This is a genomic window from Neisseria bergeri, assembly GCA_003044455.1.
GTDB classification, from domain to species: Bacteria; Pseudomonadota; Gammaproteobacteria; order Burkholderiales; family Neisseriaceae; genus Neisseria; species Neisseria bergeri.
The window spans coordinates 1-40,449 of sequence record POWY01000014.1; the positions used below are offsets into that span (position 1 = coordinate 1).

41 protein-coding genes and 3 tRNA genes are annotated in these 40,449 nt (G+C 53.2%); 12 read left to right on the forward strand and 32 right to left on the reverse strand.

The features are described from left to right. The 7 genes from DBY86_RS10870 to DBY86_RS10900 all read right to left on the reverse strand — a co-directional run. Positions 1-126 (reverse strand): GTP-binding protein (locus DBY86_RS10870; protein ID WP_002259029.1); only part of this gene is annotated, 126 nt, incomplete at its 3' end. Between the two features lie 49 nt (positions 127-175). Continuing rightward, positions 176-250, reverse strand: a tRNA-Thr gene (locus DBY86_RS10875). A gap of 8 nt (positions 251-258) precedes the next feature. Next, positions 259-332: transfer RNA gene (locus tag DBY86_RS10880), tRNA-Gly, on the reverse strand. Positions 333-362: 30 nt separating this feature from the next. Next, positions 363-446 (reverse strand) — tRNA-Tyr (locus DBY86_RS10885). 97 nt (positions 447-543) lie between these two features. Further along, positions 544-795: a YfhL family 4Fe-4S dicluster ferredoxin gene (locus tag DBY86_RS10890; RefSeq protein WP_002215364.1), complete on the reverse strand. Its 252-nt coding sequence runs from the start codon at positions 793-795 to the stop codon at positions 544-546. Positions 796-917: 122 nt separating this feature from the next. Then, a complete protein-coding gene (rsmD, locus tag DBY86_RS10895) occupies positions 918-1,487 on the reverse strand; it encodes a 16S rRNA (guanine(966)-N(2))-methyltransferase RsmD (protein WP_107819973.1) in 570 nt (189 codons plus the stop codon). A gap of 88 nt (positions 1,488-1,575) precedes the next feature. After that, positions 1,576-1,953, reverse strand: coding sequence for a helix-turn-helix domain-containing protein (locus DBY86_RS10900; RefSeq protein WP_003679508.1), 378 nt, complete (start codon positions 1,951-1,953; stop codon positions 1,576-1,578). A gap of 119 nt (positions 1,954-2,072) precedes the next feature. On the opposite strand from DBY86_RS10900, the gene DBY86_RS10905 reads away from it, so the two are divergent. From DBY86_RS10905 to DBY86_RS10915, 3 genes are all read left to right on the forward strand, one after another. Then, positions 2,073-2,633 (forward strand): HAD family hydrolase, encoded by a 561-nt coding sequence (locus DBY86_RS10905; RefSeq protein WP_107819974.1) that lies wholly within the window; start codon positions 2,073-2,075, stop codon positions 2,631-2,633. A 2-nt stretch (positions 2,634-2,635) separates the two neighbouring features. Then, positions 2,636-3,379, forward strand: a complete 744-nt coding sequence (locus DBY86_RS10910; protein ID WP_107819975.1) for an amidophosphoribosyltransferase — start codon at positions 2,636-2,638, stop codon at positions 3,377-3,379. A gap of 89 nt (positions 3,380-3,468) precedes the next feature. Next, positions 3,469-4,461 carry a DNA-processing protein DprA gene (locus DBY86_RS10915; protein WP_107819976.1) on the forward strand — a complete coding sequence of 331 codons (993 nt, stop codon included), beginning with the start codon at positions 3,469-3,471 and terminating at the stop codon, positions 4,459-4,461. A 63-nt stretch (positions 4,462-4,524) separates the two neighbouring features. Here DBY86_RS10915 and topA read toward each other — a convergent pair whose 3' ends face one another. The 9 genes from topA to def all read right to left on the reverse strand — a co-directional run bounded on the left by topA (position 4,525) and on the right by def (position 15,485). Continuing rightward, complete coding sequence (gene topA, locus DBY86_RS10920) at positions 4,525-6,831, reverse strand: type I DNA topoisomerase (RefSeq protein WP_107819977.1); 2,307 nt, start codon at positions 6,829-6,831, stop codon at positions 4,525-4,527. A 76-nt stretch (positions 6,832-6,907) separates the two neighbouring features. Beyond that, positions 6,908-7,369 (reverse strand): Smg family protein, encoded by a 462-nt coding sequence (locus DBY86_RS10925; RefSeq protein WP_101183368.1) that lies wholly within the window; start codon positions 7,367-7,369, stop codon positions 6,908-6,910. A gap of 25 nt (positions 7,370-7,394) precedes the next feature. Further along, on the reverse strand, positions 7,395-8,588 hold the full coding sequence (dprA, locus tag DBY86_RS10930) for a DNA-processing protein DprA (protein ID WP_107819978.1): 1,194 nt from the start codon (positions 8,586-8,588) through the stop codon (positions 7,395-7,397). A 90-nt stretch (positions 8,589-8,678) separates the two neighbouring features. After that, positions 8,679-9,956: a sigma-54-dependent transcriptional regulator gene (locus DBY86_RS10935; protein ID WP_107819979.1), complete on the reverse strand. Its 1,278-nt coding sequence runs from the start codon at positions 9,954-9,956 to the stop codon at positions 8,679-8,681. Positions 9,957-9,960: 4 nt separating this feature from the next. Then, positions 9,961-12,069: a sensor histidine kinase gene (locus DBY86_RS10940; protein ID WP_107819980.1), complete on the reverse strand. Its 2,109-nt coding sequence runs from the start codon at positions 12,067-12,069 to the stop codon at positions 9,961-9,963. Next, positions 12,069-12,665: a DUF4390 domain-containing protein gene (locus tag DBY86_RS10945; RefSeq protein WP_107819981.1), complete on the reverse strand. Its 597-nt coding sequence runs from the start codon at positions 12,663-12,665 to the stop codon at positions 12,069-12,071. Before DBY86_RS10945 ends, DBY86_RS10940 begins: the two co-directional genes overlap by 1 nt. Next, positions 12,631-13,890 (reverse strand): 16S rRNA (cytosine(967)-C(5))-methyltransferase RsmB, encoded by a 1,260-nt coding sequence (gene rsmB / locus DBY86_RS10950; RefSeq protein WP_107819982.1) that lies wholly within the window; start codon positions 13,888-13,890, stop codon positions 12,631-12,633. Before rsmB ends, DBY86_RS10945 begins: the two co-directional genes overlap by 35 nt. 78 nt (positions 13,891-13,968) lie before the next feature. Further along, on the reverse strand, positions 13,969-14,895 hold the full coding sequence (gene fmt / locus DBY86_RS10955) for a methionyl-tRNA formyltransferase (RefSeq protein WP_107819983.1): 927 nt from the start codon (positions 14,893-14,895) through the stop codon (positions 13,969-13,971). Positions 14,896-14,981: 86 nt separating this feature from the next. Continuing rightward, a complete protein-coding gene (def, locus tag DBY86_RS10960; RefSeq protein ID WP_234403435.1) occupies positions 14,982-15,485 on the reverse strand; it encodes a peptide deformylase in 504 nt (167 codons plus the stop codon). A 184-nt stretch (positions 15,486-15,669) separates the two neighbouring features. On the opposite strand from def, the gene DBY86_RS10965 reads away from it, so the two are divergent. Continuing rightward, positions 15,670-16,893 carry a LysM peptidoglycan-binding domain-containing protein gene (locus tag DBY86_RS10965; RefSeq protein WP_107819985.1) on the forward strand — a complete coding sequence of 408 codons (1,224 nt, stop codon included), beginning with the start codon at positions 15,670-15,672 and terminating at the stop codon, positions 16,891-16,893. Between the two features lie 331 nt (positions 16,894-17,224). Here DBY86_RS10965 and DBY86_RS10970 read toward each other — a convergent pair whose 3' ends face one another. The 4 genes from DBY86_RS10970 to DBY86_RS13130 form a co-directional block, all read right to left on the reverse strand. After that, positions 17,225-17,890, reverse strand: coding sequence for a hypothetical protein (locus DBY86_RS10970; protein ID WP_107819986.1), 666 nt, complete (start codon positions 17,888-17,890; stop codon positions 17,225-17,227). Positions 17,891-17,954: 64 nt separating this feature from the next. Then, on the reverse strand, positions 17,955-18,413 hold the full coding sequence (pyrI, locus tag DBY86_RS10975; RefSeq protein ID WP_002216215.1) for an aspartate carbamoyltransferase regulatory subunit: 459 nt from the start codon (positions 18,411-18,413) through the stop codon (positions 17,955-17,957). A 9-nt stretch (positions 18,414-18,422) separates the two neighbouring features. Then, positions 18,423-19,343, reverse strand: a complete 921-nt coding sequence (pyrB, locus tag DBY86_RS10980) for an aspartate carbamoyltransferase (protein WP_002237525.1) — start codon at positions 19,341-19,343, stop codon at positions 18,423-18,425. 29 nt (positions 19,344-19,372) lie between these two features. Next, positions 19,373-19,516, reverse strand: a complete 144-nt coding sequence (locus DBY86_RS13130) for a hypothetical protein (protein ID WP_153308387.1) — start codon at positions 19,514-19,516, stop codon at positions 19,373-19,375. Between the two features lie 65 nt (positions 19,517-19,581). Between DBY86_RS13130 and DBY86_RS10985 the strand changes: the two genes are divergently transcribed. Together DBY86_RS10985 and DBY86_RS14005 are read left to right on the forward strand one after the other, a co-directional pair. Further along, on the forward strand, positions 19,582-20,424 hold the full coding sequence (locus tag DBY86_RS10985; protein ID WP_107819987.1) for a GNAT family N-acetyltransferase: 843 nt from the start codon (positions 19,582-19,584) through the stop codon (positions 20,422-20,424). Further along, entirely contained in the window at positions 20,421-20,546 is a 126-nt protein-coding gene (locus DBY86_RS14005; protein ID WP_003707089.1) for a hypothetical protein, read from the forward strand. Before DBY86_RS10985 ends, DBY86_RS14005 begins: the two co-directional genes overlap by 4 nt. A gap of 47 nt (positions 20,547-20,593) precedes the next feature. Here the strand turns inward: DBY86_RS14005 and DBY86_RS10990 are convergent, their stop codons facing one another. After that, positions 20,594-21,145, reverse strand: a complete 552-nt coding sequence (locus tag DBY86_RS10990; protein ID WP_107819988.1) for a hypothetical protein — start codon at positions 21,143-21,145, stop codon at positions 20,594-20,596. A gap of 342 nt (positions 21,146-21,487) precedes the next feature. Here DBY86_RS10990 and pyk point away from each other — a divergent pair, with 342 nt between their 5' ends. Both pyk and DBY86_RS11000 read left to right on the forward strand, forming a co-directional pair. After that, complete coding sequence (gene pyk, locus DBY86_RS10995; protein WP_107819989.1) at positions 21,488-22,960, forward strand: pyruvate kinase; 1,473 nt, start codon at positions 21,488-21,490, stop codon at positions 22,958-22,960. A gap of 202 nt (positions 22,961-23,162) precedes the next feature. After that, complete coding sequence (locus DBY86_RS11000; protein WP_107819990.1) at positions 23,163-24,560, forward strand: OmpP1/FadL family transporter; 1,398 nt, start codon at positions 23,163-23,165, stop codon at positions 24,558-24,560. A gap of 370 nt (positions 24,561-24,930) precedes the next feature. Here the strand turns inward: DBY86_RS11000 and DBY86_RS13765 are convergent, their stop codons facing one another. The 7 genes from DBY86_RS13765 to DBY86_RS11040 all read right to left on the reverse strand — a co-directional run bounded on the left by DBY86_RS13765 (position 24,931) and on the right by DBY86_RS11040 (position 32,597). Continuing rightward, the gene (locus DBY86_RS13765) at positions 24,931-26,412 is read right to left on the reverse strand and encodes a hypothetical protein (protein ID WP_234403436.1); all 1,482 of its coding nucleotides are present in this window, start codon (positions 26,410-26,412) and stop codon (positions 24,931-24,933) included. 348 nt (positions 26,413-26,760) lie between these two features. Beyond that, complete coding sequence (locus DBY86_RS11015; protein WP_107819992.1) at positions 26,761-26,898, reverse strand: hypothetical protein; 138 nt, start codon at positions 26,896-26,898, stop codon at positions 26,761-26,763. Between the two features lie 18 nt (positions 26,899-26,916). After that, on the reverse strand, positions 26,917-27,114 hold the full coding sequence (locus DBY86_RS11020) for a hypothetical protein (RefSeq protein WP_013448186.1): 198 nt from the start codon (positions 27,112-27,114) through the stop codon (positions 26,917-26,919). A gap of 10 nt (positions 27,115-27,124) precedes the next feature. Next, the gene (locus tag DBY86_RS11025) at positions 27,125-28,141 is read right to left on the reverse strand and encodes a lysozyme inhibitor LprI family protein (RefSeq protein WP_107819993.1); all 1,017 of its coding nucleotides are present in this window, start codon (positions 28,139-28,141) and stop codon (positions 27,125-27,127) included. Positions 28,142-28,240: 99 nt separating this feature from the next. Then, positions 28,241-29,455, reverse strand: coding sequence for a sodium/glutamate symporter (gltS, locus tag DBY86_RS11030; RefSeq protein WP_107819994.1), 1,215 nt, complete (start codon positions 29,453-29,455; stop codon positions 28,241-28,243). A 175-nt stretch (positions 29,456-29,630) separates the two neighbouring features. Then, positions 29,631-29,972 (reverse strand): hypothetical protein, encoded by a 342-nt coding sequence (locus DBY86_RS11035; RefSeq protein WP_107819995.1) that lies wholly within the window; start codon positions 29,970-29,972, stop codon positions 29,631-29,633. A gap of 351 nt (positions 29,973-30,323) precedes the next feature. Continuing rightward, positions 30,324-32,597, reverse strand: coding sequence for a Tex family protein (locus tag DBY86_RS11040; protein ID WP_107819996.1), 2,274 nt, complete (start codon positions 32,595-32,597; stop codon positions 30,324-30,326). Between the two features lie 248 nt (positions 32,598-32,845). Between DBY86_RS11040 and galE the strand changes: the two genes are divergently transcribed. From galE to rfbC, 4 genes are all read left to right on the forward strand, one after another. Continuing rightward, positions 32,846-33,862, forward strand: a complete 1,017-nt coding sequence (gene galE / locus DBY86_RS11045) for a UDP-glucose 4-epimerase GalE (RefSeq protein ID WP_107819997.1) — start codon at positions 32,846-32,848, stop codon at positions 33,860-33,862. Then, positions 33,863-34,945, forward strand: a complete 1,083-nt coding sequence (gene rfbB / locus DBY86_RS11050; RefSeq protein WP_107819998.1) for a dTDP-glucose 4,6-dehydratase — start codon at positions 33,863-33,865, stop codon at positions 34,943-34,945. It abuts the gene before it with no gap. A gap of 62 nt (positions 34,946-35,007) precedes the next feature. Next, positions 35,008-35,874: a glucose-1-phosphate thymidylyltransferase RfbA gene (gene rfbA / locus DBY86_RS11055; RefSeq protein ID WP_107819999.1), complete on the forward strand. Its 867-nt coding sequence runs from the start codon at positions 35,008-35,010 to the stop codon at positions 35,872-35,874. A 137-nt stretch (positions 35,875-36,011) separates the two neighbouring features. Continuing rightward, complete coding sequence (rfbC, locus tag DBY86_RS11060) at positions 36,012-36,569, forward strand: dTDP-4-dehydrorhamnose 3,5-epimerase (RefSeq protein WP_107820000.1); 558 nt, start codon at positions 36,012-36,014, stop codon at positions 36,567-36,569. Between the two features lie 43 nt (positions 36,570-36,612). Here the strand turns inward: rfbC and DBY86_RS11065 are convergent, their stop codons facing one another. The 4 genes from DBY86_RS11065 to DBY86_RS11080 all read right to left on the reverse strand — a co-directional run. Next, positions 36,613-38,631: an OPT family oligopeptide transporter gene (locus DBY86_RS11065; RefSeq protein WP_107820001.1), complete on the reverse strand. Its 2,019-nt coding sequence runs from the start codon at positions 38,629-38,631 to the stop codon at positions 36,613-36,615. A gap of 195 nt (positions 38,632-38,826) precedes the next feature. Beyond that, positions 38,827-39,948: a molecular chaperone DnaJ gene (gene dnaJ, locus DBY86_RS11070; protein WP_107820002.1), complete on the reverse strand. Its 1,122-nt coding sequence runs from the start codon at positions 39,946-39,948 to the stop codon at positions 38,827-38,829. A gap of 81 nt (positions 39,949-40,029) precedes the next feature. Then, positions 40,030-40,188 carry a hypothetical protein gene (locus DBY86_RS13420; protein WP_192883303.1) on the reverse strand — a complete coding sequence of 53 codons (159 nt, stop codon included), beginning with the start codon at positions 40,186-40,188 and terminating at the stop codon, positions 40,030-40,032. Positions 40,189-40,299: 111 nt separating this feature from the next. Further along, positions 40,300-40,449: helix-hairpin-helix domain-containing protein (locus DBY86_RS11080; protein ID WP_199901079.1), on the reverse strand; the 150-nt coding region annotated here is incomplete at its 5' end.

Here is a 40,449-nt window from a genome sequence, read left to right on the forward strand (position 1 = left end):
ACCGCCGAATTTTTTAGCCAAAATAGTAGTCAAAGCGGCAGTCAGGGTGGTTTTACCATGGTCAACGTGACCGATGGTGCCAACGTTTACGTGCGGTTTGCTACGTTCGAATTTTTCCTTAGCCATGGCAATATCCTATATATCTAAGCTTTAAAGAAATGAATAATCGAAGAGATGGTGCCCATGGGCAGATTTGAACTGCCGGCCTCTCCCTTACCAAGGGAGTGCTCTACCCCTGAGCTACATGGGCCTAATTGTTGGAGCGGGTGAAGGGAATCGAACCCTCACCGTAAGCTTGGAAGGCTTCTGCTCTACCATTGAGCTACACCCGCATTACTCGCTACTGCTCCAAGTAAGAATTTTGGTGGAGGGAGAAGGATTCGAACCTTCGAAGCTTTCGCAACAGATTTACAGTCTGCCCCCTTTGACCGCTCGGGAATCCCTCCAAAAGAGAACGCTAGTTTATTAGCGGCTTGCTTTTCCGTCAAGTTTTTTTTTGATTTTATTTCAAAACAAACATAATTTGATGTTTTAAAGAAGAATTTATTTAAACTGGATAATCTTTTCGTATTTCGCCATCAACTCGTCATGCGTTTCGGGATGTTCTTCGTCAATCAGGATGCAGTCCACCGGGCAAACCTGCTGACACTGAGGCTCATCGTAGTGTCCGACGCACTGCGTGCAGAGGTTGGGGTTGATTTCGTAAATTTCCTCGCCTTGGGAAATGGCATCATTCGGACATTCGGGTTCGCATACGTCGCAGTTGATGCACTCGTCGGTAATAAAGAGCGACATTTCTTTTCCTTTTCCACTAAATTATCAAAACCGGGCGGGCGCGGATTATAACACAAGGTTTTTTTGAACCGGACGGTTGCAAACGAATGTTTACAACTCGGAAATGATTATCAAAGCGCATATTATTCAGCCACTTGGAAAATCCTTAATTCAAATGTACTCTGCCCCGATTTCCCCTCTCTATATTCCGTCAGCCAATCGGGAATATCCGGCAGCGTACCCGCCTCGAGATAGACGAATGCCTCGGGGTTCAGGTGCGGCTTCAAGGCATCGAACAGGATTTGCCAATCCTGCCATGCAAACGGCGGGTCGAGAAAGACGACATCAAACTGTTCGGATGCGGTCTTCAAATATGCGATGCCGTCTGAAAAGACGGTCTGTATTTGCATCAAACCCAATTCGCGGCTGTTTTTCTCAAGGGTTTGTGCCGTTTGGCGGTTGTTATCCGAAATCAGCACGCGTTTGGCGTTGCGCGAAGCGGCTTCTATACCGAGTGCGCCGCTGCCTCCGAAGAGATCCAAAACCGTTTTACCCGTCAAATCCTGTCCCAGCCAGTTAAACAGCTTTTCACGCACGCTGTCGGGTGTCGGACGCAGTCCGTCGGCGGATGTGAAACTCAATTTCCTGCCCCGGCATTGCCCGCCGATAATGCGTACCCGGTTGCTGTGTTTGGTATGTTTGCCTGCCGCCATAATCAAAAACCTGTAAGTTCAAACGGTATTATACAAGACCTGTCAAAGAATATGCCGTCTGAAAACTTTTTTCAGACGGCATATCTGTTTAAACGGTTTCGGTCAGCTTGCGGAGCAGCTCGATTTCTTTGTCTTTTTGTTCCAACATTTCTTTGCAGTGTTTCAATTCCATTTTTAAAAATTCTATTTTCATCGAAACATCACCCGACGCATACAACGCAATATCGCCACCACTATCTCCTTCATTAATCTGCAACACCATCCCGCCGCCGCCAGATTTGAGCAAATCCCACATATCGATTTTGAAAATCTGCGCCAACTGCTCCAAACGCGGGATATTCAACTGCGTTTCGCCCCGTTCGATTTTGGCATACCCGCCCGCCGACATCGCCAGCTTTTCCGCCATATCCTCCTGCGACCATTTGTTCAATTCGCGCATCAGGCGGATTTTTTCGTGGGTTTCCATAAGCTGAACTTTCTATGTAGGTAGTTGAATTATCGGGACAGATTTTAAACTATGGTTGACTGGCTAAACAAGAATGTTTTTTATATTATTCAAATAAATAATGATTATGCACCATCTTTATGACTTACTCAAATATATCTCAACAGGATATTTTGCACTCTCCTTACAAGAATTTCCTTGTTGACTTAGATAACACCCTTATTTTTACGGATGCAGCTAATAATGCTGCGTATTTGTCTGCTGCCAATTCGTTGGGGTTCTCTACACTTTTTTCAAAGCATAATCAATTTAGGATTACTCGTACAGATTTAACATCACTATCAGAATCTGTGCAGCAAAAGATTATTATTCAAAAACAAAAAATTTATCACTTTTTTCTAAACCAAACTATCCTTAATGAGGCTTTATTCCAATTGCTCAAAAATAGCAATCGAGATGTTTTTCTCGTCAGTAACGCTGATGAGAATCGAGCCAGCTCACTTATTGAATATCATCATCTTCACGATTTGTTCAAAGAAAAAATATTTTGCCCCTCTATCCCGAACAAATATGAATTTTCCCTTAAAAGGCTAAACCTCCTGCCAAATAGTGTTCTAATTTTTGATGATGACAAATTACAGCTTCAACAAGCCGCTGCTTTAGGCTTGCAGACCCCGCAACTTTATTTAATTGGAGTATAACAATGTCCGTTCACGATTTTATTAAAGATTATCCATATAATAACCTTCCCCTTAAGCATCATATTATTCAGAAAAATCGCTTTCTGAAAACAAATATTGATGCATACTATTGTCTAGACTATACCAAATATTGTAATCAGGGAAATCCTGATTTCCTTGTTGTATTTAAAAATACCTTTAAAGATTTTCCTGAGGAAGAGTTATATAATGCTGCATACGAACTTTTTCCATTTTATCATCAAATACTGGAACTTCTTGACAAAGAGAATCTCAATACCATCTGTGTTGTTCCACGTTCTAAAGCAAGGTCTTCTTATCAGATTAGTCAATTATTTTTCTTAGAGGCTATTCGCAAAATAATCACTGTAATCCAATCAAAACATAATGAGATGTTTTGTGAGGTTTCATGTTTTGATGGTTCTGACTATATTATTCGACATACGGATACCCGTACAACTCATTTGGATAAATCAGGTTATGGCGGAGATGGGGATTTGCCCTACCCGGGCATAACGACAGATACTTGTTCTTTATCGGATGAAATCCGAGGAAAACGTATTTTACTTATTGATGATATTTACACCAAAACGGTTAATGTCGATGAAGACTGCATACAGGCTTTATTGGATAAAGGTGCAGAAAAAGTAATCCTATTCACTATTGCCCGAACCAAATCCTACTTAGAGCATGACATAAATAATAAAGAATCCATTCGAGCCAAAGCAATAAGTATATTCAGCAGATAACCAGCTAATACCGAAGTCCCTTAGGGGGTAAAGATAATTTTGACTTGAACAACTTGTTTTAACTTCTAAAAAACAAACAGGAATTTCTCATGAAATATACAGAACATAGCTTGAATATATTAACTGCTTTAGAATTTAACGGCATCGGAAACGCATGGATTATACGAAACTTAAGTCATCGCACCCCATACGAAGAAATTGTAACTTTGCTAAATAACAAACTTTCTAAAGAAGAACAAGCAACAAATGAGACTTTTATAAGAGTAAGAAAACAAATCGAACAAAAATTTATTGAGATTGAAAATTACTGTGATGGCGTTACTGCCATAGGAGAACCTGACTTCCCATTAATTCGTGGTAATGTACCCGACAGTGACAAACCTGTTGTCTTATTTTATAAAGGTGACTTATCACTTCTCAGCAAAAAAAATTCCAATGTTGCAGTTATTGGTTTATTAAATCCAGATAACCATACTTGTGATGATGAAAAAAAAGTTGTCCAAAAATTAGTGGAAAAAAATGCCGTTATTGTTAGTGGACTAGCGATGGGCTGTGATGCAGTGGCACACAAACAGGCACTACTGTCATCAGGTGCGACCGTTGCCATTTTACCAAGTCCGTTAACGGATATTTTACCTGCCGGTAATCGAGATTTAGCAGAAGAAATTGCATCAAACGACGGATTGTTGATTACTGAATATTACGAACCACCAAAAAATCATAATGACCTTATCAGCCGTTTTATCAAGCGAGACCGTCTGCAGGCACTGTTTAGTGATGCGGTTATTTTAAGTGCCAGCTACACACCTGAAAGCATTGATAAAAAAAGCAAAAAAATTGATAGCGGCTCACGCCATGCACTTGAGAAAGCAAAACAGTATGGGATTTCACGAGCTGTTATTTATGATGAAAACAACAAAGAAAACCCCAAATACGATTTAAATCGTGAATTAATTAAGGATAAAACAACACTTGTGATTAATCCTCATCAGCCTGAAGATGCAATAAATCAAATTTTCCAAGGATTTGAAAAAACAACAATTTCTTCATCGAGCCAAGGCATCCAAGGTGATCTATTTTAATAAACAAAATGCCGTCTGAAACTCCTTTCAGACGGCATTTCTTCCATCTCAATCCCAACCGCTTCACTCTTTCGGTGCAGGCGGTTCAATCTGTTCTTTCCAGCCGCATTCTTTTTGCGGACAGACTTTTTCCACGCCCCAGCGTTTGGTGGTTTTGATGGTCAAGACCGGCCAATGGCAGTTCGGGCATTGTTCGGCGACGGGCGTGTTCCAAGTGGCGTAGTTGCAGTCGGGATAGGTGTTGCAACTGTAAAACAGTTTGCCGTAACGGGATTTGCGCTCGACGAGGTTGCCTTTTTTGCATTGCGGGCATTGGACGCCGGTGTCTTTCGGTTTTTCCAGCGGCTCGACGTGTTTGCATTTGGGGTAGTTGGCGCAGCCGATGAATTTGCTGCCGGTACGGCTGTATTTGTACACTAAACGACCGCCGCATTTAGGGCATTCGCGCCCGTCGAGTTCCGCCTGCTCGGCTTCGGCTTTGGCGATGCGCTCGGCGGCTTCTTCGGCGGTTTCGTTAACATTGCGCGTGTAGCTGCATTCGGGATAGCCGGCACACGCAACGAAACGGCCCATTTTGCCGAACTTGATTTGCAGTTTGTGTTCGCCGCATTTCGGGCAGGTTTCGTCAAGTTCCTGCGTGGTAAATTTGGCGCGTTCGATACCCTCTTTTTCTTCCACTTGCTTGATAAACGGCTTCCAGAATTTGTCCATCACGGGAATCCATTGACGTTTGCCGTTGGCAATTTCGTCGAGCTGGTCTTCGAGTTTAGCGGTAAAGTGGTAATCGACATATTGGGCGAAGTGTTCAGTCAGGAATTTGTTGACGATGTCGCCCGTGTCGGTGGGCATGAAGCGTTTTTGCTCAAGGGTAACGTATTCGCGGTCTTTGAGCGTGGAGATGATGCTGGCGTAGGTCGAAGGGCGGCCAATGCCGTATTCTTCGAGGGCTTTAACCAGCGTGGCTTCGTTGTAGCGCGGCGGCGGAGTGGTGAAGTGTTGTTCGCCGTAAAGTTTGTCCACAGGCAGTTTGTCGCCTTCGCTCATTTCAGGCAGTTTTTTGCTGTCTTCGCTCTCTTCGTCGTCGCTGCTTTCTTCATACACGCTCAAAAAGCCTGCGAAGGTTTGCACTTGTCCGGTTACGCGGAATACGCCTTTGCCGACGGTAATATCGACGGTGGTTTGGTCGAATTTGGCAGGCGTCATCTGACAGGCGACGGTACGCTGCCAAATCATTTGATAGAGTTTGAACTGGTCTGCGCTCAGGAAGGGTTTGACGCTTTCGGGCGTGCGGTACACGGAAGTCGGACGGATCGCCTCGTGCGCTTCTTGGGCGTTTTTGGATTTGGTTTTGTATTGTTTGGCGGCACTCGGCAGATATTCTTTGCCGATTTTGTTTTCGATGTAATGGCGGATTTCGGTTAACGCTTCGTCAGCCAAATTCACGCTGTCGGTACGCATATAGGTAATCAGGCCGATCGCGCCCTGCCCTACGTCTATACCTTCGTAAAGCTGTTGGGCGGTACGCATCGTGCGGTCGGTGGTGAAGCCGAGTTTGCGGACGGCATCCTGCTGCATAGTGGATGTGGTGAACGGCGCGGCAGGATTGCGGCTGCGCTTTTTCTTTTCAATGGCGGTAACGACGGCCTCTTTGCCTTCGAGTTCTTTCAACACGTCAGCTTGCGCGGCTTCGTTCGGCAGGTCGAATTGTTCGAGTTTCGCGCCGTCGTATTGGGCGAGTTTGGCGGTAAACTTGCTGCGTCCTTTGCGGCTGTCGAGATGTACCGTCCAATATTCCTGCGCTTCAAACGCGCGGATTTCGTTTTCGCGTTCGCAAATCAGGCGCAAAGCGGGACTTTGCACGCGGCCGGCACTCAAACCACGTCGGATTTTTTTCCACAGCAACGGCGAGAGGTTGAAACCGACCAGATAGTCCAAAGCGCGGCGGGTTTGTTGGGCATCGACCAAGTCCATTTCGATTTCGCGCGGATGGGCGACAGCTTCGAGGACGGCGTTTTTGGTGATTTCGTGGAACACGACGCGCTGCGGCTTGATGTTTTTCAGGTCGCGTTTGGATTTGAGGATTTCCAAAAGATGCCAGGAAATGGCTTCGCCTTCCCTGTCCGGGTCGGTTGCGAGGTAGATGTTTTCGGCTTCTTTGGCGGCGGCGACGATGGCATCGACGTGTTTGCCGTTGCGGCCGATCAATTGGTATTTCATCGCAAAGCCGTTGTCGGGATCGACCGCGCCGCTTTTGGGGACGAGGTCGCGGACGTGGCCGTAGGATGCGAGGATTTCAAAATCGCCGCCCAAATATTTTTTCAGGGTTTTGGCTTTGGACGGGGATTCGACGATTAAGAGGTTTTTCGCCATTTGTCGTTCTCTGGATGGTGGTTTTGATGCCGGCGTTTCAGACGGCACGGGCGGGCCGGCACCGTCTGAAGCCGCTTCAGTTCATCGTGGGTTTGTTGTCGAGTAAAAGCGCGCTCATCAGCTCGTCGCCGACCAACACGGGCAGCTCGCTCTTGTTTGCCCATAAAAGCAGCAGGGTCAGCACTTTGGCGGTATCTACGGTAATTTCGTCGCCGGGGATGTGCATCAGCGCGTGGATGATGATTTCCCGCTGTTCGCAGCTTATGGCTTTTTCTTCAATCAGATACTGCATCAGCCCCATCACTTCCTGCGGCAGGTTGTCGGTTTCTTCTTTGCTGTACACGCGCAATGCGCCGCTGTCGGCGGGTTCGGCGGAAAATTCGGAGCTGTTGAGCAATACTTCCATCATCATCAGGGTGTTGCCGATTTCCATCGTATCGAAACCCGCTTCTTCAAGCAGCATACCCAAGTCTTCGGGCGGCGGACAGGTATCGAAATCTTGGAAATGTTCGATGAGGTAGGCGATGACTTCGGTCATTCGTGTTCCTTAATATAAAGTGCGTTCAAGTTCGGATACGCTGGTATCTGCCGCCAGGCATTGCGGCAACGCTGCCGTCCAATTCCAATTCCAACAGTGCGGCATACAAATCTGCGGCAGGCATAGCGAGCTGCCCGGCAAGCACGTCGGGATGGACGGGGTCGAAACCCATCCTGTCCAAGATACCGCCGCCGACGGGTCGTTTCTCCGTCTTTTCAGACGGCATTTTGCCGTCAGACGAAAACGGCGGGTCGGATGCCGTCTGAACGGCAGTGATGCGCTTTTCAGGTATTCCTTTATTTATAGAATATGATGAAGCACCCTCATTTTGCAAGAGCCGCGGACACTCATGAAGGATGTCGTCCAGGCATTCCACCAATTTTGCGCCGTCTTTAATCAGTTTGTGGCAGCCTTTACTGTGTGGATTGTCTATCGAGCCGGGTACCGCCATCACTTCGCGCCCCATCTCCGCCGCCAATCTGGCAGTAATCAGCGAACCGGATTCCAAGGCGGCCTCGACCACCAGCGTTACTTGCGACAGGGCGGCAATCAGGCGGTTGCGGCGCGGAAAATTGCCGGCATACGGCCGCGTACCGATGGGGAACTCGCTGACAATCAATCCTTTTTCGGCGATTTCATAGGCAAGGTTTTTATTGGACGGCGGGTAAATGCGGTCTATACCCGTCCCCCACACGGCGATGGTGCCGCCTTCTGCCTCCAGTGCTCCCTGATGGGCGGCAGTATCGATACCGGAAGCCATACCCGACACAACGGGAATGCCTTTCCCACCCAACGCCCTGCCGAAATCTTTGGCAATCCGCATGGCCTGCGGCGTGGCATGGCGGCTGCCGACGATGGCGGCGGAAGGTTTGTGCAGCAGTTGTACGTTGCCGCGCAAAAACAAAACCGGCGGCGCGGTTATACCTTGAGTCAGCATTTCAGGAAAATCATCATCCCGCAGCAGCATCAGACGGCATCCGTCCCGCATTTCCCATTCCAACGCCGCTTCTGCCGCCTGCCGCGCCAAAGCGCGTTTTTCCGCATTGCACCAAGCCTCAAGCGCGTGCTTATGCCGCACCGCCGGGGCAACCTGTTCCGCCGGTGCGGACAAGGCATTTTGCGCGCTGCCGAAACGGCGCATCAGCAGCAAAAAACTTTCCGCACCAATATAGGGCGTAAACGCCAATTGCAGCCACGCGAAACGTTCGTCCTCTGTCATAAAATCCGTCCCCTTACGATTTCAGACGGCATTTGCACCAAATGCCGTCTGAAAACAAAAGCCCGCAACCGGAAAACCGGCCGTCCGGGCTTATTCTTCGGTTTTTTCCCCCGCCCGGCGCGAAACGCCGATGCCGAGCTGTTTGAGTTTGCGGTAAAGGTGCGTGCGTTCCAAACCGACCTTCTGCGCCACTTTGCTCATATTCTGACCTTCTTGGGCGATGTGGTACTCGAAATAACGCCGCTCCACCTCCTCCCTCAATTCGCGCAGCGGCAGGTTGAAATTGAACCCGCCCACCATATCTTCCGCCCCCTCGGCAGGCACATTCTGCCCCAAAAGAGAAGAAACCGCCGCCGCACCGATTTTCTGTCCGTCCGCCTCCAGCAACAGCGTTGCAACGACACTGCTCAACTGGTCGAAATTTCCCGGCCATTCATAACGGGTCAATGCGGCAAGCGCATCTTCACTGAATGAGGCAGGCGCAATCTTTTGGCTTTCCGCCACATTGCAGGCAATCCCCTGTATCAGGAAGGGAATGTCTTCATGCTGCATACGCAGGGGCGGAATACGGACGACCGATTCCGAAAAAAGCCCGGCCAATTTTTCTTCACATGAAATGCCGTCTGAACCTGCCGCGTGGCTGCACGAAGCAATCACCCTGACGCGGCTGTGTTCCGCCTTGCCGACAATAAAGGCAATACCGGCTTGGATGTTGCGGCTGTACTGGGCAATATCGCCCACATATAAAACACCGCCTTCAGCTTTCTGCAACAGTTCCGTCGGCATATCAATCAGATATTCGACCCTTGCCGGACTCACCCACGGCGTACCGTTTTTATGGAAATAGCGTGCCACCGTTTCAAACGGCGAACCCGCCTCGCCCGTCAGAAGTACCGGAGAGGCACGTTTCACCGCCGCCCCTACCTCACGGTTCATTTCCTGAATCGCCGCACTGTTGCCCAGCTTGTCGAATACAGACCCCGTTTCGGTTTGCGCCGCACCGTACTTCAACGCGTTTTCGACCGTGGACAGCAGCTTTTGCAGGGAGATCGGTTTTTCCAAAAAGTCGAGCGCACCGATTTTGGTGGCTTCCACTGCTGTGTCGATGCTGGCATGCCCGCTCATCATGACGACCGGCATATTAAGCTGCCCGTTTTTCGACCATTCCTTCAAAAGGGTAATACCGTCGCAATCCGGCATCCAAATATCCAGCAACACCATCGCCGGGCGTACCTGATGGCGCAGCTTGCGCGCCTCTTCGGCATTTTCAGCCAATGCGACCGAATAACCTTCGTCCTGCAGGATTTCCGACAGCAGGTCACGGATGCCGATTTCGTCATCTACAATTAAAATATCGCTGCTACGCATAAATTTATACCGTTTTTGGCAAGATTATTCTGACACACGCGCCACCCGCATCCTGATTGCTCAAACTGATGCGGCCGCCGTGTTCTTCAATGATTTTTTTCACTACGGGCAGACCCAGTCCCGTTCCCGTCGGCTTGTCCGTCACATACGGCTCAAAAGCATTGTGCAGCATTTCCTTGCCGAATCCCTTGCCGTTGTCGCAAACCGTCAGGACAATCTGTCCGTCCCTCCCCACCTCCGATTTTACCCTGACTTCGGGCATATCGGCTTCCTCTGCCGCTTCGGCGGCATTTTTGAAAATATTGTGCAGCACCTGCCGCATGGCGGTCGTATCAGCCGCCACCATCAGCGGTTCTCCGGCAAGCTCCGCCGCAAACCGGCACGGACCGGCTTCATACAACGCCAAAACATCGCCGACCAATACGTTCAAATCCTGTTTTTCCAATTTGAGCGAAGGGGAACGCGCATAATTGCGGAATGCTTCGACCATTTCCTTCAATGCCGCCACCTGTTTGACGATGGTTTCGGTCGAACGTGCCAGGATTTGCGCATCCTGCTCATCCAGTTTCCCGTCCAATTTCCACGCCAGACGTTCGGCAGAAAGCTGGATGGGCGTGAGCGGATTGCGGATTTCGTGTGCCAGCCGTTTCGCCACTTCGCCCCACGCCGCTTCTTTTTGCGCGTGTATCAATACGGTGATGTCGTCTATGACCATGACCACACCGTTGTCGTTGTCTTCAGGCAGGACCGTTGCCTTACCCAGCAGGATTTTGGCATCGTCCGGAGCGGCATATCCCACCTGAACCGGTTTGTCCGTACCCGCCGCCGCACCGATGGCGTCAAACACTTCGGCAAGCAGGGTATGCTGCACCGAAACGCCGTGCCAACCGTGCCGGTTGCTGCCCCACAGCGGCACGAGCGACATACCCAAGATATGTTCCGCAGCTTTGTTGAAGGTTTTCAGACGGCCTGTTTCGTCAAATACCACCACACCCGTGGTCAGGCTCTCCAACACGCATTCGAGATAATGCCTGGCGGCTTCTTCGCGCTTCCTGTTGCGCTCGTCCGCTTCTTTGGCAATGGAAAGCTGCTCGGTCATATGGTTGAACAACTTGGTCAAACGTCCGAACTCGTCGTTGCGCAACACGGGGCGTGTCTGGCTGAAATCGCCCTGCGCCACCGCCTTCGCCCCCTCGGCAAGCGACAGAATGGGTTCGACGAAACGGCGGGCGAAATACAGTGCCATGACCAGTGCAAGAAAAATCGACAGCAGCGAGGCAATCAGCAGGGTTACCAGAAAAAAGGTCTGCAAACCTTTTTTGCTGTAACTCAATTCGGCATATTTCGCCCTTGCCTTTTCGATTAAGACGGCATCCTGTGCCACATTTTCGGGAATCGGCTGGCGGAAGAACAGCGCGTAATCGCGTCCGTTGTGCGTACCCGCCGACAGCCAGCCCTGCGCGTACAATACGCCGCCTATGCTTTCCAAACTCCGAACCGAACCGGTCTGCTGAATCTGTTCCCAATGTGCTTTGTCGGGAAGCGGCTGGTCGAATTGGTGCGGATTGATGCTTTTTTCGATTTTGCCGCTTGCGGCATTGTACAGGGCAAGCTGGGCAAAACCGCTGCCGGCGTAGTGTTCCAGCACACTGCCTATATTGCCCGACAGGGAGGCGGTGCCGATGAGGTCTATCTGTACGGGAATGGCGTTGCTGACGGCATTGTCTGCCGCCAAATCCAGTGCGGACTTGCTCAAATTGAGGCTGCGTTCAAGCGCCTCGTGGGTGTCGTTGCCGAACCACGAATTAATCGTCCCGTTGATAAACTGTGCGGAAACGCCGAACAGGAACACGCCGGGCAATACGGCGACCAGCGTGAACATCCCGGAAAGGCGTTTGGCAATCTGCGAACCGAATACGCCGTCGCGCCTGTCTTTCAACAGCAATATGACATAACGTGCCAAAACGGCGGACAACACCAGCAGCAGCATTGCGCTGAATGCGACTATCCACCAGAAATAATCCGCCAGCGAACTGGTGCTGCCGGTTGCCGCCGTCAGTCCGTACAACAGGACGACGGCGCATATGGCTGCGATCAGTAGAAAACGGCGCATTATTTGTTCCCGATGATGTTTAAAGGTTTCCAACCCGAATCCAAATGCCAGTTTTGAGAAGTCAATGCATTGATTTGAAAAGGCTTGGGCAGTTTTGAAGTGGACAGCAGCAGGCGGATTTCCGCCTTGGTTTCCCCTGCTTCCGCACCAGACAACGCGCCTTTGTTCAGGACTTTCCAGTTGGCAACCGCGCCGGTCGCGCGCAATGCCGCCGCCAAAGTGTCGTAGTCTGTCGAAAACGCGCCGACGGTAACGCGGTAGCGGTTGGTCAGCGGATGAAAGGTCAGTTTGTAATAGATATCGGCATCGCCGCCGATAAGCTGGTCGAATTTGAACCGGTAGGCGGCGATTGTCGGGGCGGAAAGCTGCCAGCTTAAGGTAAAGTTGAGCGGCACGCCTTGGCGCAACGCCTGTTGGAGCTGGTCGGGCAGCTCGGTTTGGAAGCGGCTGCTGATGGAAAGCTGCCCGCCGTCGGTTATCCTCGCTTCGGCACGGCTCACATCTATCCCCTCCGCCGCCACATTCTGAAAGGCGGGGAGCATCAGCGGCACAATCAGCCATTTACTGCTTTTGAATAAGCGCGTAATAAAAGCCATCTTGGTGTTTGTTCGGTAAGAGTACCCGCGATTCGATCAGTTCTGCATCGGCATGGCGGTTGAGGAATTTTTGCAATTGTCCGTCGTTTTCCTCGACGAACACGGAACAGGTGGCGATCAACATCCTTCCCCCGCTTTTCAGCGTCTGCCAAAGTGCATCCAGCAGGGCTTCCTGCTGACGGGCGGTTTTGAACGCGTCGGTCGGTCGGCGCAGCCATTTCACGTCAGGATTGCGCCGCGCCACGCCGGACGCGGTGCACGGCACGTCGGCAAGGATTGCGTCGAAAGGCTTTCCATCATACCACGCCGCCAAATCCCGCGCATCGGCACACGCCGCCGATGCCGTCTGAAAGCCCAGGCGCGCGATATTGTCTTCCACCCGTTTCAGACGGCCTGCATCAATGTCCAAGGCGGTAACACGGCAATCCGCCAATTCCAAGATATGCCCCGTCTTGCCACCCGGCGCGGCGCACGCGTCCAAAATCCGTTCGCCGTCTTTCGGGTTTAACAAATACGCCGCCTGCTGCGCGCCGAAGTCCTGTACCGAAACGATGCCGTCTGAAAAGCCGGGCAGGCGGTTTACCGGCACGGCTTCTTCCAACGTAACCGCATATTCGTCCAACGCCTTAGCCGCGATACCCTCCGCAGCCAGTTTTTCCAAATAGCCTTCAGCATTGCCGTGTCGGCGGTTGACGCGCAACGTCATCGGCGGATGGGATTGCAGCGCGGCGGCGATGTTGTGCCAGTGTTTCGGATAATGGTTTTTCAAGTAAGCCACCCACCACAGCGGCAGGTTGTGTTTCGCCACATCGTCTTTTTTACAGGAAGCCGCAAGCTTGTCGCGTTCGCGCAAAAAGCGGCGCAAAACCGCGTTGGCAAACGAACGGTACTGCCCGCGCCCGATTTTGGCTATGCTCTCCACCGCTTCATTGACCACGGCGTGCGGCGCGTTGCGCGTGTAATGCAGTTGGTACAACGCCGCCAAAAGCAGGCTTTCGAGCTGCGGATTGCCAATCGGTTTTTTCAGCATCTGCGCGAGCATATGTTTCAAACTGCCCAGATAACGCTGGCAGCCGTAGGCGATGTCCTGCAACGCGCCGTTTTCCTGCGCCGTAAGGTCGGGATGCGCGGTGCGGATTTGCGCCAACACGTCCTGAAGGTTGCGTCCTTCGGCAACCGCCGCAATGCTGTCGGCGGCAAGTTTTTGGGCAAGTGCCATACTCATATTATATGATTCGCTTTCTTCAACTGATGGTTTCAGACGGCATTCCCGTTTGCGGATCGGAATGCCGTCTGAAGGGATTTACAGCTTCGTTCCTGCTTCGATATGCCGTCCTGCCGCAAACGCCGCGATATTCATACGCCTGCCGCCGGCAGGCTGCAATTCGGTAATCTTCAGCGCGTTTTCGCCGCAGGCAACGACCAAACCGTCCGCCGAACAGGACAACACTTCGCCTGCCGCGCCTTGTTGCGCCACCACTTCCGCCCGCCGGATTTTCATCGGCTTGCCCTGATATTCGACCCACGCGGCAGGTACGGGGTTGAAGGCGCGGATTTTGCGCTCAATCACAGCAGCGCTTTCATTCCAATCGATACGGGCTTCTTCTTTGCTCAATTTTTGGGCGTAAGTAACACCTTCTTCGGGCTGTTTGACCGCGTTCAGACGGCCTTTGCTTTGAAGCTGTTGCAAATCGGCAACAATCGCCGCCGCACCGATTTCCATCAGCGCGTCGTGGACTTCGTTCGCCGTATCGGTAGGTCGGATGGCGTAACGGTGTTCGCTGACCACATCGCCGGTGTCCAAACCGATGTCCATCTGCATAATGCACACGCCGGTTTCGGCATCGCCGGCTTCAATCGCGCGCTGAATCGGCGCCGCGCCGCGCCAACGGGGCAGCAGCGAGGCGTGGATGTTGAGGCAGCCGTGTTTCGGCGTATCCAACACGTCTTGCGGCAGAATCAAACCGTAGGCGGCAACCACCATTACGTCTGCCTCGACCTCTTTGAGCATTTGCAGGGCTTCGGCGTTGTTGCGCAGTTTTTCGGGCTGTGCCACGCGCAAACCGAGTTCCAGCGCGGCTTGTTTGACAGGCGGGGCAGTCAGTTGCATACCGCGCCCTTTCGGACGGTCGGGCTGGGTCAGCACCAGCGGGATTTCAAAACCGGCGGCGGCAACGGCTTTTAAGGCGGCGGCGGCAAAATCGGGCGTGCCGGCAAAGATGACTTTCATAGCGTGTTCCTGCGTGTGCGTAAAGTTGTCGGATAATGCCGTGCCGTCTGAAAACCTTGCAGCGTTCAGACGGCACGGCAAAAGGGTCAAATCGTATGTTTCTGACGTTTTTTCAGCTTGGTCTTAATCCGTCCCTGCTTGAGTTGGGAAAGGCGTTCGACAAACACGATGCCCATCAGGTGGTCCAACTCGTGCTGCACGCAAATCGCCAGCAGACCGTCCGCCTCCAGCGTGAACTTTTCTCCTTTTTCGTTCAAAGCCTCGACCTTGACGCGTTCGGCGCGGGTAACGGTGTCGTAAATGCCCGGTACGGACAGGCAGCCCTCTTCGTAAGTGGTTTCGCCGTCTTTTTCGACGATGACGGGGTTGATGAACACGCGCGGTTCGCTGCGGTCTTCGGTCAAATCCATCACGACGATGCGCTCGTGCACATCGACCTGCGTCGCCGCCAGCCCGATACCGCGCGCCTCGTACATCGTTTCAAACATATCGGCAACCAGCTTTTGGACGCGCTCGTCAACTTGTCCGACAGGCTTCGCCACCGTGTGCAGACGCTCGTCGGGATATTGGAGGATATTCAGTAAAGCCATAATTTTCTCTTTCCTTAGGCGGATACGCCGCCTGTTTTTCATAATTACCGTGATGGTGCGGATAATTCGATGTTAAAATGCGGGACATTTATTGTCATGCGGCACGTCCCGAAAAGACCGCCGCCGCTTTTTCCAACCCAATCAGGCAAGACAAACCGAAATTCATCAGATAAGGGGAACGGTTATGCAACGTCGTATTATAACCCTGCTCTGCGCGGCAGGTATGGCATTCTCAACACAAACTTTGGCGGCAAATCTGAAGGTGCGCCCGAACGCGCCGCAACGCTACACAGTCAAACAGGGCGATACCCTGTGGGGCATTTCGGGCAAATACCTGTACAGCCCGTGGCAATGGGGCCGCCTGTGGGGCGCGAACCGGGGCCAAATCCGCAATCCCGACCTGATTTATCCGGGCCAAGTATTGGTGTTGCGCTACGTTAACGGCGAACCGCGCCTCGGCTTGGAACAGACAGACGGCATCCCCGTCGTCAAAATGAGTCCGGATAAGGAAGTGTCCGGATACGGCATCCCTGCCGTCAATGTCAACTTCTACCGCATCTTTATGCAGCATCCGCAAATCGTTTCCCGCAAAGAAACCGCTGCCGCACCGCGCCTGCTCTCGGGCCCCGAAGGCAGGCTGCTGTACACCAAAGGCACCAGGGTTTACACCAAAGGCCTGAAAGAGCCGGGCCGCTACCTGACCTACCGCATCAATAAAAACATCACCGATCCGGATACGGGCAGATTCCTCGGGCAGGAAGTCGCATTCAGCGGCATCGTGCGCTCCCTCGACTATACCGACTCCGCCCTCGAACAACGCTCGAAACAGGCTGAAGAACGGCTGAAAGACAACGAATACTATACCCGCACCCATCCTTTGATTACCCCGCTGCGTACCCATTCGATACAGCCGCTGGTGGTCGAAACCGCCATTTCCGAAATACAGCAGGGCGACTACCTGATGAAAATGCCGGAAGACACCGACCGCTTCAATATGGTGCCGCACGAGCCCTCCCAACCGGTTCAGGCGAAAATCGTTTCCGTGTTTGAAGGCGCGGGGGTCGGCGGACAGTTCAAAACCATTACGATAGACAAAGGCGGGGACGACGGATTGGACAAAGGCGCGGTTTTAAGCCTCTACAAACGCAAGAAAACGATGCAGGTCAACCTCTCCAACAATTTGGCCGAAGAACCTAAAAGCAGGGATACCGTCGAGCTGATTTCGACACCTGCCGAAGAAGTGGGCTTGGCAATGGTTTACCACACTGCGCCGAGACTGGCTTACGCCATTATTTTGGAAAACATCTCCGATATTTCCGAAGGCGACACCGCCGCCAATCCGGGACGGGTTTTGGACAATATGCCGGATCAGGGTCGCGCCCGCGTCGATTCCGACCCTTTCCAATAACCCCTCGGCAACAATGCCGTCTGAAGCCTTCAGACGGCATTTTTATTGAGGCTGTGTTTTCATATCCCGTTGATACAGAACCCTGATTCGGCCGGACAAAATGCCCTTTATCCAACAGGGCCGGTTTCCGCCCGAACGGAAACCGGCAGCATTCCCTTTGCAAACAAATGAAATCGACCCGATATTCAAATCTTCCCTGCCGCTTTACCGCCACTCCTTGAAAAAATGCCGTCTGAAGCCTTCAGACGGCATTGTTGCCGGAAAAAGCTGCCGGCACGGAACACGGCGCGCCGGACAATCCCGGCATACCGCCCCGCATATCGGGACACCTTCAATAAAATATCCGTTTGGACTTTTCCGATGTTTTTGAAATCTCCTGCAACGCCTGATTGAGCGCGCCCAACTCCAACGCCGTTTCCGAACGGCAGGCATCGCCGAAGATGTTTTTATATTCCGCCGTCAGTTTCAACATTCCTTTGAACGCGCGCCCCTCCAAAGCCGCCGACAACTCGAAAATATCGGCGAACACGCGTCCATAGGTTTCGCCCGAGGCGACCGCGTCCGTCCCCAATGCGAACATATCCATTTTTGCCAACTCGGCGGCAATCGTGCGCGCGTCTTCGTCGTCGGGCAGCACTTCCGCCTTAAACCTGACCTGCTCCGCCATCCCTTTGCCGTGGTTTTTGACCAGCAGGGCGAGCATTTGCGGCTTGTGTTCCAAGTGTTGCAAAGAGGCGTGCAGGATGGGGTGTATGCTTTCGTTCTGTATCATTTTTTCGCGGTAGAACTTTTCCGCCTTAGCCTTTGAACGCGCCGACACGAACGCCCACGCCAGCCACACCAGCGCGACGGCGGACAATGCGGACAGAAGCGGAGGCAGCTCTTCAGTATAGGCTTTCTGATTGAACCAGATTTGCGCGGTCAAAAAACCGGCAAAGAAAATCAAAACATAAAGTATCGGTGCGAAACGGCTTTGGACAGAAGCGTGCATCATCATTCCATTTCAGATTGGCAAAACAGGCGGCAGACGAAATGCCGCCCACTCGGTTTAAGGGAATCCGTCAGGCTTCCGCCACCGAATCCCGGCTATAGGTTTTTTCGCAGTAATGGCATTTCAGCCGCGTCTGCCCGTTGTGCTTTTTAACATAAAACCGGCTTTTGACCGGCTCGCCGTGGCCGGCGCAATTCGTGTTCGGACAGCGGAACACTTCGGCGATTTCGTCGGGCAGGTTCAAATGCCGCTTCTGCACGACCTTGAAATTGTCGATGGTATTGACCACCGCTTCGGGGGCGAACAGGGCGAGGCGGTCGGCGGCTTTGTCGTCCAAGCACACGCCTTTGATTTTGATGATGTCTTTGCTGCCTTGGGTTTTGCTGGGCAGGTTGAAGCCCACGGTTACTGCGTTGCCGTAGTGCAAAAGTTTGAACTGGCGCAGGATGGTCAGCCCCCTGCCGGCGGGAATATGGTCGATCACCGTACCTTTTTCAATGGCTTCGACACTGAGTTTCGGGGTTTCCATATCTGTTCCTCACACTTCTTCGTTCAACACCAGCGACAATATCGCCATACGCGCATAAACGCCGTTGGTTGCCTGCTCGAAATAATAGGCGTGCGGCGTGGCATCGACATCGGGATGGATTTCGTCCACGCGCGGCAGGGGGTGCAGCACGCGCAGGTTCGGTTTGGCGCGGGCGAGCATAGACGCTTCGAGGTTGAATTTGCCTTGAATTTTGGCAAATTCCTGTTCGTCGAAACGTTCGCGCTGGACGCGGGTCATATACAGGATGTCCGCCCATTCCGCCGCCTCTTCCAAACTGCCGAGGATACGGTATCGGCAGCCGGCTTCGTCCAACTCTTCGGTAATGTAGTCGGGCATCGCGAGGCTGGGAGGCGAGACGAAGGCAAATTCGCAGCCCCAACGTTTCAACGCCTGACAAAGCGAATGCACGGTGCGCCCGTATTTCAAGTCGCCCGCCATGGCGATTTTGAGCTTGTCCAAACGCCCCTGCGTTTCATAAATCGTTACCAGATCCAACAAGGTCTGGCTGGGATGCTGGTTCGTGCCGTCGCCGGCGTTGATGACGGGGACGCGCGAAAACTCCGCCGCCACACGCGCCGCGCCGTCTTTGGGGTGGCGCTGGATGATTGCGTCGGTGTAGCCGGAAATGATGCGTGCGGTATCGGCAAGCGTTTCGCCTTTTTTGGCACTGGTATTCGCGCCGTCCGAAAAACCGATAACCTTGCCGCCCAGCCGCTGCACCGCCGTTTCAAACGACAGCCTCGTGCGCGTGGACGGCTCGAAAAAGCACGAACCGATAAGTTTGCCTTCCAATAAATCGCCGCGCGGATGCGCCTTCAGCTTCAATGCCGTCTGAAGCAGGCATTCCAACTGTTCGCGCGACAAATCCGAAATGGAGATGATATGCTGTCTGTAAAGCGGATTAGGCATTTTTGCCCCCCTTCCGTAAAAAACCCGCGTCAGGCGGGTATCCGGTTATACGTCGTCCACGCCGCCCGTATGTTTGCGGAACAGCTTCGCAAAAGCGGCAATACGGCGCGTATTATCGCACATTTGCCGCCGCAAAGTTTTACCGCACGAATCCCGTACTTTTCAGACGGCATATCCAAACACGCCCGCATAAGCATAAGGTATAATCGCGCCAGACATTTCTTTTCAGGAAGCCGCCATGTTAGTCTGCAACCCCTACGAAGTCGTCATCCACGGCACAACGAGTTCCGGCAAGATTTTCCGCCCCAGCGACTGGGCGGAACGCCTGTGCGGCATCCTGTCCTCGTTCACCAAAGACAACCGCCTCTCCTACTCGAAATGGGTGCGCCCCATGCTGGTGGACAACATCCGCTGCGTCGCCGTCGATAAAAAACTGGAAACCGACAATCCGCAGATGTTCCGCTTCCTGATGGACTTTGCCGCCGACAACGACCTGCGCGTCATCGACTGCAAAGCCCTGCTCGAAGAACGCGAACAGGGCGGACAAAACGACCCTGCCGACGAACGCGTCCTGCTGGCACAGGCAATTGAAGAAAAACACGCCGCCGAGAAAGCACAGGAACAGACCGCCTCGGGCGCATCCTACGTTTTGCGCGAAATCGGCGCGGACGACACCGCCACCGCCTTTGCAGCCTTGAGCGTTTTGCGTTCCGCCCTGACCGACATCGGCCGCTTTACCGAACAGATCAACAAAATCCAACGCCCCCAAGGCTACCGCCTGCTGGGCATTTTTGAAGAAGGCAAACACAACGCCGTCGCCGTCTGCGGCTTCCGCGAAGCCTGCACCCTCGCCGGCGGCCGCCACATCCACATCGACGACATCGTTACCCTGCCGCAAAGCCGCCGCAAAGGCTACGCCTCGCGCCTTTTGGAAGAAGTCCGCAAAATCGGCGCGGAAACAGGGGGAACCAAAATCCACCTCAACGTCCACGTCAACCACGACCGTGCCGACGCGCACCGCCTGTATTTCAAAAACGGTTTTGAAATCTGCGCCTACCACTTCCGTTGCGACCCCAAATGAAAACACTCATCCTCATCTGCACCCTGTCGGCACTCGCCGCCTGCGCCACCCCGTCCGGACAAGGCGGCACTCAGGTTTACGGCGAAATCAAAGCCGGTATCGAAACCCGGCACGCCCACTGAAAAATGCCGTCTGAAGCCCTTTCAGACGGCATTTTAAAATATGCGCCCTATCCGCCCGCCTTGCCCGCACCCCCTGCCTTTGCCGCCCTGCCCGATGCCGTCTGAAGCCTGAACCGCCCCACCAGCCCGATGCCGCACGACACCGCCGGAAAGGGCATACACAAAGCCGTCAGCACATAACGCGCATTGCCCGTATTGACCACGTCCGCGCCCTTCAGCAACAGCGGCAGCGCGTTCGCCCACTCCCACAGCGAAGGTGCGCTGAATGCCAACACCGCCACCAGCCCCAACATCCGGAACACCCCGATTTCCAAGACCTGCCGCCGCCGCACCGAACGGTTGAGCAGAAACACAACCGCCAACCCGAAACAGACCACCGCCGCCATACCGCCGTTGGCGACAATCTGCAAACTGTTGAACGCAATATCAGGCGTAACCGCCAACACGCCTTCCGAATCCGGCACGGCACGCTGCAAATCCAAACCCTGCAACACATTCAACACAAAACCGTAGATCAAATCAAAAAACACCACGCCTATCGGCAAAGCACTCAAAACTCGCCACATCTTCCTATCCGACCAACCGTTCAAAACCTTCATTTTATAGTGGATTAAATTTAAACCAGTACGGCGTTGCCTCGCCTTGCCGTACTATTTGTACTGTCTGCGGCTTCGTCGCCTTGTCCTGATTTAAATTTAATCCACTATACCCGACCGCGCAAGCCGCCGAACAAAAAATAAATTTAGCCTAAGTCATAAAACCGTGTAATTTTGCGCCAAAAAAGGCGGTTTGCAGGTAAAATATCAAACCATTAATTTAAATCATATTTTTACAGAATATTCCGCCGCGTTCATCAAATGGACATCAAACCGGTTCCAAATTTCTGTAATTTTGTAACAAAATACCGCAAAACACCCGATTGAGACCGAAAGGACTTTCATATGAACCAGACAAGCCGCGATCTGACCCGCATCAGCCACAACACTAAAATCGTCGCCACCCTCGGGCCGGGCAGCAACAACGTCGAACTGTTGGAAGATATGATCCGCGTCGGCGGCCTGAACGTCGTCCGCTTCAACTTCAGCCACGGCACGCCCGAATTCCATCAGGAAAACGCCCGCATCGTGCGCGAGGCGGCAAAACGCGCCGGACAGGAAATCGCCATCATTGCCGACCTGCAAGGGCCGAAAATCCGTGTGGGCAAAATCGCCGGCGGCGGCATCGAATTGAACAAAGGCGAAACGCTGGTACTGGATGCCGCGCTTGAAGGCGAAGGCACGCGCGAGGCGGTCGGTTTGGACTACCGCGACCTGCCCGACGACGTTGCCGCAGGCGACGTATTGTGGCTGGACGACGGCCTGCTGACCCTGACCGTGGAATCCGTCGAAGGCAGCAGGATTATCACAAGGGTGGAAAACAGCCACGTCCTGAAAAGCAACAAAGGCATCAACAAACGCGGCGGCGGTCTGTCCGCAGGCGCGTTGACCGAAAAAGACTTCCGCGACCTGAAAACCGCGATTGCCATCGGTTGCGACTACCTCGCCATCAGCTTTGTGAAATCTGCCGAAGATTTGCACATCGCGCGCGCCAAAGTCGAAGAAGAAATGAAAGGCAGCACGGCCGTGCGCCCCGGTTTGGTTTCCAAAATCGAACGCGTAGAAGCGATTGAAAACTTGGACGAAATCATCCTTGCCGGCGACGGCATTATGGTTGCGCGCGGCGACTTGGCGGTCGAAGTCGGACACGCCGCCGTCCCCGCCCTGCAAAAACGGATGATCCGCCGCGCCCGCGAGTTGCGCCGCTTCAGCATTACGGCGACGCAAATGATGGAATCGATGATTACCAACCCCGTGCCGACCCGCGCGGAAGTCAGCGATGTGGCAAACGCGGTATTGGACGGTACCGATGCGGTGATGTGTTCCGCCGAAACCGCCGTCGGCGCGTATCCGTTTGAAACCGTCAGCCAAATGGCAATTATCTGCGCGGCTGCGGAAAAAGAGCAGGATTCGCTCAACGGCGTTGCCGAACAGGCGGAGTATCCCGAAGCGGTCAGCACCAACCTGGCGGTTGCCGGCGGCGCGGTCAGCGTGGCGCGCGCGGTTCACGCCAAAGCCATCGTCGCCCTGACCGAAAGCGGCTCGACCGCCTTTGAAATCAGCCGCCACAACATCACCCTGCCGATTTTCGCGCTGACCCCGAGCGTTTCCGCCCAACGCCGTATGGCGATGTACCGGGGCGTGCGCCCGCTGATTTTGGCAACCAGCACCAACCACGACACGGCGTTGAACGAAGTCGAAACGATGCTGGTGGAACACAACATCCTGCATTCCGGCGACCAATACATCATTACCAGCGGTTCGCAAATGCGCGAATCCGGTTCGACCAATACGCTGGAAGTGCTGCGCGTCAAATAATCCGCCCTGAGTGGAAAATGCCGTCTGAAGCCGATGCCCGAGGCTTCAGACGGCATTTTTGCGGCGGCGCGGCGGTTCGGGCAAACTGAAAAAATTGTGCAAATCCGGCAACATCAGATAAAATCGAGTACCTATACTAAAGCGAAACAAGGCATTTCCGACTGCCTTTTTTATTTGTCTGCAATTTTTTACGGAAACTGAAATGACCCCTTCCACACTGAAAAAAACCGTCCTGCTGCTCGGCACTGCCTTTGCCGCCGCATCCGTTCACGCATCCGGCTACCACTTCGGCACACAGTCGGTCAACGCGCAAAGCACGGCAAATGCTGCCGCAGCAGAAGCCGCCGACGCATCGACCATCTTCTACAACCCTGCCGGCCTGACCAAACTCGACAGCAGCCAGATTTCCGTCAACGCCAACATCGTGCTGCCCAGCATTCATTATGAGGCGGATTCCGCCACCGACTTTACCGGGCTTCCCGTCCAAGGTTCGAAAAGCGGCAAAATCACCAAAACCACGGTCGCGCCCCACATCTACGGCGCATACAAAGTCAACGACGACCTGACCGTGGGCTTGGGCGTGTACGTCCCCTTCGGCTCCGCCACCGAATACGAAAAAGATTCCGTGTTGCGCCACAACATCAACAAACTCGGTCTGACCAGCATCGCCGTCGAACCTGTCGCCGCATGGAAACTCAACGACCGTCACTCCTTCGGCGCAGGCATCATCGCCCAACATACTTCCGCCGAGCTGCGCAAATATGCCGACTGGGGTATCCAGCAAAAAGCAGCAATGCTGAAAGCAACACCTTCTAATCCTACTGCCGCTGCTCAAATCAAAGCCGACGGACACGCCGATGTCAAAGGCAGCGATTGGGGCTTCGGCTACCAACTGGCGTGGATGTGGGACATCAACGACCGCGCGCGCGTGGGCGTGAACTACCGTTCCAAAGTCTCACACACGCTCAAAGGCGATGCCGAATGGGTAGCAGACGACGCAATGGCGAAACAGTTATGGGATGCAAACAAACTCGCACCGCTCGGCTACACGCCAAGCGAAAAAGCCCGCGTCAAAATCGTAACGCCTGAGTCTTTGTCCGTACACGGTATGTACAAAGTGTCCGACAAAGCCGACCTGTTCGGCGACGTAACTTGGACACGCCACAGCCGCTTCAATAAGGCGGAACTGGTTTTTGAAAAAGAAAAAACCATCGGTATGAGCAAAAAATCCGACCGTACCACCATCACCCCCAACTGGCGCAACACCTACAAAGTCGGATTCGGCGGTTCTTATCAAATCAGCGAACCGCTGCAACTGCGCGCCGGCATCGCTTTTGACAAATCGCCCGTCCGCAACGCCGACTACCGTATGAACAGCCTGCCCGACGGCAACCGCATCTGGTTCTCCGCCGGTATGAAATACAATATCGGTAAAAACCACGTCGTCGATGCCGCCTACACCCACATCCACATCAACGACACCAGCTACCGCACGGCGAAGGCAAGCGGCAGCGATGTAGACAGCAAAGGCGCGTCTTCCGCACGTTTCAAAAACCACGCCGACATCATCGGCCTGCAATACACCTACAAATTCAAATAAACGGCTCGCCGTTTGATTGTAGAAATGCCGTCTGAACGCTTCCGTTTCAGACGGCATTGTTTTAGGCTCGATTTATAGTGGATTAACAAAAATCAGGACAAGGCGACGAAGCCGCAGACAGTACAAATAGTACGGAACCGATTCACTTGGTGCTTCAGCACCTTAGAGAATCGTTCTCTTTGAGCTAAGGCGAGGCAACGCCGTACTGGTTTTTGTTAATCCACTATAAATCGAAGCAGGAAAACACTGCCGCTATCCCCGTACAGACAGGAATGACGGGGTGCATTTTTGATTTGTTCCACTGCAACAATGCCGTCCGAACCCGATGTTTTCAGGTTCAGACGGCATTTTTATCCGGCAGCCGATATGCCTACCTCGGTATTCTATTAAACATTTGCCAAACTGCCTTCATATCAAAACAATCGGAACGCTCGGGCAGCAAAACGGCGGCGGGCAGCTTGGTGATGCCGTTCAAGCCGCGTGGGAACAGCGCAATCCGCTCTTTGCCCTTTTCCGCATAATCCGCCTTGCGGTTGTGGACGGAAACCACTTCGCGGTGGCGGTAAAGCAGCGTGTTCATTTCGATATAGGCTTCGTTGTGGATGGCTGCCGACTGTTTCTGCAACACGTCAATCTGCCTGTTGAGCTTGTCGTTGGTTTTCATCAGCCTGTTGAAGAACGACGGTTGCTCCTGCAGTTTGGCGGTACAGGCTTCGATACTTTCCGATACCGGCCCGAACTGTTCGAGGTGTTTTTCCAGACAATTTTCCAAGTCGGTCAGGCAGACGACCATCTTGCGGGAAAATTCTTCTTCAGGCTTTCCCTGCCGAATGGACAATATCTCGCGGCGGCGGTCTTCCATTGCGGAAATATAGGCGTTCATGCGGTCAGACATATTTTCCACATCCCTGCTCATCCACAGCGCGGGCAGCAGGCGGAAGTTTTCAAACGAATTGAAGATGCCGCCGAAAGACTGGCGGAAGGCGATATAAATATATTTCAAATCTTCCTCGCCCTTCGCCATACGCGTCAGGCAATAGTAGAACGGATCGAGGACGGTGTCGCCCAACAACCGCTCGAATTGGTCCAATCTGGCGGCAATCGCCTGCGTGCGTTCGACTTGCGCGGGGAACGGCGAAAACAGCAGCGGCAGGGCTTTTTTGTCGTAGTTTTCCTCTATCCTGTCCATCATATCGATGATTTCCCAGCTCACGCCGGATTGCAGCGAGAGAATCTGTTTCAAACCGTTGGCAAAACGCAGGGCATCATTCTGAGTGATGTTGCGGACGGGGATATGGATGGCGGTGTAATAGCGGTTGTAGCTGGTATAAAGCTTGTCTTCCGACAGGAAGCGGCGCAGGGAAAACGGAATATCGTCGGTGTAATAAGGCGCGATGGCGAAGATGTATTTTGACGTTCGGATAACTTCCAACTGGCGGGCGCGCTGTTCGGCAAACAATACTTTGTCAAACACCGGTTCGGGCATCTGCTTCACTTCGCGCGGGCGCATCATCGGAAAACTGTTGCCGAGCAGGTGCGATTTTAGGAACACTTCGCAGATATAGGTACAGATGATGTCCGAATCGAGGTTGCGGGTATTTTCGGGGATTTCCCATTTGGTTTTGTTTTTCAATACCGCAGCGGCGGCGTAGATGAATTCGGTTTTCAGAATCTGTTTGAAATTTTCCCGCGCGCGCTTGCCCCCGGTATCGACGTTTTTGATAACGGACAGCACGCTTTCGAGAATGTCGGCAATATAAACCGGCGATTCGCATTGCGCCAATACATCCAGGCGTTCCGCGATATGCCCTGCCAGCCGTTTGAGGTCGGGGATGGGAATATCCGTTGCCAAAGAAGAAAACGAAATGCGTTTTTTGGAAAGGTAAGTAAAAGAACCGTCGGCTTCGTTATAGCCTATGCCTTTTCGGGAAAGGATTTGCGTACAGGCGGCCTGCCTAGCTTCGGGAGAAAGTGTTTTAAAGATTTCTGTCAGATTTTCCTGCCAATGGCAGTCGAGTTCGGGAAGGATTTGATTGAGTCTGAAACGGACGGTGTAAGGGATAAGGTCTTGCTCGAAATGTTCATTTTGCGGGGGGGGGGGGGGTGATGCATAATGTCTCCTCGATATGGATGGAACTTTTTAACTCTACGGCAAATTGCCGATTTTATCGTATTTCCTTTCCGGTTGAAATCCCGCCCTTTAGGGCGGTGCTTTGTGTGCCGTCCCGTGTGTTGGAACATCAGCATAGGAAACACAGGAAAAGACGGCTGTTTTTCGCCTGCATACCGTATTGGTCAAAATGCCGTCTGAAACCGACAACAGGGTTTCAGACGGCATTGCCGTCAATTTTCCCTTTTATCTGCCGAACAGGTTGGCGATATTTTCCATCTGTTCTTCGGTAAAACCGTTTTCGCCCAATCTGGCGGCAACTGCCCATTCGCCCGACAAACCGTGTTCCGCACCGAGCTGCCGCCATTTTTCGACTTTGGCTTCGGCTGTGGTTTTTTCGGGCAGCGGTTTGACGGGAATCCTGCTTTTGGGGACGGTATTCATCGGTTTGCCCCTAATCGATGGAATAGCCGCGAAGATACTGTATCCGTTCGCGCGTCATCCGCGTGTCGCACTGCAATTTGAGATATTCGGCGTATTCTTTCCCGTCTGCCTGCGCGGCGGCTTGTCGGCAGTTGCTGATTTTTTCCTGCGCCCACTTGCGTTGTTCGCCGACCAACTCTTTTTGCACGTCGGTATCGAGTCCTCCCCAAAGTTTGGTAATTTCGGATTCCGCACGCTGGTTTTGTACGCGCGCCTCTTCCACTTCGCCCTGTGATACGGTAACGGTATTGGCACGCTCGCCGTCGTCGGGATGCAGGATTTCCGGTTCGGGCGCGCCTTCTGCGGCTTGGGGTACGCCCGCATCGCTGGCGGCGGCATTGTGTTCCAAAATGTCTTCGGGCGTGGGTTTGGACGGTTCTTCTTCACGGGCTTTGCCGCTCAAAATCCTGATCGCGTCTTCTTTTTTCACCGCCTTGCCGTCTATCATCACGATGCTCTTCACGCCGTAAGGCAGCAACGCGGCAGACAGCGTTTGCGCCGCCATACCGACCGTGTTGTCGATAAATGCCGTCTGACCATCTTTGACGGGCAGGAAGCGGACGGCTGCCGTCAATACGCCGTCTTTAAACTCGACATTGCCGCCCGTCTTCTGCCGCACAATATCCGACAAAGCGGTTTCCCCATACAACAGGGGGCTGTTTGCCTCGGCATCGGCAAGCGTTTCAGACGGCACGGTAATGTTCAAATCGGCGATACAGAACGTGCGCCCGCCTTCCTGCGTTTCCGAAGCGTGTTCCAAAGAAAACGCCAAACCGTAGGCGGCAGCGATAATTTTGTCGGCATCGACAAACTGCCTGCCGTCTTCGCGCGCGAAAGAACGCGCTTCCTGCGTGAGCGTTTCCTGAATACTGCCGCGTATATCCTGCAACACGGCGGGATTGGCGCATTCCAACGCCTTGGGCGGTTCTTCCCTGCCGCATGCGGCAAGCAGCAGGGCAAACGGCAGCGCAATGAGTTTCCGATACATGATGTTCCTTCCAAACGGTGCAGACCGATGGCGGCTATCATAGCAAAAGCACCTGCAGGCGGTAAACCTTGCAGGTGCTTTGTCGGAAAGGCGTAAAAATCAGCCTTTAAAGAAATTCACAAAGCCGGTGAGAACCGCGGCATTAATCAAATCGACAAAGAACGCGCCGACCATAGGCACAATCAAAAACGCCTTATGCGACGCGCCGAAAGTATGCGTGATGGACTGCATATTTGCCACCGCCGTCGGCGTTGCACCCAAACCGAAACCGCAATGCCCGGCAGCCAACACCGCTGCATCATAGTCGCGCCCCATAAAGACATAGGTAACAAAAGTCGCGTACAAAACCATCACCACGGTTTGTACGGCAAGGATGACGGTTACAGGCCCCGCCAAACCAGTCAGCTCCCACAGTTTCAAATTCAGCAACGCCATTGCCAAGAAAAGCGAAAGCGAAGCATTGCCGAACACATCGATGGCGCGGTCGAACATATTGACCTTGAATGCGGCGGTGAGAATGTTGCGGATGACCACGCCGCCAAACAGACACCACACGAATTTGGGCAGGTCGAACAGGTATTCTTTGTCGAAGCCGTCCATAATCTCGGCAAACGCCAGACACGCGGCAAACATAGCCAGTGTTTCAACGGCAGATTCGGCCGTAATCAGGCGGGTGCGTTTTGCCTGCTCGAACACGTCGTCCGCGTTGTCGTCCTGATCCTGTTTTGTGTTTTCAACCGGTTTGCGGCCCATTTTGTTGATCAGGCGGCGGGCAACCGGTCCGCCGATCAGACCGCCGAACACCAGGCCGAAAGTTGCAGAAGCCATACCCAAGCCGGTTGCACCGACCAAGCCGTATTTAGCTTCAAAATCAGGTCCCCAGGCACCTGCCGTACCGTGTCCGCCCGTCAACGTAATCGAACCGGTAATCAGGCCGATCAGCGGATCCAAACCCAAAGCCGTAGCCAGTCCGACCCCGACAAAGTTTTGCACAACAATGAACGCGCCTACCACGGCGGTAAAAATTACCAGCGGCAAACCACCGGCCTTCAGGCGCGAGAAATCTGCACTCAAACCGATAGAAGTAAAGAAAATCAGCATAAACGCATCTTGCAGCGGTTTTTCAAATTTGAAGCTCACGCCATACAACTGATGCAACACAAACAGAATAATCGCGGCAATCAGGCCGCCTGCCACAGGCTCAGGAATATTAAAGTCCCTCAACAACTTGATTTTTTTAACTAAAAATTTACCCACCAACAAGACCAGGGTAGCAGCAATCAGCGTGTAATAGCTGTTAAACTCCCATTCCATATCGTTTGACCTCCTAAAATGTTTTTCTTCATGTCCGCCCGAAGGGGACGCAGGCGCGAAGATATTAGGGGAATAGTTAAAGCTTGTCAAAGAATCGCCGTTTTTTACAACTATTTTTTACAAACAAAATGCCGTCTGAAACTCCATTCAGACGGCATCTGTCATTCGCACCTGTTCAATAATTGGTCGAACAGAACTGCTCGCGCTTGTCCGCATCGGCGGCATAACATGTCAAACCCATACCTGCCGCATTGCTGTTGGCCGCCTTTGCACCCGGTTTTTTGTTCACCGAAACCTTGCCGTCTTTGCCGATTTCAACGGTTACGCCTTTGCCGTTTTTCATCTTCCACTTCAAAACCTTCGCCCCGGCATCCTCGCATTTGCTGACCGCGCAGCCGCCCTCCGCCGCGACATTGCCGTTTTTATAGATCACGCACTGCTGCCGGCTGTCGGCACACGCGGCAAACGCAGAAACCGAAAAACAGGACACCAGCGCGGCAAACATCAATTTCTTCATGGTTCGGACTCCTTATTTAAACAGGTTGGCAATAATTTATAGTGGATTAACAAAAATCAGGACAAGGCGACGAAGCCGCAGACAGTACAAATAGTACGGAACCGATTCACTTGGTGCTTCAGCACCTTAGAGAATCGTTCTCTTTGAGCTAAGGCGAGGCAACGCCGTACTGGTTTTTGTTAATCCACTATAAAACTATACGCCTGTCGCCATGCCCCTGCCACAGCCAAATCAAATGCCGTCTGAACAGACTTCAGACGGCATCATGGGAATACACATATTTGAAACAACAGAAAGGGCGGGGGCAAAACCCGCCGCTGCATCTGTCGCTGTACATCCCTGCTGTCGGACTTACCGCTTCAGCTTCGCAAACGCATCCGCCATTGCCGAATTGGTCGGGGCGCGGTCGTTACGTTGGGGTTTGCGGCCGGCTGTCCGTTCGCGGCTGCGGTTTTCAGACGGCATTTTATGTTTTGCGCCGACCGGTTCGTCATCCAAGCGCATCGTCAGCGCGATGCGTTTGCGTGCGGCATCGACTTCCAGCACTTTCACTTTCACCACGTCGCCGGCTTTCACCACTTCGCGCGGGTCTTGGACGAACTTGTTGGACAGGGCGGAGATGTGCACCAAGCCGTCCTGATGGACGCCGATGTCCACGAACGCGCCGAAGTTGGCGACGTTGGAGACCACGCCCTCGAGTATCATGCCGACCTTCAAGTCGCTGATTTCGTGGATGCCTTCGGCAAACGATGCCGTCTGAAACGCGCCGCGCGGATCACGGCCGGGTTTTTCCAGCTCGGACAAGATGTCCAGAATGGTAGGCAGTCCGAAGCGTTCGTCGGTGAAGTCGGATGCTTTGATTTGCTTCACGCGCTCGCGGTTGCCGATGAGTTCGGCGGCGGTAATGCCTTGTTGCGCCAGCATTTTGGCGACGACGGGATAGGCTTCGGGATGCACCGCGCTCGCGTCCAGCGGCTCTGTGCCGCCGTTAATCCGCAAAAAGCCAGCCGCCTGCTCGAAGGTTTTTTCGCCCAAACGCGGTACTTTCAGCAATTTTTTACGGCTGTCGAACGCGCCGTTTTCATCGCGGTAGGCGACAATGTTTTGGGCAAGGGTTTGATTCAAGCCGGAAATCCGTGCCAAGAGCGGGGCGGAGGCAGTGTTTACGTCCACGCCGACGGCGTTCACGCAGTCTTCGACCACCGCGTCCAGCGATTTGGCAAGCTGACTTTGGTTCACGTCGTGCTGATACTGGCCCACGCCGATGGATTTGGGGTCAATTTTGACCAACTCGGCGAGTGGGTCTTGCAGCCTGCGGGCGATGGAGACCGCGCCGCGCAGGGAAACGTCCAAATCGGGGAACTCGCGCGCCGCCAGTTCAGACGCGGAATAAATCGACGCACCGGCTTCGGACACAACGATTTTGTGCAGCCCCATTTTCGACATTTCACGCACCAGTTCGCCCGCGATTTTGTCGGTTTCGCGGCTGGCGGTGCCGTTGCCGATGGCGATGAGCTTCACGCCGTGCTGCTTAATCAGGCGCGACAGCGTTGCCAACATATTGTTTTCTTGGTGCAAATAGACGATGACGGTATCCAGCAGCTTGCCCGTGTCGTCCACCACGGCGCATTTCACGCCGTTACGGTAACCGGGGTCGAGACCCAGCGTGGTCAGCCGTCCGGCGGGCGCGGCGAGCAGCAAGTCTTTGAGATTGCGGGCGAACACGGTAATCGCATCGGTGTCGGCGGCTTCTTTCAGACGACCTAAGGCTTCAAGTTCCAGCGACAAAAAGATTTTCGCGCGCCAAGTCAGGCGCACGGTGTCGCGCAACCATTTGCAGCCGTCTGAAACCTTGAAGCGGCAGGCGATGATTTGCTCGTATTCGCTTTGCTGCGTAATCGGCGTGTCGTCGGGCTGGTATTTGAGCGCGATGTTCAACACGCCTTCGTTGCGGCCGCGCAAAACCGCCAGCGCGCGGTGGCTGGGCATGGCGCGCACGGGTTCGCGGTGGTCGAAATAATCGCTGAACTTTTCGCCTTCGGTTTCTTTGCCTTCAACGACTTGCGCGTGGATTTCGGCTTCGTTCCACAACTTATCGCGCAGCGTACCGATGAGTTCCGCGTCTTCGGCAAACTGCTCCATCAAAATCGCACGCGCGCCGTCCAACGCGGCTTTGGTGTCAGGGACGTTTTCGTTCAGGTAGCCTTGTGCGGCGGCTTCCACGTCCTGCGGCTGCTCGGCAAGCAACACGTCCGCCAGCGGCTGCAAACCGTGTTCGCGCGCGATTTGCGCCTTGGTGCGGCGTTTGGGCTTGTAGGGCAGATACAGGTCTTCCAGCGCGGTTTTGTTATCGGCGGCTTCGATTTGCGCCCTGAGGTCGTCTGAAAGCTTGCCTTGCTCTTCAATGCTTTTTAACACAACGGCTTTGCGCTCTTCCAACTCGCGCAGGTATTGCAGCCGCTCGGCAAGCTGTCGCAACTGCGTATCGTCCAGCCCGCCCGTGGCTTCTTTACGGTAACGCGCGATAAAGGGTACGGTCGCGCCGTCGTCCAAAAGCTCAATGGCGGCGTTGATTTGCGCGGCAGTGGCGGAGAGTTCTTGGGAGAGGATTCGGGTGATGTTCATAAATTGCCTCCGTATGCCGTCTGAACAGCCGACGGCGCAATGTGGGTAATCGTTTGGAAAAGATGTTTCAACACACAGAACGACACATAAAGCACCACCCTATGTGTTGCCCTGATTTGGAAGGGATTACGTCCCTCCCAAATAAAGTCTGATCCTACCGCCCTAAAGGGCGGGGTTTCAACCGAAAAGGAAATACGATGAAGATAATACTGATATACTTTGCCCGATACAATCTGAAAGGAATGTTTATGACCGTCCTGATTACCGGCGGCACCGGCTTCATCGGTTCGCACACCGCCGTCTCACTCGTCCAATCCGGTTACGATGCCGTGATTCTGGATAATCTGTGCAACTCGTCTGCCGCCGTCCTCCCGCGCCTTCGGCAAATTACCGGCAGAAACATACCGTTTTATCAGGGCGACATCCGCGACCGTCAGATTTTGAGGCAGATTTTTTCGGAACACGAAATCGAATCCGTCATCCATTTTGCCGGTTTGAAGGCTGTGGGGGAAAGCGTTGCCGAGCCGATGAAATATTACGGCAATAATGTTTATGGCAGCCTGGTACTGGCGGAAGAAATGGCGCGCGCGGGCGTGTTCAAAATCGTATTCAGCTCGTCGGCAACCGTTTACGGCGATGCGGAAAAAGTCCCCTATACGGAAGATATGCGCCCGGGCGATACCGCTAATCCTTACGGTGCGTCCAAAGCGATGGTGGAGCGGATGTTAACCGACATCCAAAAAGCCGATTCGCGTTGGAGCGTGATTTTGTTGCGCTATTTCAACCCGATCGGCGCGCACGAAAGCGGCTTGATCGGCGAACAGCCCAACGGTATTCCCAACAACCTTTTGCCCTATATCTGCCAAGTGGCTTCGGGCAGGCTGCCGCAACTGTCGGTATTCGGCGGCGATTATCCAACCCCCGACGGTACGGGAATGCGCGACTATATTCATGTGATGGATTTGGCAGAAGGGCATATCGCGGCAATGAAGGCAAAAGGCGGCGTTGCCGGCGTACATTTGTTCAACTTAGGTTCGGGCCGCGCCTATTCCGTCTTAGAAATCATCCGTGCCTTTGAAGCCGCATCCGGTTTGAGCATTCCTTACCGAATCCAACCCCGCCGCGCCGGCGACTTGGCGTGTTCCTTTGCCGACCCGTCCCATACCAAACAAGAGACTGGCTGGGAAACCAAACGCAGCCTTGCGCAAATGATGGAGGATTCGTGGCGTTGGGTCAGCCGCAACCCCGACGGATATGGGGATTAAATGCAAACCGCAAACAAAAAAACCATCCTCGTTACCGGCGGTGCGGGCTTTATCGGTTCTGCCGTTGTCCGCCATATTATCCAAAACACCCAAGATTCCGTCGTCAACCTCGACAAACTGACCTACGCGGGCAATCTCGAATCGCTGACCGACATTGCCGATAATCCCCGCTACGCTTTTGAGCAAGTGGATATTTGCGACCGCGCCGAACTCGACCGCGTGTTCGCGCAATACCGGCCTGATGCCGTGATGCACTTGGCGGCGGAAAGCCATGTTGACCGCTCTATCGATTCGGCAGGCGAGTTTATCCAAACCAATATCGTCGGTACATTCAATCTGCTTGAAGCCGCCCGCGCCTACTGGCAACAAATGCCGTCTGAACAGCGCGAAGCCTTCCGTTTCCACCATATTTCCACCGATGAAGTCTATGGCGATTTAGGCGGCACAGACGATTTGTCTGCCGAAACCGCGCCCTACGCGCCGTCCAACCCCTACTCTGCTTCTAAAGCATCCAGCGACCACCTTGTCCGCGCATGGTTGCGTACTTACGGTTTGCCGACCATTGTAAGCAACTGCTCCAACAACTACGGCCCCCGACAATTCCCCGAAAAACTCATTCCTTTGATGATTCTGAACGCGCTTTCCGGCAAACCGTTGCCTGTGTACGGCGACGGTATGCAAATCCGCGACTGGCTGTTTGTCGAAGACCACGCGCGCGCGCTGTATCAGGTCGTTACCGAAGGTGTTGTCGGCGAAACCTACAATATCGGCGGCCACAATGAAAAAGCCAATATTGAAGTCGTCAAAACCATCTGCGCCCTGCTGGAAGAGCTTGTTCCTGAAAAACCGGCGGGTGTGGCACGTTATGAAGATTTGATTACCTTTATCCCGGACCGCCCCGGCCACGATGTGCGCTACGCCGTCGATGCGGCGAAAATCAGGCGGGATTTGGGCTGGCTGCCTTTGGAAACTTTTGAATCCGGCCTCCGCAAAACCGTGCAATGGTATCTGGACAACAAAACCTGGTGGCAAAATGTATTGAACGGCAGCTATCGTTTGGAACGTTTAGGTACGGACAAATAGTTTTCAGACGGCATCCCGACGCAATGCCGTCTGAAAACCCATCGCAAAGGAAGAAAGCAAAGATGAAAGGCATCATACTGGCAGGCGGCAGTGGTACGCGCCTCTACCCCATCACGCGCGGCGTATCCAAACAACTGCTGCCCGTGTACGACAAACCGATGATTTATTACCCCTTGTCGGTTTTGATGCTGGCGGGAATCCGCGATATTTTGGTGATTACCGCGCCCGAAGACAATGCCTCTTTCAAACGCCTGCTCGGCGACGGCTTCAACTTCGGCATCCGCCTGCAATATGCCGTGCAACCGAGTCCCGACGGCTTGGCGCAGGCATTTATCATCGGCGAAGAATTTATCGGCAACGGCAATGTCTGCCTCATCTTGGGCGACAATATTTTTTACGGTCAGTCGTTTACGCAAACATTGAAACAGGCGGCAGCGCAAACGCACGGCGCAACCGTGTTTGCTTATCAGGTCAAAGACCCCGAGCGTTTCGGCGTAGTCGAATTTGACGAAAACTTCAACGCCCTGTCTATCGAAGAGAAACCGCAACAGCCCAAATCCGATTGGGCGGTAACCGGCTTGTACTTCTACGACAACCGCGCCGTCGAGTTTGCCAAACGGCTCACGCCGTCCGCACGCGGCGAACTCGAAATTTCCGACCTCAACCGTCTGTATCTGGAAGACGGCTCGCTCTCCGTCCAAATCTTAGGACGCGGTTTCGCGTGGCTGGACACCGGCACGCACGAAAGCCTGCACGAGGCGGCTTCCTTCGTCCAAACCGTGCAAAACATCCAAAACCTGCACATCGCCTGCCTCGAAGAAATCGCCTGGCGCAACGGCTGGCTGACGAAAAAAGATGTGGAAACACGGGCAAAGCCCTTAGAAAAAACCGCCTACGGGCAATACCTGCTGCGCCTGATCGGCAAATAAATGCCGTCTGAACGCCCCGACTGCTTTCAGACGGCATCCAAACCGTGCCGCGCCGACACCTTGACCGACCTGCCGCACGGCACGCATAAAAAATCAAACCGCAAAAAACAGCGGTAACGATACCGCCAAAGGACTTTATGGACATCATCGACACCGCCCTCCCCGACGTAAAACTTTTAAAACCGCAAGTCTTCAAAGACGGGCGCGGCTTTTTTATGGAAACCTTCCGTGACGGGTGGTTCAAAAAAAATATTACCGATCGAACCTTCGTGCAGGAAAACCACTCCAAATCCAGCAAAGGCGTATTGCGCGGCCTGCACTACCAAACCGAAAACACCCAAGGCAAACTCGTACGCGTAGTTGTCGGCGAAGTGTTCGACGTAGCCGTCGATATGCGAGAAGGTTCGCCAACTTTCGGCAAATGGGCAGGCGCAACCCTGTCGGCGCAAAACCAATACCAGCTTTGGATACCCGAAGGCTTCGCACACGGTTTTTACGTTTTGAGCAACACGGCCGAACTTACCTACAAATGCACGGACTATTACAAGCCGGAAGCCGAACAGGTTTTAATATGGAACGACCCGGCAATAGGCATAGACTGGCCGCTTCAAACCGCGCCGCTGCTTTCGCCCAAAGATCTTGCCGGTAAAGCATGGGCGCAAGCTGAAAAGCTCCGCCTTACGCTTTCCCGATAAAAAATGCCGTCTGAACGTTTCAGACGGCATTTTTTCCGACAGGCTACCTACCCGCCTTCAGTACGCGCTGTGCAAAGAAAAACATCCCGGTAACGAAGAACGCCAAGCCCAACCATGAGGCGGCGGCATCCCAGTTTTGCAGATTCAACGCAAGCGGCGCGTCCGAGCCGCCGTTGGTCACGGAGAAGGCAATAATAAACGCCATAATCACACCAATCAGGCTTTCACCGACAATCAGGCCGGCGGAGAACAAGGTTCCGATGCGCTCGGCGTTTTTCAGACGGCCTTCACGGTTTTCCGCTTTTTTACCGATGATGTGTTTCAACACTGCCGCCAACACCGCACCTGCCACGATGGGCATATTGACGGACGGTGGCAGATAAATACCCATACCGACCGCAAGGACGGGCAGGGCAAGTTTACCGCCTGATGATTTTTTCAATACCAAATCGACGACGATTAATACCGCTCCAATCGCGATGCCGGTAAAGATGTAGACCCATTCAAGGTTGTGGGCGAAAATGCCCGACGCGATGGTCGTCATCAAAGTCGCTTGAGGTGCTGCCAAAGCCTGCGCCGCATCCATGCCTTCGCGCGGCATTGCGCCGGTAAAGCCGTAGGCTTCGTAAAGCAGTTCCAACACGGGCGAAATAACCAGCGCACCAACGATACAGCCGATAATCAGGGCGACTTGCTGCCGCCAAGGCGTGGCTTTGAGCAGGTAGCCGGTTTTCAAGTCTTGCAGGTTGTCATTGGAGATCGAAGCCACGCAGATTACTGCCGAGCCGCAGAAAAGCGTCAACGCCAGTAAGAATTTGCGGTTGGCTTCATCCGCCATCAAACCGCCTGATTCGCCCACAACCAATAAAACCAGCGAAATGATAACAATGGAAACGATGCCCACGCCGGAAATCGGGCTGGAAGACGAGCCGACCAAACCCGCCATATAACCGCAGGCGGCGGCGACCAAAAAGCCGATGATGGAAGCCAAAAGCGTGCAAACGACCACTAAAAGCCAAGCCATGCCGCCCGTAATGTGCGAATCGCCGATAAAGTGGTAAAACGACACGCCTAGAATAAACATCATAGACAATACCCAGAAAATCATGGCTTTAGGCGACAAATCCTGTTCAGCGCGTTCTGTAGCGGGCGCACCGCCGCCAAAACTCTTGAACGACATCTTCATGCCTTCCACCATTGGCTTGAGCAGCATCAAAAGCGTCCAAACCGCCGCGATACCTATGGTTCCCGCACCGATAAAACGCACTTTTTCCTTCCACAGCTTCATCGCAAACGCCGCCATTTCCATATCGGAAGGTTGCGGAATGTGTGAGGAGAAATACGGCACGGCAATGCCCCAAGCAATCGAAATGCCCAACAGGATGGCGATGCCGCCCGTCAGTCCGACCAAATAGCCCGCGCCCAACAAGGCCAGTGAAAAGCCCATCGGCAGCTGGAAAATCGCCGTACCGCTTTTAAACCAATAACTCGCGCTGTCGGCAATCACGCGCAGACCTCCGGCGCAAAAGCTCATCAATCCCGCCAACGCGCCGCCTGCCGCCAGCTCTTTGATGCCGCTGCCGCCCTGACGGTCATCCCCTTCTTCATGACCACCCACTTTCAAAATTTCAGCAGCCGCCACGCCTTCCGGATAAGGCAGATCGCTTTTCACCACCATCGCGTAACGCAGCGGAATGGTGAAAATCACCCCCAAAATCCCGCCGGCAATACATAAAAGCGTCGTCTGCCAGAACGGGAAACCGCTCCAGTAGCCCGCCATCAGCAAACCGGGCAGGACGAAGATGATGGTTGAAAGCGTACCCGCAGCCGAGGCTTGGGTCTGCACCATGTTGTTTTCCAAAATATTGCTACCTTTGAAAAACTTTAAAACCGCCATCGAAATCACCGCCGCCGGAATCGACGAGGCAAAGGTCAGCCCGACTTTCAAGCCGAGATAAACGTTAGACGCAGTAAAAATTACAGTGATCAATGCACCGAGTATCATGCCACGGAGCGTCAGTTCGCGGTATTCTTCTACCGAACCGGATAAAGATTTATTCATTATTCTTCCTTTGACAACAGACCCCTGCATATTGTTGGCATCGCGCCATGATGTCAAGTTTTAAAAAGAACAGTTAAAAACAGTTATCCCACCCTACCTCATAATCAATTGAAAATAAAAACTATTTCTAAACAAATAAAAACAGCCGTATCAGGGAGGTTTCCCGATACGGCTGCTTGTTTCCAAACCTTAAAATCAATCAAACAAATCGCGCAGCTTGTCTAAAAACGATTTCTTGCGCGGCGTTTGGTTTTCCAAACCGGTAGAAATCCGCTCAAATTCTTCCAAAAGCTCTTTTTGACGGTCGGTCAAATTGACAGGCGTTTCGACAACAATATGGCAGTACAAATCACCGGTCGCGCTGCTGCGTAAAGATTTGACACCCTTACCCTTCACGCGCATCCTCCTGCCGGTTTGGGTTTCTTTGGGAATAGTAAGCTTAACCTTGCCGTCCAACGTCGGTACTTCCAACTCACCGCCCAAAGCAGCCGTGGCAAAACTAATCGGCAGTTCGCAATGCAAATCCAGACCGTCGCGTTGGAAAATCTTATGCGCCCGAATGCGGACGGTTACATACAAGTCGCCGGCAGGCGCACCGTGCGTACCCGGCCCGCCTTCGCCGCTCAAACGGATACGCTGCCCGTCATCGATACCGGCGGGAATATTGACTTCCACCGTCTTGACCGCCTTATTCCGCCCCGCGCCACGGCATTTGACGCAAGGTTCTTTAATGTGTTTGCCCGCACCGTGGCAGGTCGGACAAGTCTGCTGCATACGGAAAATCGCCTGCTGGATGTGTACCGTACCCGAACCTTTGCAAGTCGGGCAGGTTTCCGGGGATGTCCCCGGTTTCGCGCCGCTACCGTTACAGACATCACACGCTTCATAAGTCGGAATATTGATGCGTTTCTTCACACCTTTTGCGGCTTCTTCAAGCGTGATTTCGATACCGACTTGAACGTCCTCACCCTGATAATCAGGCTGGGCGCGCCCCGAACCGCCTCCAAACATTTGGCTGAAAATATCCCCAAAGTCAAAACCTTGAGCACCACCAAATCCACCAAACCCTCCGAAGCCCCCCTGTCCGCCGCCTTCAAACGCCGCATGACCGTATTGGTCGTACATGGCGCGCTTTTCCTTGTCGGACAAAGTTTCATACGCCTTTTGTACTTCTTTAAACTTCTCTTCCGCCTCTTTATTGTCAGGATTGCGGTCGGGATGGTATTTCATCGCCAATTTACGGTAGGCTTTTTTAATCTCATCATCGGTAGCTGTTCTTGCCACACCCAGCGTCGCATAAAAATCTTGATTACTCATCTTTTCATCTAATTCAAAATAAAATCACGGCTAAAAATAAGGGCAATTGCGCAAAACACAAGACAAACAGACTGCCATAGCTTACAAACTGAAACGGAATACACTTTTCAGACGGCATAAACCGATGCCGTCTGAAATCTTCAGGTATGCACGACACAAAAACTTAGACAGGTATAAAACCAACCGCCATGAAGTATTTTTGTTATAAAAACGCCGTCCGAACGCATGTTCAGACGGCATTTCCTTTGCGTCGATTCATTCCCCGATATAGCGCAGGTCTTTCTCCAGCCATTTCCCTTCCAAACAAAAAAGCACCGGTGTCGGCCGATGCCCCTTCCCTTACAGGTTCCCCTATTTTTTAGCCGCGGGCGTTGCCGGTTTGGCGGGGGCTTTGGGTGCGGGCGCGCCGACCGAAGCCTGGTCCTTCAGCTTCGCCAGCACCGCCGGGCCGATGCCCTTCACCTTCGTCAACTCGTCCACAGACTTGAACGCACCGTTTTG

Coding starts and splice junctions, on each gene's coding strand:
- DBY86_RS10890 (WP_002215364.1), bottom strand. CDS start 795: ATGTCGCTCTTTATTACCGACGAGTGCATCAACTGCGACGTATGCGAA.
- rsmD (WP_107819973.1), bottom strand. CDS start 1,487: ATGGCGGCAGGCAAACATACCAAACACAGCAACCGGGTACGCATTATC.
- DBY86_RS10900 (WP_003679508.1), bottom strand. CDS start 1,953: ATGGAAACCCACGAAAAAATCCGCCTGATGCGCGAATTGAACAAATGG.
- DBY86_RS10905 (WP_107819974.1), top strand. CDS start 2,073: ATGACTTACTCAAATATATCTCAACAGGATATTTTGCACTCTCCTTAC.
- DBY86_RS10910 (WP_107819975.1), top strand. CDS start 2,636: ATGTCCGTTCACGATTTTATTAAAGATTATCCATATAATAACCTTCCC.
- DBY86_RS10915 (WP_107819976.1), top strand. CDS start 3,469: ATGAAATATACAGAACATAGCTTGAATATATTAACTGCTTTAGAATTT.
- topA (WP_107819977.1), bottom strand. CDS start 6,831: ATGGCGAAAAACCTCTTAATCGTCGAATCCCCGTCCAAAGCCAAAACC.
- DBY86_RS10925 (WP_101183368.1), bottom strand. CDS start 7,369: ATGACCGAAGTCATCGCCTACCTCATCGAACATTTCCAAGATTTCGAT.
- dprA (WP_107819978.1), bottom strand. CDS start 8,588: ATGACAGAGGACGAACGTTTCGCGTGGCTGCAATTGGCGTTTACGCCC.
- DBY86_RS10935 (WP_107819979.1), bottom strand. CDS start 9,956: ATGCGTAGCAGCGATATTTTAATTGTAGATGACGAAATCGGCATCCGT.
- DBY86_RS10940 (WP_107819980.1), bottom strand. CDS start 12,069: ATGCGCCGTTTTCTACTGATCGCAGCCATATGCGCCGTCGTCCTGTTG.
- DBY86_RS10945 (WP_107819981.1), bottom strand. CDS start 12,665: ATGGCTTTTATTACGCGCTTATTCAAAAGCAGTAAATGGCTGATTGTG.
- rsmB (WP_107819982.1), bottom strand. CDS start 13,890: ATGAGTATGGCACTTGCCCAAAAACTTGCCGCCGACAGCATTGCGGCG.
- fmt (WP_107819983.1), bottom strand. CDS start 14,895: ATGAAAGTCATCTTTGCCGGCACGCCCGATTTTGCCGCCGCCGCCTTA.
- def (WP_234403435.1), bottom strand. CDS start 15,485: ATGGCTTTACTGAATATCCTCCAATATCCCGACGAGCGTCTGCACACG.
- DBY86_RS10965 (WP_107819985.1), top strand. CDS start 15,670: ATGCAACGTCGTATTATAACCCTGCTCTGCGCGGCAGGTATGGCATTC.
- DBY86_RS10970 (WP_107819986.1), bottom strand. CDS start 17,890: ATGATGATGCACGCTTCTGTCCAAAGCCGTTTCGCACCGATACTTTAT.
- pyrI (WP_002216215.1), bottom strand. CDS start 18,413: ATGGAAACCCCGAAACTCAGTGTCGAAGCCATTGAAAAAGGTACGGTG.
- pyrB (WP_002237525.1), bottom strand. CDS start 19,343: ATGCCTAATCCGCTTTACAGACAGCATATCATCTCCATTTCGGATTTG.
- DBY86_RS13130 (WP_153308387.1), bottom strand. CDS start 19,516: ATGCCGTCTGAAAAGTACGGGATTCGTGCGGTAAAACTTTGCGGCGGC.
- DBY86_RS10985 (WP_107819987.1), top strand. CDS start 19,582: ATGTTAGTCTGCAACCCCTACGAAGTCGTCATCCACGGCACAACGAGT.
- DBY86_RS14005 (WP_003707089.1), top strand. CDS start 20,421: ATGAAAACACTCATCCTCATCTGCACCCTGTCGGCACTCGCCGCCTGC.
- DBY86_RS10990 (WP_107819988.1), bottom strand. CDS start 21,145: ATGAAGGTTTTGAACGGTTGGTCGGATAGGAAGATGTGGCGAGTTTTG.
- pyk (WP_107819989.1), top strand. CDS start 21,488: ATGAACCAGACAAGCCGCGATCTGACCCGCATCAGCCACAACACTAAA.
- DBY86_RS11000 (WP_107819990.1), top strand. CDS start 23,163: ATGACCCCTTCCACACTGAAAAAAACCGTCCTGCTGCTCGGCACTGCC.
- DBY86_RS11015 (WP_107819992.1), bottom strand. CDS start 26,898: ATGCCGTCTGAAACCCTGTTGTCGGTTTCAGACGGCATTTTGACCAAT.
- DBY86_RS11020 (WP_013448186.1), bottom strand. CDS start 27,114: ATGAATACCGTCCCCAAAAGCAGGATTCCCGTCAAACCGCTGCCCGAA.
- DBY86_RS11025 (WP_107819993.1), bottom strand. CDS start 28,141: ATGTATCGGAAACTCATTGCGCTGCCGTTTGCCCTGCTGCTTGCCGCA.
- gltS (WP_107819994.1), bottom strand. CDS start 29,455: ATGGAATGGGAGTTTAACAGCTATTACACGCTGATTGCTGCTACCCTG.
- DBY86_RS11035 (WP_107819995.1), bottom strand. CDS start 29,972: ATGAAGAAATTGATGTTTGCCGCGCTGGTGTCCTGTTTTTCGGTTTCT.
- DBY86_RS11040 (WP_107819996.1), bottom strand. CDS start 32,597: ATGAACATCACCCGAATCCTCTCCCAAGAACTCTCCGCCACTGCCGCG.
- galE (WP_107819997.1), top strand. CDS start 32,846: ATGACCGTCCTGATTACCGGCGGCACCGGCTTCATCGGTTCGCACACC.
- rfbB (WP_107819998.1), top strand. CDS start 33,863: ATGCAAACCGCAAACAAAAAAACCATCCTCGTTACCGGCGGTGCGGGC.
- rfbA (WP_107819999.1), top strand. CDS start 35,008: ATGAAAGGCATCATACTGGCAGGCGGCAGTGGTACGCGCCTCTACCCC.
- rfbC (WP_107820000.1), top strand. CDS start 36,012: ATGGACATCATCGACACCGCCCTCCCCGACGTAAAACTTTTAAAACCG.
- DBY86_RS11065 (WP_107820001.1), bottom strand. CDS start 38,631: ATGAATAAATCTTTATCCGGTTCGGTAGAAGAATACCGCGAACTGACG.
- dnaJ (WP_107820002.1), bottom strand. CDS start 39,948: ATGAGTAATCAAGATTTTTATGCGACGCTGGGTGTGGCAAGAACAGCT.
- DBY86_RS13420 (WP_192883303.1), bottom strand. CDS start 40,188: ATGCCGTCTGAACATGCGTTCGGACGGCGTTTTTATAACAAAAATACT.